At 56.0% G+C, this 55,493-nt stretch carries 58 protein-coding genes and 1 other annotated feature (1 of these 59 running past the window's edge); of the genes, 30 read left to right on the top strand and 28 right to left on the bottom strand.

The window, feature by feature from the left end; translation table 11 throughout:
* Positions 1-4: 4 nt before the first annotated feature.
* Positions 5-1,288, bottom strand: a complete 1,284-nt coding sequence (locus tag ACFPLB_RS17280; RefSeq protein WP_378231988.1) for an alpha-hydroxy acid oxidase — start codon at positions 1,286-1,288, stop codon at positions 5-7.
* Between the two features lie 269 nt (positions 1,289-1,557).
* The gene (locus ACFPLB_RS17275) at positions 1,558-3,042 is read right to left on the bottom strand and encodes a SulP family inorganic anion transporter (protein WP_378231986.1); all 1,485 of its coding nucleotides are present in this window, start codon (positions 3,040-3,042) and stop codon (positions 1,558-1,560) included.
* Between the two features lie 67 nt (positions 3,043-3,109).
* Positions 3,110-3,165 (bottom strand) — a sequence feature (sul1 is cis-regulatory element that is thought to sense ions involved in sulfur or methionine metabolism; They are found in Alphaproteobacteria).
* A gap of 118 nt (positions 3,166-3,283) precedes the next feature.
* Between ACFPLB_RS17275 and ACFPLB_RS17270 the strand changes: the two genes are divergently transcribed.
* Entirely contained in the window at positions 3,284-3,991 is a 708-nt protein-coding gene (locus ACFPLB_RS17270; RefSeq protein ID WP_378231984.1) for an inorganic diphosphatase, read from the top strand.
* A gap of 2 nt (positions 3,992-3,993) precedes the next feature.
* On the opposite strand, the gene ACFPLB_RS17265 is transcribed toward ACFPLB_RS17270, so the two are convergent.
* The 3 genes from ACFPLB_RS17265 to ACFPLB_RS17255 form a co-directional block, all read right to left on the bottom strand.
* Positions 3,994-4,425 (bottom strand): hypothetical protein, encoded by a 432-nt coding sequence (locus tag ACFPLB_RS17265; RefSeq protein ID WP_378231982.1) that lies wholly within the window; start codon positions 4,423-4,425, stop codon positions 3,994-3,996.
* 73 nt (positions 4,426-4,498) lie between these two features.
* Positions 4,499-5,851 carry an oxygen-independent coproporphyrinogen III oxidase gene (gene hemN, locus ACFPLB_RS17260; protein ID WP_378231980.1) on the bottom strand — a complete coding sequence of 451 codons (1,353 nt, stop codon included), beginning with the start codon at positions 5,849-5,851 and terminating at the stop codon, positions 4,499-4,501.
* Positions 5,852-6,071: 220 nt separating this feature from the next.
* Positions 6,072-6,500 carry an RrF2 family transcriptional regulator gene (locus ACFPLB_RS17255; protein WP_378231978.1) on the bottom strand — a complete coding sequence of 143 codons (429 nt, stop codon included), beginning with the start codon at positions 6,498-6,500 and terminating at the stop codon, positions 6,072-6,074.
* 197 nt (positions 6,501-6,697) lie between these two features.
* Between ACFPLB_RS17255 and ACFPLB_RS17250 the strand changes: the two genes are divergently transcribed.
* From ACFPLB_RS17250 to ACFPLB_RS17220, 7 genes are all read left to right on the top strand, one after another.
* A complete protein-coding gene (locus tag ACFPLB_RS17250; RefSeq protein ID WP_378231977.1) occupies positions 6,698-6,976 on the top strand; it encodes a hypothetical protein in 279 nt (92 codons plus the stop codon).
* A complete protein-coding gene (locus tag ACFPLB_RS17245) occupies positions 6,973-7,941 on the top strand; it encodes a c-type cytochrome (protein ID WP_378231975.1) in 969 nt (322 codons plus the stop codon). Before ACFPLB_RS17250 ends, ACFPLB_RS17245 begins: the two co-directional genes overlap by 4 nt.
* Before the next feature lie 2 nt (positions 7,942-7,943).
* A complete protein-coding gene (locus ACFPLB_RS17240; protein ID WP_378231973.1) occupies positions 7,944-9,623 on the top strand; it encodes a cbb3-type cytochrome c oxidase subunit I in 1,680 nt (559 codons plus the stop codon).
* A gap of 311 nt (positions 9,624-9,934) precedes the next feature.
* Complete coding sequence (gene trxA, locus ACFPLB_RS17235) at positions 9,935-10,903, top strand: thioredoxin (RefSeq protein ID WP_378231971.1); 969 nt, start codon at positions 9,935-9,937, stop codon at positions 10,901-10,903.
* A 22-nt stretch (positions 10,904-10,925) separates the two neighbouring features.
* Complete coding sequence (locus ACFPLB_RS17230; RefSeq protein WP_378231969.1) at positions 10,926-11,597, top strand: LON peptidase substrate-binding domain-containing protein; 672 nt, start codon at positions 10,926-10,928, stop codon at positions 11,595-11,597.
* Positions 11,598-11,621: 24 nt separating this feature from the next.
* Complete coding sequence (locus tag ACFPLB_RS17225) at positions 11,622-11,822, top strand: Trm112 family protein (RefSeq protein WP_378231967.1); 201 nt, start codon at positions 11,622-11,624, stop codon at positions 11,820-11,822.
* A gap of 77 nt (positions 11,823-11,899) precedes the next feature.
* On the top strand, positions 11,900-12,322 hold the full coding sequence (locus ACFPLB_RS17220; RefSeq protein WP_378231965.1) for a metallopeptidase family protein: 423 nt from the start codon (positions 11,900-11,902) through the stop codon (positions 12,320-12,322).
* An 11-nt stretch (positions 12,323-12,333) separates the two neighbouring features.
* Here ACFPLB_RS17220 and ACFPLB_RS17215 read toward each other — a convergent pair whose 3' ends face one another.
* Positions 12,334-12,543, bottom strand: a complete 210-nt coding sequence (locus tag ACFPLB_RS17215) for a DUF1737 domain-containing protein (RefSeq protein WP_378231964.1) — start codon at positions 12,541-12,543, stop codon at positions 12,334-12,336.
* A 26-nt stretch (positions 12,544-12,569) separates the two neighbouring features.
* Positions 12,570-13,451 carry an HpcH/HpaI aldolase/citrate lyase family protein gene (locus tag ACFPLB_RS17210; protein ID WP_378231962.1) on the bottom strand — a complete coding sequence of 294 codons (882 nt, stop codon included), beginning with the start codon at positions 13,449-13,451 and terminating at the stop codon, positions 12,570-12,572.
* A gap of 98 nt (positions 13,452-13,549) precedes the next feature.
* Here ACFPLB_RS17210 and ACFPLB_RS17205 point away from each other — a divergent pair, with 98 nt between their 5' ends.
* Positions 13,550-14,719: an NAD(P)/FAD-dependent oxidoreductase gene (locus tag ACFPLB_RS17205; RefSeq protein WP_378231959.1), complete on the top strand. Its 1,170-nt coding sequence runs from the start codon at positions 13,550-13,552 to the stop codon at positions 14,717-14,719.
* On the opposite strand, the gene ACFPLB_RS17200 is transcribed toward ACFPLB_RS17205, so the two are convergent.
* Positions 14,720-15,550, bottom strand: a complete 831-nt coding sequence (locus ACFPLB_RS17200) for an esterase-like activity of phytase family protein (protein WP_378231957.1) — start codon at positions 15,548-15,550, stop codon at positions 14,720-14,722.
* Here ACFPLB_RS17200 and ACFPLB_RS17195 point away from each other — a divergent pair.
* Positions 15,549-15,800 (top strand): hypothetical protein, encoded by a 252-nt coding sequence (locus ACFPLB_RS17195; protein WP_378231955.1) that lies wholly within the window; start codon positions 15,549-15,551, stop codon positions 15,798-15,800. The genes ACFPLB_RS17200 and ACFPLB_RS17195 overlap by 2 nt on opposite strands.
* A gap of 71 nt (positions 15,801-15,871) precedes the next feature.
* Here ACFPLB_RS17195 and cobT read toward each other — a convergent pair whose 3' ends face one another.
* From cobT to ACFPLB_RS17180, 3 genes are all read right to left on the bottom strand, one after another.
* Positions 15,872-17,764 (bottom strand): cobaltochelatase subunit CobT, encoded by a 1,893-nt coding sequence (cobT, locus tag ACFPLB_RS17190; protein WP_378231953.1) that lies wholly within the window; start codon positions 17,762-17,764, stop codon positions 15,872-15,874.
* A gap of 2 nt (positions 17,765-17,766) precedes the next feature.
* A complete protein-coding gene (cobS, locus tag ACFPLB_RS17185; protein WP_378231951.1) occupies positions 17,767-18,753 on the bottom strand; it encodes a cobaltochelatase subunit CobS in 987 nt (328 codons plus the stop codon).
* Between the two features lie 122 nt (positions 18,754-18,875).
* A complete protein-coding gene (locus tag ACFPLB_RS17180; protein ID WP_378231949.1) occupies positions 18,876-19,496 on the bottom strand; it encodes a J domain-containing protein in 621 nt (206 codons plus the stop codon).
* A 184-nt stretch (positions 19,497-19,680) separates the two neighbouring features.
* Between ACFPLB_RS17180 and ACFPLB_RS17175 the strand changes: the two genes are divergently transcribed.
* Positions 19,681-19,962, top strand: a complete 282-nt coding sequence (locus ACFPLB_RS17175) for a BolA family protein (protein ID WP_378231947.1) — start codon at positions 19,681-19,683, stop codon at positions 19,960-19,962.
* 23 nt (positions 19,963-19,985) lie between these two features.
* Here the strand turns inward: ACFPLB_RS17175 and ACFPLB_RS17170 are convergent, their stop codons facing one another.
* Genes ACFPLB_RS17170 through ACFPLB_RS17160 form a run of 3 tightly spaced genes read right to left on the bottom strand, consistent with a single transcriptional unit; the run spans position 19,986 to position 22,621 of the window.
* The gene (locus ACFPLB_RS17170) at positions 19,986-20,915 is read right to left on the bottom strand and encodes a transporter associated domain-containing protein (protein ID WP_378231945.1); all 930 of its coding nucleotides are present in this window, start codon (positions 20,913-20,915) and stop codon (positions 19,986-19,988) included.
* Entirely contained in the window at positions 20,912-22,027 is a 1,116-nt protein-coding gene (gene aroB / locus ACFPLB_RS17165) for a 3-dehydroquinate synthase (protein WP_378231943.1), read from the bottom strand. Before aroB ends, ACFPLB_RS17170 begins: the two co-directional genes overlap by 4 nt.
* Positions 22,028-22,621 (bottom strand): shikimate kinase, encoded by a 594-nt coding sequence (locus ACFPLB_RS17160; protein WP_378231940.1) that lies wholly within the window; start codon positions 22,619-22,621, stop codon positions 22,028-22,030.
* Positions 22,622-22,759: 138 nt separating this feature from the next.
* Here ACFPLB_RS17160 and ACFPLB_RS17155 point away from each other — a divergent pair, with 138 nt between their 5' ends.
* From ACFPLB_RS17155 to ACFPLB_RS17135, 5 genes are all read left to right on the top strand, one after another.
* On the top strand, positions 22,760-22,909 hold the full coding sequence (locus ACFPLB_RS17155; RefSeq protein ID WP_378231938.1) for a histidine kinase: 150 nt from the start codon (positions 22,760-22,762) through the stop codon (positions 22,907-22,909).
* A gap of 13 nt (positions 22,910-22,922) precedes the next feature.
* Positions 22,923-23,840 carry a site-specific tyrosine recombinase XerD gene (locus ACFPLB_RS17150; RefSeq protein WP_378231936.1) on the top strand — a complete coding sequence of 306 codons (918 nt, stop codon included), beginning with the start codon at positions 22,923-22,925 and terminating at the stop codon, positions 23,838-23,840.
* A gap of 106 nt (positions 23,841-23,946) precedes the next feature.
* A complete protein-coding gene (locus ACFPLB_RS17145) occupies positions 23,947-24,897 on the top strand; it encodes an acetyl-CoA carboxylase carboxyltransferase subunit alpha (RefSeq protein WP_378231934.1) in 951 nt (316 codons plus the stop codon).
* A 267-nt stretch (positions 24,898-25,164) separates the two neighbouring features.
* The gene (locus tag ACFPLB_RS17140) at positions 25,165-26,460 is read left to right on the top strand and encodes a L,D-transpeptidase family protein (RefSeq protein ID WP_378231932.1); all 1,296 of its coding nucleotides are present in this window, start codon (positions 25,165-25,167) and stop codon (positions 26,458-26,460) included.
* A 5-nt stretch (positions 26,461-26,465) separates the two neighbouring features.
* Positions 26,466-26,699, top strand: a complete 234-nt coding sequence (locus ACFPLB_RS17135; RefSeq protein ID WP_378231931.1) for a sulfurtransferase TusA family protein — start codon at positions 26,466-26,468, stop codon at positions 26,697-26,699.
* Between the two features lie 2 nt (positions 26,700-26,701).
* Here the strand turns inward: ACFPLB_RS17135 and ACFPLB_RS17130 are convergent, their stop codons facing one another.
* The 3 genes from ACFPLB_RS17130 to ACFPLB_RS17120 form a co-directional block, all read right to left on the bottom strand.
* Positions 26,702-27,703, bottom strand: coding sequence for a 4-hydroxyproline epimerase (locus ACFPLB_RS17130; RefSeq protein WP_378231928.1), 1,002 nt, complete (start codon positions 27,701-27,703; stop codon positions 26,702-26,704).
* A gap of 108 nt (positions 27,704-27,811) precedes the next feature.
* Positions 27,812-28,879: a linear amide C-N hydrolase gene (locus ACFPLB_RS17125; RefSeq protein ID WP_378231926.1), complete on the bottom strand. Its 1,068-nt coding sequence runs from the start codon at positions 28,877-28,879 to the stop codon at positions 27,812-27,814.
* Positions 28,880-29,016: 137 nt separating this feature from the next.
* Entirely contained in the window at positions 29,017-29,208 is a 192-nt protein-coding gene (locus ACFPLB_RS17120) for a heavy-metal-associated domain-containing protein (RefSeq protein ID WP_378231924.1), read from the bottom strand.
* 165 nt (positions 29,209-29,373) lie between these two features.
* On the opposite strand from ACFPLB_RS17120, the gene ACFPLB_RS17115 reads away from it, so the two are divergent.
* Together ACFPLB_RS17115 and cueR are read left to right on the top strand one after the other, a co-directional pair.
* Entirely contained in the window at positions 29,374-31,887 is a 2,514-nt protein-coding gene (locus ACFPLB_RS17115; protein WP_378232004.1) for a heavy metal translocating P-type ATPase, read from the top strand.
* Positions 31,888-31,898: 11 nt separating this feature from the next.
* Positions 31,899-32,339: a Cu(I)-responsive transcriptional regulator gene (cueR, locus tag ACFPLB_RS17110; RefSeq protein ID WP_378231922.1), complete on the top strand. Its 441-nt coding sequence runs from the start codon at positions 31,899-31,901 to the stop codon at positions 32,337-32,339.
* Between the two features lie 7 nt (positions 32,340-32,346).
* Here cueR and ACFPLB_RS17105 read toward each other — a convergent pair whose 3' ends face one another.
* From ACFPLB_RS17105 to tkt, 9 genes are all read right to left on the bottom strand, one after another.
* The gene (locus ACFPLB_RS17105) at positions 32,347-33,123 is read right to left on the bottom strand and encodes an ABC transporter ATP-binding protein (protein WP_378231920.1); all 777 of its coding nucleotides are present in this window, start codon (positions 33,121-33,123) and stop codon (positions 32,347-32,349) included.
* Entirely contained in the window at positions 33,120-33,914 is a 795-nt protein-coding gene (locus tag ACFPLB_RS17100) for an ABC transporter ATP-binding protein (RefSeq protein ID WP_378231918.1), read from the bottom strand. The genes ACFPLB_RS17105 and ACFPLB_RS17100 overlap by 4 nt, the downstream gene beginning before the upstream one ends.
* Entirely contained in the window at positions 33,911-34,741 is an 831-nt protein-coding gene (locus tag ACFPLB_RS17095; RefSeq protein ID WP_378231916.1) for an ABC transporter permease, read from the bottom strand. The genes ACFPLB_RS17100 and ACFPLB_RS17095 overlap by 4 nt, the downstream gene beginning before the upstream one ends.
* Positions 34,738-35,727, bottom strand: a complete 990-nt coding sequence (locus ACFPLB_RS17090) for an ABC transporter permease (RefSeq protein ID WP_378231914.1) — start codon at positions 35,725-35,727, stop codon at positions 34,738-34,740. Before ACFPLB_RS17090 ends, ACFPLB_RS17095 begins: the two co-directional genes overlap by 4 nt.
* 48 nt (positions 35,728-35,775) lie before the next feature.
* Positions 35,776-37,380: an ABC transporter substrate-binding protein gene (locus ACFPLB_RS17085; RefSeq protein ID WP_378231912.1), complete on the bottom strand. Its 1,605-nt coding sequence runs from the start codon at positions 37,378-37,380 to the stop codon at positions 35,776-35,778.
* An 80-nt stretch (positions 37,381-37,460) separates the two neighbouring features.
* Positions 37,461-38,486: a class I fructose-bisphosphate aldolase gene (locus ACFPLB_RS17080; RefSeq protein ID WP_378231910.1), complete on the bottom strand. Its 1,026-nt coding sequence runs from the start codon at positions 38,484-38,486 to the stop codon at positions 37,461-37,463.
* A 139-nt stretch (positions 38,487-38,625) separates the two neighbouring features.
* On the bottom strand, positions 38,626-39,825 hold the full coding sequence (locus ACFPLB_RS17075) for a phosphoglycerate kinase (protein ID WP_378231908.1): 1,200 nt from the start codon (positions 39,823-39,825) through the stop codon (positions 38,626-38,628).
* A gap of 181 nt (positions 39,826-40,006) precedes the next feature.
* Entirely contained in the window at positions 40,007-41,017 is a 1,011-nt protein-coding gene (gene gap, locus ACFPLB_RS17070) for a type I glyceraldehyde-3-phosphate dehydrogenase (protein WP_378231906.1), read from the bottom strand.
* 216 nt (positions 41,018-41,233) lie between these two features.
* The gene (gene tkt / locus ACFPLB_RS17065) at positions 41,234-43,225 is read right to left on the bottom strand and encodes a transketolase (RefSeq protein ID WP_378231904.1); all 1,992 of its coding nucleotides are present in this window, start codon (positions 43,223-43,225) and stop codon (positions 41,234-41,236) included.
* 247 nt (positions 43,226-43,472) lie between these two features.
* On the opposite strand from tkt, the gene ACFPLB_RS17060 reads away from it, so the two are divergent.
* The 3 genes from ACFPLB_RS17060 to ACFPLB_RS17050 all read left to right on the top strand — a co-directional run bounded on the left by ACFPLB_RS17060 (position 43,473) and on the right by ACFPLB_RS17050 (position 44,981).
* Positions 43,473-43,745, top strand: a complete 273-nt coding sequence (locus ACFPLB_RS17060; protein ID WP_378231902.1) for a DUF4164 domain-containing protein — start codon at positions 43,473-43,475, stop codon at positions 43,743-43,745.
* A 15-nt stretch (positions 43,746-43,760) separates the two neighbouring features.
* Positions 43,761-44,126 (top strand): cell division protein ZapA, encoded by a 366-nt coding sequence (locus tag ACFPLB_RS17055; protein ID WP_378231900.1) that lies wholly within the window; start codon positions 43,761-43,763, stop codon positions 44,124-44,126.
* Between the two features lie 195 nt (positions 44,127-44,321).
* On the top strand, positions 44,322-44,981 hold the full coding sequence (locus ACFPLB_RS17050; RefSeq protein ID WP_378231898.1) for a peroxiredoxin: 660 nt from the start codon (positions 44,322-44,324) through the stop codon (positions 44,979-44,981).
* 185 nt (positions 44,982-45,166) lie between these two features.
* Here the strand turns inward: ACFPLB_RS17050 and rpoH are convergent, their stop codons facing one another.
* Entirely contained in the window at positions 45,167-46,036 is an 870-nt protein-coding gene (gene rpoH, locus ACFPLB_RS17045) for an RNA polymerase sigma factor RpoH (RefSeq protein WP_378231896.1), read from the bottom strand.
* A gap of 209 nt (positions 46,037-46,245) precedes the next feature.
* A complete protein-coding gene (locus ACFPLB_RS17040; RefSeq protein WP_378231894.1) occupies positions 46,246-47,256 on the bottom strand; it encodes an RluA family pseudouridine synthase in 1,011 nt (336 codons plus the stop codon).
* 61 nt (positions 47,257-47,317) lie between these two features.
* On the opposite strand from ACFPLB_RS17040, the gene ACFPLB_RS17035 reads away from it, so the two are divergent.
* The 9 genes from ACFPLB_RS17035 to ACFPLB_RS16995 form a co-directional block, all read left to right on the top strand.
* Entirely contained in the window at positions 47,318-47,707 is a 390-nt protein-coding gene (locus ACFPLB_RS17035; protein WP_378231892.1) for a fimbrial protein, read from the top strand.
* Positions 47,708-47,834: 127 nt separating this feature from the next.
* On the top strand, positions 47,835-48,248 hold the full coding sequence (gene rsfS, locus ACFPLB_RS17030; RefSeq protein WP_378232002.1) for a ribosome silencing factor: 414 nt from the start codon (positions 47,835-47,837) through the stop codon (positions 48,246-48,248).
* 115 nt (positions 48,249-48,363) lie between these two features.
* Positions 48,364-48,846, top strand: a complete 483-nt coding sequence (gene rlmH / locus ACFPLB_RS17025) for a 23S rRNA (pseudouridine(1915)-N(3))-methyltransferase RlmH (RefSeq protein ID WP_378231890.1) — start codon at positions 48,364-48,366, stop codon at positions 48,844-48,846.
* A gap of 90 nt (positions 48,847-48,936) precedes the next feature.
* The gene (locus tag ACFPLB_RS17020) at positions 48,937-50,211 is read left to right on the top strand and encodes a murein hydrolase activator EnvC family protein (RefSeq protein WP_378231888.1); all 1,275 of its coding nucleotides are present in this window, start codon (positions 48,937-48,939) and stop codon (positions 50,209-50,211) included.
* Between the two features lies 1 nt (position 50,212).
* Positions 50,213-51,538 (top strand): S41 family peptidase, encoded by a 1,326-nt coding sequence (locus tag ACFPLB_RS17015; protein WP_378231886.1) that lies wholly within the window; start codon positions 50,213-50,215, stop codon positions 51,536-51,538.
* A gap of 54 nt (positions 51,539-51,592) precedes the next feature.
* Positions 51,593-52,762 (top strand): divergent polysaccharide deacetylase family protein, encoded by a 1,170-nt coding sequence (locus ACFPLB_RS17010; protein ID WP_378231881.1) that lies wholly within the window; start codon positions 51,593-51,595, stop codon positions 52,760-52,762.
* A 3-nt stretch (positions 52,763-52,765) separates the two neighbouring features.
* Entirely contained in the window at positions 52,766-53,287 is a 522-nt protein-coding gene (locus ACFPLB_RS17005) for an RNA pyrophosphohydrolase (RefSeq protein WP_378231879.1), read from the top strand.
* Between the two features lie 386 nt (positions 53,288-53,673).
* Positions 53,674-54,807 (top strand): alanine racemase, encoded by a 1,134-nt coding sequence (gene alr, locus ACFPLB_RS17000; RefSeq protein ID WP_378231877.1) that lies wholly within the window; start codon positions 53,674-53,676, stop codon positions 54,805-54,807.
* A 37-nt stretch (positions 54,808-54,844) separates the two neighbouring features.
* Positions 54,845-55,493: the 5' portion of a D-amino acid dehydrogenase gene (locus ACFPLB_RS16995; RefSeq protein ID WP_378231875.1), read on the top strand. 608 nt of this gene lie beyond the right edge of the window; the window shows 649 of its 1,257 coding nt (coding positions 1-649); it begins with the start codon at positions 54,845-54,847; the stop codon falls past the right edge of the window.

The raw sequence follows: 55,493 nt of genomic DNA, 5'->3' as shown, positions 1-55,493 counted from the left end.
GGCTCTAAATACCCGTATTTTTTGCTGATTGGTCTGGGTTGAGGCCGGAAAAATCCTTGTTCCGATCCATGCGATAGCTCAGGGTCGGGCACTCCATGATTTCAGTTGCTCCCGCCTGAGCCATCACGCCCTTGAGTTCTACTTCAAACATCCTGGCCAGATGCGCCGGGCCTTTTGCCCCCAGTGCGGCGGTTGCAGCAAGGAATGGCCGTCCTGCAAATGTAAAATCGGCTCCGCATACCAGTGCTTTGAGAATATCCAGCCCCGAATGGATGGAGCCGTCCAGCATGATCGCCATGCGCCCCGCCACACGGCGCTTCAAGAGCTGCACCAGATCAATCGCTGCCGGTGCGGCATCGAATTGCCGCCCGCCATGGTTGGATATGATAATCCCGTCAATGTTCAGTTTGAGGGCATGTTCAGCATCGTCGGGATGCTGGATACCTTTAAGGACCAGTGGCCCTTTCCATTTTTGGCGAATACGCTCGATCAGATCCCAGGTGAAGGCCCCTGACATATGCTGGTCAACATAACCGGCAACATCACCAGGCCGACGCCTTCCGTTTACATAAGGAATGAAATTGGCAAAACGCGGTTGCCCGTGGCGCAGCGTGGAAAGTGCCCATTCCGGGGCGCGTGCCACATCATAGACTGTTTTTAAGGTCGGCCGAAAAGGTACGGTCAAGCCATTGCTGAGGTCGCGCAGGCGCTTTTGGCGCATAGGCGTATCCAGGGTGAGCACCAGAGCATGAACACCTGCCTTGATAGCCCGGTCGACCATGTCCAGTGTTACGCGGTAATCGTCTTGCGGCACAGCATAGAGTTGCAGCCACACCACGTTTGGGGCGATGCGGGCGATGGCCTCAATGTCGGTGTTGGAGACCATGGACAGCACGAACGGGATTTTGGATTTTTCTGCCGCTGCGGCCATGGCTTCGTCGGCCTTCGGCCAGACGAGGCCCGACAGGCCCATGGGAGAAATGCCAAGCGGCATCGCATAATCGCAGGAAAATAGCGAGGTGGTCAGGTTTGGCGCGCTTGTATCAAGGCCATAGCGAGGAATGATTTCAATATCATCGAACGCTTGACGGTTGCGTTCGATGCAGATTTCATTGCCGACGCCGCCCTCAAGATAGTCGAAAGCAAACCTTGGAATCCGTTGCTTTGCACGTTTCATCAAGGCTTGAAGGCCGGGATAGCGTCTGAGGAGTGCTGCTTCAGTGCTGGTTGAAGCGCCAGCGCCCCATCCTGAGCCACCTTGCGTCTGATCTTGTTTTGAAACCACCATGTCAACCTCCCCGGACAAGATCAGGCCACCAGTCTTTTCTCGCAGTTGTAACCGGAGATTTTTTTGTAGCCGTCAAACGGAAACTCCCCCTTGAGACTGTGACCAAGGGCGTTGAGCTAGATTTGAGCACTGCGCCAGTTATCATTGCGCCCTGCGCTGTGTATACAATAAATTATTATTTGTCGACATTATTTGGTGAGTGTCCGCACAAGTACGGATAAATCAAAATCTTTATCTCGAAACTGGTTCTCAAGTTTCGGGAAACAGGCTTAATGCCCGAGAACCTTCTCCATGGCATTGGGTTGGTCATGCATGGCGAGCTTGTCCATAATGGTGGCGCTGGCGTCATTAAGGCCGAGAACCTCGACAGTCATGCCTGCCTTGCGCAGTTTCAGCACTGCCGTGTCGATGGCGTTGACGCCCGTCAGGTCCCAGATATGAGCCTTGCTCACATCAATCGTTGCACCATCGAGTTGCTCAGCAAAATTGAAGGCGGCAAGAAATTTATCTGCGGATGCAAAAAAGATCTGGCCTTCGATATGATAATGCCGGTGCCTGCCATCTTCTGACAGGGTGGAGGTAACGCGAAAAATCTGCGCCACTTTCCAGGCAAAGAAAATGCCGGACAAAAGCACACCGACGCCGACGCCAAGCGCCAGATTTTGGGTTGTGACCATGGTGGTCATCGTTGCAAGCATGACGAGGCTGGAGCGTCGGGGATGGTGGGCAAGATCGGCAAGCGACGACCAGCGGAAGGTGCTGACAGACACCATGAGCATGATGGCAACGAGAGCAGGCATCGGGATGAGGCCGACCAGATCGCCCAGCAACATCAGCAAAAACAGCAGGAAACTCCCCGCACTGAGAGTTGAAAGCCGTGTGCGCCCGCCTGACCTGACATTGATCACCGATTGCCCGATCATGGCGCAGCCGCCCATGCCGCCAAACAAGCCGCTGGCGATATTGGCAAGGCCCTGACCGATGCTTTCACGGTGCTTGTTGCTGCTGGTGTCGGTCATCTGGTCAACGATGGATGCGGTCAACAGGCTTTCAAGCAGACCGACGGCGGCGACGGCAATCGAAGTGGGAAAGATGATCCGGAGCGTCTCAAAATTAAGCGGGACATCGGGAAAAAGCAGAACCGGCAGAGCATTTGGCAATTCGCCGAGATCGGCAACGGTGCGAATATCAATGCCCAGCGTGATCGTCAGTCCGGCCAGGACAAGGATGCAGATCAAAGGCGACGGGATCTTGGTGGTCAATCGCGGGAAAAGATAGATGATGGCAAGCCCGGCGGCAATCAGTGCATAGGTTTCCCATGTCACCCCGATCAATTCGGGCAGTTGCGCCATGAAGATGAAAATGGCCAGCGAATTGACAAAGCCTGTCATCACCGAACGGGAAACAAAGCGCATGATCTCGGCGATACGCAGCCAGCCTGCAATAATCTGGATAATACCGGCAAGGATGGTGGCAGCCAGAAGATATTGCAGCCCGTGCTCGCGAACAAGCGTGCCAAACAGCACTGCTGTTGCCGCAGTTGCCGCCGAAATCATCGCGGGCCGCCCCCCGGTAAAGGAAATGACGATGGCGATGACTACTGACGCATAAAGGCCGACGCGCGGATCAACACCGGCGATAATGGAAAACCCGATCGCTTCAGGGATCAGCGCAAGCGCGACAACAATGCCTGAAAGAATATCGGCACGGATATTGGAAAACCAGTTGCGGTGAATTGTTTGAGCAGAAAACATTAGCACATAATTACAGCCTTGCCGGATCACGTTGAACGTATCGGGCAATCAGGCTGAGTTTTGTCTGGAGTGTCCGGCGGATCGGCGGCCGGAAGAGCCACCCGGAGTTTCACCGGGTCCAGGGTGAGTGCAACGGCTTTGCCATATTGGCATGTTTCTGACAAGCGGGGGCAAGGCACAAGTGTCAACGCCCTGTCATACTTATCGGTTAGCCAGCCACGGTAAATGATTGGAGACATCTATGAACAAGCTGGTTACCCTGGCCTTTGCTGGCGCGGTCCTTTCACTCTCGCCGGTCGCCCATGCGCAAACAATTGGCGGGCTTTCCTTTGCCGATACCACACGCCACACCAATGCCATGCAGCCCACCGATGACTATACCATTGTCGGAACACAGGAGTTGATGGAGCTTGCCCCCTTGAATGAGGACGGAACGGTTCGCGCCATCGTGGAAATTCCAACAGGAACCTCGGCCAAGTGGGAAGTCAGCAAGGACAATCCAAAGGCTGTCTATTGGGAATACAAAAATGAGAAGCCGCGAATCGTCAATTATCTCGGCTATCCGGGTAATTACGGCGCAATCCCCGGAACCGCACTGCCGAAAGAACTTGGCGGTGATGGCGATCCTCTTGATGTCATTGTTCTGGGGCAGGCTGTGCCGCGCGGGGAGGTTGTCAGTGTTCGCCTGATCGGTGTTTTGAAAATGCTCGACGATGGCGAACAGGACGACAAGCTCATTGCGGTTCTGACAGCAGATTCCCCGTTTGCTCATATTGAGAGCATGGAACAACTGGATCAGGAATTTCCCGCTGTAAGCGAGATCGTCGGCCTGTGGTTTGCCAATTACAAGGGCCCCGACGGGGGAATGGTTTCACAGGGCTTTGAAGACGCTGTAGTTGCACGTCAGGTCTTTGATGCTGCTGCGGCACAGTTCAAACCCTCCAAATAGGGTCAGGCCGTTTCCCGGGTTGTGCGCTGCGCCAATTGCCACATTGAATACGCACCTTCATGCGCAGCCCGGGCAATGTCTTCAAATAAAAGCGCAATATCGGCATAGACGCTGCGGTCCTGCTCTGCGGGCCCCAACTCATCCAGATCATTCAGGAAATACAGCATCGTCTCGATCTGTTCGCGACGGTCGCGGGCGTTGAGAAAATGCGTGTCTGTAGCGCGACGCTGCTCCAGCGCTGCAAAATGCGTCAATGTTTCCTGAAGCTGCGTTTCACACATGCACTCTAATTGTGCCTGCCTGAGCATATCCGCCAATCGGGCAACAATGGCTGCGCTATGCGTAGCCGTTTCTTCTGCGGTGTTGCCAGTATGGTGCAGATCAGTGTGGTGCGGATCGGTATGGCGGTTGACCAGTTCCAGAAATTCCGACATGGGCGCGCCTCATAAGAGCTGTTGTAAAATATGCATTATAAATACCTGTTTTGGGCGGCTTGCAAGATGCAGGTCATGCAGCCTTTCCATGTGCCCGCGGTGAGGTTGCCAGATAGGCATCAAAAGCAGCAGCAGCGACGCGCACCAGAAAACGATGATCAGCGCGCACGCTGACCGTGCCATTTGAAAGTTCAACGACCCCTTCACCAGCCAGTGTGGCAAGCGCGGGGTTGCCTTCCAGAAGCAGCGCCGGATCAAGGCCAAAGGGGGCCAGAACCGCCGGGACATCGACTGAGAAATCGCACATCAGCCGCTCGATAACGGCAGCGCGCGCCTGATCTTCCACCGTCATCCGATAGCCCTTGGCGGTCGCCAGCCGACCGGAGGAAACGGCCTCGGCATAACGGCCAAGCGCCACTTCATTTTGTACATAGCCTTGTGCGGTCTGGCCAATGGCCGAGGCGCCAAAGCCGATCAGTGTTTGGCAATTATCGGTTGTGTAGCCCTGAAAATTACGCCGTAGTTTTCCAGCACTTTGTGCTGCCGCCAGATCGTCTTCAGGCAGCGCGAAATGATCAAGGCCGATCTGACGATAGCCTGCATCAATCAAAGTTTGTGCAATGGCCTGCGCCTGTTGGCTGCGGGCAGAACTATCGGGCAGGGCTGCCTCATCAATCATGCGCTGGTGCTTCTTGAAGGACGGCACATGGGCATAGCCAAACACGGCAAAGCGGTCGGGGCGCATGGCGGCTGCTGCCCTGGCCGTTTCCACACAAGAGGTAATGGTCTGATATGGCAGGCCATAGATCAGGTCGAAATTGATCTTCTCAACCCCGCTTGCGCGCAAATTCCTGACCGCATCAAAGGTCTGTTCCTCACTCTGGATGCGGTTGACAGCCTTTTGCACGACGGGATCAAAGCTTTGCACACCCAGACTGGCGCGGTTGATGCCTGCCTGCCCGAGCGCCTCCGCCATGGCAGAGGTCAAGGTACGCGGATCAATCTCGACCGCCAGTTCACTGTCGGGCCGAAAGTCAAAACGCTGACGCAGCAGATCAACCAGCGCGATAAAATCCTGCGGCTCGACAATGGTTGGTGTGCCGCCCCCGAAATGGACTTTTTCGACAGGCAGCCCTTGCGTTGCCCTAGTGGCAACCGTCTCGATCTCGGCGCGTAAAATCGCCAGATAGTCGATGATGGGCTGGTCTCTTATCGTGATGGTGGTGTGGCAGCCGCAATACCAGCACATGGCCCGGCAAAAGGGGATGTGGAGATAAAGTGAAACCGGCTCATCCGCTGGCAGATTTGCCAGCCAGTCGGCATAGGTTTCCTCATTGACGGCAGGCGAAAAATGCGGGGCGGTGGGGTAGCTTGTATAGCGCGGCAGGCGGGCTTCGCCGTATTTTTGCAGCAGAGACGGTTCCATAAGCACTTTCTCCATGGATCACTGGTCTGTTGCCTTTTGCATGGACGGCTTCCCGTCAGGCATCTTATAATTATGCATTTCTAATGCATATTAAGGTGCCGGATGCAAGATTGGCGAACGCGATAATGTGTCTCTAGCTCCGTTGCCCAGGCGCTTCTATGATATAGAACAAACTGTTTTGATGTCTGGTCGCGGAAATTTGAAAGAAAAGCGACATACTTTAACTTGCAATTTTTTCAGAGTCTGGTCCGGGATAGGCGCAAGCGGCTATCGTCGTCTTGTCCAACTCGCGGATAAAGGCTTCGCGGGCGGCAGCCAGTTGCGGTCTCAGGCGGCAGCGAGGGGTAAGCAGGCAAGCTCCCCCATCGGCCCGAAAGCATTCCACCATGTCATAGCGGCTTTCCAGATGACGCACGACTTCACCCAGCGTCATCTCCTCAGCAGGGCGGGCCAGACGGATGCCACCACCTGCACCGCGCTGGGTGATGACAAAGCCACCGCGTGACAGATCCAGCACGACTTTGGTCAGGTGGTTGTAGGGAATCTGGAATTCTTGCGCGATGCCTGCGGTGGTCAGCGGCTCATCGGGAGTGTCGGCAAGCCGCATCAGAACACGCAAGCCATAATCGGTGAAGGCAGAAAGTCGCATAAGTTCCCCTTAATTGGCATTTACAATGTAAATTAACAAGATTATGAATAGGTATCTTAAATACCTATTTTAAGGATGCCTGTCCATTTTGGGCTGCACTCCTTGGAAATTTGTATCTGGGAAAATCTGTATCTGGCGATGTGGGGGCATCGCCTTTCGATTACCAGGCAACTTCCATAAGGGAAGGGGAGGCAAAATTGTCTGCACAACGCATGTTCCGGTTAGCGGTCGCTATTGTGGCCAGCGGCGCAAGTCTGGCGCTGTCATGGCCCTATTGGCGTGATTTTGAATATTGGCCCGAATCGCAATCCATGTGGCTGGCTTATTTTATCGTGGGCTTCGTGCTTGCCGTTTATGTTTTCTATGCGTTTCTCGACAGTTTGCGCACATTGTTTGAGCATGATGCGCTGGAACGGGAACAGCAACCGGCAGACTGTGGCTGCGCCACCACAGATGGCAAGGAGGGCGTGTCATGAGCTGCAAGCCCGGACAACCATGCCATGAGGGGATCAAGCGTCGCCGCGCCCTGGCGGTCCTTGGTCTGATGGCGCTTATTTTTGTGGCCCTGTCGGCGGTCTCCTTCCTCGATTCACGCGGGCAGGCCGTGCCGTCCAATATCACCTATGCGGGTGTTGATGCTGTTGCGGGCAAGCGTGTGTTTCAGGCTTATAATTGCATGGGCTGCCACACGATTGTTGGCAATGGCGCCTATTTTGGGCCTGACCTGACAAAACTTTATGCCGATGCCGGACCTGCCTGGCTTGAGGCCTTCCTGCCTTCAGCCGGCGCCTGGCCGACACAAGCGGCGGTGCGGCTTAAATTGCAGGACAAGGCAATCGCCGAAGAATCCGGCGTTGAGACGATTGAAGCCTATCTGGAAAAATACCCGGCTGCCGCAGAGCGCATTGCAAGGCGTGGCGGCAAGCCCACCCATATGCCGAACCTGCCCTTCAGCCGCAGCGATGTGCAGGAACTGGTGGCCTTCATGAAATATACGGCCGCCATGAATACGGAAGGCTGGCCGCCTGTACCCAAGGTTGACGGGCTGACGTTTGCTGTTGCAACGCCCATGCCGGTTACCACTCAGCCGATTGCCTTTTCACCGGCAGAAGAAACCAGTCAGGCAATGGCTGCGCCAAAATCGGCCATTGCCCATGGTGCGGAACTGGTTGAAGAAAATGGTTGTACTGCCTGTCATGCTGCAACGAGCGAAAAGCTCGTCGGTCCCGGCTGGGAGGGGCTTTATGGCTCAACCGTCAGCCTTGCCGATGGCTCGACCGTGGTCGCCGATGACGCCTATCTGACCGAGAAAATTCTGGAGCCGGATACAAGGCTGGTCGCAGGCTATGAAGAAGGCATCATGCCCTCCTTTGCCGAAATCCTCGATGCAGACCAGATCGCCGATGTCGTTGCCTATATCCGCAGCCTTGGGAGGAACTGATCATGTCCAGGATCGAATATCAGACACAGCGCCTTGCCTTGCGCTTCTTCATGGTCATGCTGGTGCTGTTTGCTTTTCAGACCTCGCTTGGTCTGCTGCTTTCCGCCCAGCATATTGACCCCTCGCTGCTGGCGGGAACGCTGAATTTCAATGTTGTTCGTACCCAGCATCTCAATCTGGCGATCTTCTGGATCTTGTGTGGCTTCATCGGCACGATCTTGTTTGTCGGGCCGCTCTTGTCAAAACGCGAACTGGCCGCACCCTGGCTAATCAAGCTCTTGTTTTACGCGCTTTTAGCCATTGTGGTGTGGAATCTGGGCACCCAGATGCTGGCGCAGCAAGGCGTTGCCGGCTGGTGGATGGGTCAGCCCATGTTGCAGGAGGGGCTTGAATATCTGGAAGCCGGGCGCATTGCCGATGTGGTCATTCTGGTCGGTTTTGCCATCCTTTGCTATGTGGTGTTGCGCACCTTTCCGCCCCTCTCGCAATGGAATGAAATCCACTGGGCGCTTGGCCTTGGCGTGGTGGCGCTGACACTGGTGTGGATCTTCGGCATGTTCTTTATCGAACGTCTCGACCTGCAGGAGTATTTCCGCTGGTATGTCGTCCATTACTGGGTCGAGGGCGTGTGGGAAGTCATCCACATTGCGCTGGTCGGCTTCCTGCTGGTGCTGTTGTTCAAGGCCAATGTCAAATCGGTCGGTTACGCCGTGTTCTGGGGTGTCTCGCTGGTCTGGCTGTCGGGCCTGATCGGCAATGCGCACCATTATTTCTGGATCGGCACACCTGAATTCTGGCAGTTCTGGGGCTCGTTGTTCAGCGCATTGGAGCCGCTGCCGCTGATCTTCTGCTTCTGGCATATCTATCTCGATGCCCATCAGGACAACAAGCCGATCCCCAATATGCCGGCCTTTGCCTTCCTGCTGGGTTCGGTGGTGCTGGAACAGGTCGGGGCCGGTATCCTTGGCTTTACCATGACTTTTGCGCTGACCAATGTGTGGTCGCATGGCACCTGGGTGACGGCCAGCCACGCCCATCTGGCGCTGTTTGGCACTTTTGGAATGCTCGGTCTGGCGGCAGCCTATTATGCCGTGCCGGTGATGCGCGGGGCAGCCAATTTTGACCAGCGCCCGGGCAGGCTGGCCTTCTGGCTGGTGTTTACCGGAATGCTGGGGCTTGGTTTTGCCTTTGCCATTGGCGGCACGATCCAGGTTTTTGTCTATCGCACGCTCGGGCTGGACTGGTTTGGCGGCGATGTCTCGCCTGCCATGATGTTCACCAAGGCGATGGTGCCGCTATTTGGGCTGGTCTTTGCCGCAGGCGTGGCACTGATTGTCTATGACCTGATCACGCTTGGCCTGCGCGAGCCTTCAACCAGCACTGATTCTGTACAGGCAACAGAGCCTGCCGGATGGGGCAAGCGCCTGAGCGGCTGGGAGGCAGGCATCTGGCTGCTTTTCATGTGGGTTTTCGGAGCCGTCATCACGCTTGGCCTGCTCTCCTTCAATCTGAGCACGGTGCAGGAAGGCAATGCGCTGATCCCTTATATCATGGGCGGTGTCGGCTATCCGGGCCTGCTTCTGGTGACGCTGTTGTTTGTCTGGCGCTTCCTCAGTTCACTGGAAGCGCGCAACAAGGTGAGTTTACTGCCTGCAACAGCACCCACCCCTTCCCCGGCCTGATCGGGTCGAGGCGATAATCAAGGTTGTCCTTTTCATCCCTCGAAAGGGCGACCCTTGGAAGCATCGGAGCCAAGGCTCCGATGCTTTTTTTAAACCTTTATTGGTTTGCGATTTTTATGTCAGCCTGTTCTCAACATCTGTAAAAGGACGCAGACAGGTTGATGCCGGGATAGGCGCGGCATGTTTCTCATAAAACCAATAATCCTGCCATCTTGAAAGTCAGGCTCCGATCGCCACATTGGAACCATGCTGTATAAGCGCGCAAGCAAAGCGGGCTGATGCTTTGACAATACATTTTTTGGGATGGAACAATGACCGGCAATAATCAGTTCGGCGCAGGCAGCCAATATACAACCACGGTTCAGTTTGGAAATGAGGGCCATGGCCAGCCCAGTTCTACCTTGCCGGGCGACCTTATCAAGGACACCACAACGGCAAGCTTTCCCGCCGATGTGATTCAAGAATCACGCAAGCAGCCTGTTCTGGTTGATTTCTGGGCGCCCTGGTGCGGACCTTGCCGTCAGCTTGGCCCGGTTCTGGAAAAGGTGGTTCAGGCAGCCGGTGGTCAGGTCAAGCTGGTCAAGATGAATATTGACGACCATCCGGCAATTGCCGGTCAGCTTGGCATTCAGTCCATTCCCGCTGTCCTTGCCTTTAAGGATGGGCAGCCGGTCGATGGGTTCATGGGCGCCGTGCCGGAAAGCCAGATCAGTGAATTTATTGCTCGTCTGGGGGGCAAGGCTCCGGGCGAAGGGGCTTTGGAAGAAGTGCTGGCGACAGCAGCCGAAGCGCTCGCACAAGGCGATATGCAAAAAGCGGCCGATATTTATGGCGCTGTTTTGCAGCAGGACCCGACCTCGACCGTTGCAGCGGCCGGGCTTGCCAATATTTTGTTTGAGGCTGGCGCATATGAGGATGCGCAGACCATTTTGGATGGGCTGCCGCAAGACAGGCAGGCCGCCCCCGAAATTGCTGCTGTGCGCACCAGATTGTTATTGGCGGCCCAGGCTGCCGAGCTTGGCGATGCGGCCGGGCTGGAGCAACGTCTTGCAGAAAATCCAGCGGATCATCAAGCGCGGTTTGATCTGGCCATGATTCAGAATGCGAAGGGTGAGAAAACACAGGCGGCTGATAATTTGATGGCAATCATCAAGGCCGATCGAGACTGGAATGAGGATGGCGCGCGTACCCAGTTGCTGCAATTTTTTGAAGCGTGGGGCATGAGCGATCCTGCGACATTGGCAGCGCGGCGCAAGCTGTCGTCTGTGCTCTTTTCCTGAACGGAGGCTGGAGAAACAGAATATGCAGGCAGGAAACGCGCATTATCGACGCGAAGCGGATTTGCCGCACTCTATCCCTGTGCTTGTGCTGGAGGGTGCCTTGTTGCTGCCTTCCAGCCGCCTGCCGCTTAATATTTTTGAACCACGCTATTTACAGATGGTCGACCATGTCATGGCCTCGCACCGGCTGATCGGCCTGATCCAGCCCAGCCTCGACGGAGCGCTGCGCGAGGATGGCCAGCCGCAATTGTGTGAAGTCGGCTGCTTTGGCCGCATCACATCGCTGACCGAGACCGGCGATGGCCGTTATCTGATCGCCTTGCAGGGCGTATGCCGCTTCCGGCTGGTGGAGGAGCTTCATGTCAAAACACCCTTCCGGCAGGTAAGTGTCACTCCCTTTCTTGTCGATCTGGAAGAAGAAACAGCCTCTGTCAGCATTGATCGGGACGCCTTGCTGAAAGTGTTTCACGCCTATTTGCAGGCCAATGATCTGCAGGCCGACTGGGAGGGGGTCAACCGTGCCAGCGATGCCATGCTGGTCAACGCGCTGGCGATGATGGCGCCTTATGGTGCGGCTGAAAAACAGGCGCTGTTAGAGGCAGCGGATCTGCATACGCGCGCCGAAACGCTGATTGCCATTACTGAAATGGCGCTGGCGCGTGATGATGATAATTTCAGTTCCAGCTTGCAGTAGCGGCAGGAAAAGAGAGCGTTGAAAATGGCGGACACGCGAAAAAATGAACCGCAAGTGGATGTCAAATTTCTGGAACTGCTGGCCTGTCCGCTCACCAAAGGTCCGCTGAGCTGGGATGGCGAGCGTAGCGAGCTGGTTTCACAACTGGCAAAGCTGGCTTATCCGGTCAGGGGTGGTATTCCCATCATGTTGCCTTCGCAAGCACGCAGGCTGACGGAAGACTGACAGCTATTTTCCTGCCTGTAACAAAATTTGCTCCGCTACTGACAAAAGCCTATATGCGCGGGAACGAAGGACGAAGCATGGCCCGCATCTATAAAACCCGTACCTGGCATGGCGAATTTTCTCCCTCGCTGGGGGAGCTGGAAGTTCTGGCATTGGAAGCCTATGCGCATCTGCCGGACGAATTTCGCAAGCTGACCGGCGAGATCATCATTCAGATCAGCGATTTTCCAACAGACGAGATCATGGATGATCTGGCGCTGGAAACGCCTTTTGATCTGCTGGGCCTGTTTGAAGGACGCGGAATTGCCGAGCGCTGGAACCCGGCCACGGGCGAGGGGCCGAATCGTGTCACTCTTTATCGCCGCGCCATTCTTGATTATTGGGCCGAGAATGAAGAAACGCTCAGCGACATCATCACCCATGTGCTGATCCATGAAATCGGCCATCATTTCGGCCTTTCCGATGATGATATGGAAGAGATCGAGGACAGGGCAGAGTAAAAGAGTGTTTTTTACCAGTCACTGAGCCTGGTTTTGCCAGCCACATATTCTTCGCCCTCGACATCCTTGATCACGGCCTGTCCGCAGCGCATGACTTTTTCTCCCCTGTCATAGGCATAGGTGGGCGAGCCGTGAAGCTGCCAGCCCTTGTTCAAGGCTGCTGTGACCTTGTGGCAGAATGTGGCGTCATCAATGGCGGTCAAAAAACGATAAAGGCGCATGGGTTCATCCTGTAAGAAGGTGGATTTTATTTTCTATTCACAGCGGTGGCTTTCGCCAGACATTTTTTGGCCTGCGCCAGATGCAGACGCTCCACCATGCGCCCATTCAGAGCCACAACGCCTTTCTTTTGATTTTCTGATCGTGCAAAAATATCGACAATGGCGCGCGCTTCAACAAGCGCTTCAGCCGAAGGTGCAAAGGCGATATTGGCGGCCTCGATCTGGGCCGGATGGATCAAGGATTTGCCGTCAAAGCCCATATTGGCCGCTTGCCTGCACTCGCGGGCAAAGCCTTCGACATCGTAAAAATCATTATAGACGCCATCGATGAGATCCAGCCCGCCCGCCCGTGCCGCCAATACCATCTGCATCAGCCATGGCAGAAAATAACGCCGGTCATCGGCCAGCGTAACGCCGGTTTCCTTGGCCAGATCATTTGTGCCAGCCACAAAACAGGTTAACCGTGAGGCCGGATCACAGCCAAGCTCGGCAATTGTGGCGCTGTTCAACAGGCCCTTGGGGGTCTCGATCATCGCCCAAAGGGCAATTTTCATGTCTTTGTCAGCCCTGTCCAGCAGCTTGCCTGCTTCCAGAATATCGTGAGGCGTCTTCACCTTGGGCAGCAAGATGGCATCGGGTTTGCAGGAAATAGCGGCGGCAAGATCATCCGCGCCCCATGTGCCGGACAGCGCATTGATGCGCACCGCCATTTCCACATGTTGCGGGCGGGCAGAAAAAATCGTAGCAAGTTTTTGCCGGGCTGCGGCCTTTTCAGACGGTGCAACGGAATCCTCAAGGTCAATGACGATGACATCGCAGGACAAGCGCCCGATTTTGGACAACGCCCTGTCATTGGCGGCAGGTGTATAGAGCACCGAGCGGCGGGGGCGGATTTGTGATTGGGTCATATCGTCTTTTTGCCTGTCTGAATTGACACTTGCAAGGGCTTGCGGGCAACGCTTCAAAGCGGCATTGATTGAGCGATAAAAAAATTCAGGAAAGCATCATGGCGAAATATGACATCGTCATTATCGGCGGCGCAATCATGGGGGCTTCGCTTGCCTATTTTCTGCGCAAGGAAGGTTTTTCCGGCTCGCTTGCCGTGATCGAGCGTGATCCACAATTCACGCATTCTGCCACAACCTTGTCAGCAGCCTCGATCCGCCAGCAGTTTTCCATTGCGGAAAATATCCGGTTGTCACGTTTCACGCTGGGCCTGTTTCACCAGTTGAAGCAAGAATTTGGTGAGGAGGCCGATATCGGCTTTCATGAAGGTGGCTATCTGATCCTTGCCTCGGAAGAAGGGCTGCCGATCTTGCAGGCCAATCATGCTGTGCAAATGGCCGAGGGCGCCAACATTGTGCTGGAAGATGCAGAAAGGCTGGCAAAGCGGTTTTCCTGGCTGTCGACGGAAGGAATTGCAGGCGGGGCCTATGGTGTCAGCGGTGAAGGCTGGTTTGATGCCCATGCCTATCTGCATCTGTTTCGCAAGGCGCTGCGCAGCATGAAGGTTGATCTTGTTACCGCTTCGGTTGCCGCCATTGAGCGACAGGGCAATCATATTGCATCGGTCACACTGGATAATGGCGAAAGACTGGAAGCGGGACTGGTGGTGAATGCTGCGGGTCCCAATGCGGGAAATGTCGCAGCCCTTGCCGGGATTGAACTGCCGGTTGAGCCGCGCAAGCGCAATGTTTTCGTGTTTGAAGCGCGTGAGCGCTACACCGATATGCCGCTGCTTGTTGATCCAACCGGCATTTATGTGCGCCCTGAAGGCTCGGTCTATATTACCGGCGGAGCGGAAAATGAGGAGGGTGAACAGGCTGCTCAATCAGATGATTTCGAGCCTGACTGGGATCTGTTTGAAAATGAGATCTGGCCGGTGCTGGCCACACGCATTCCAGCCTTTGAGGCCATCAAGATGACGCGGGCCTGGGTTGGGCATTATGACTACAACGCCTTCGATCAGAATGCGATTGTCGGCCCTCATCCGCAGGTGTCGAATTTTATATTTGCCAATGGTTTTTCCGGTCATGGCTTGCAGCAGGCTCCAGCCGTGGGCAAGGCGCTGGCTGAACTGATTGTGCATGGCCATTATCGCACGCTGGATTGTTCGGTATTTTCCTATCAGCGGCTTGCGGACGGACGGCCTTTCCGCGAACTCAATGTGATCTGATCATTCCTCGTGGAGGATGAATTCAAGATAGAGATTGCGTTGCAAAATCAACTGATTGTCGTCTGACATGATGGAAATCATGGTGGCGCCATCCGCACGCCGCCACACATCGAGTGCTTCCATATTGTCGATCTGATAGGTCATGTCAGCCTGAAACAGCACTGGACCGTCAACCAGCGCACCTTTGACCATGTCACTTCCGGTCACGCGCCGCAGCCGCATGCGAAGCCCACGGTTCAGCGTATAGCTGCGTTCCAGCAGCAGCAGGTCACCATTATCCAGAAAGGCGCCATCGGTAACGTCGAACCCGTTAGAACGGCGGACGGTGAAAATACCTTTTTGTGGCCCGTCGAGGATGGCTGCAAAAATATTGCCCAAAGGGTCGAGGCTTTTTTCGGTGACCACCACAAGTGCCCCCTCAAGCGGGCTTGTGGGCGGTGCAAAGGCAAGCGTTTCAAAGCTCCTGTTGGAACGCAATTCATGGGAGGGAATGATAAAATCAATATTTTTACCAAGCTGTTTGGACATGCCTTGCGGGTCGATGCGGAAACGGCTGATGCGGTGTTGAGCCTCAAAGCCAACGACAGCCTCCTTGCCCCTTATGGCAAGGCTTTCAGCATCAAAATCCTTATTTCTTTTTATTTTTTTGCCGGCTGTGCTGGCCATGGGCTGCAAACGCACCTGCTCAAGCCCGGCAGGTTTTCCCGTCGCATCACGGGCAATGGTGGCAAACAGCCAATGGCCGGTGTCGGCAACAGCAAGAAACTCACGGCCCGGTGACAGAAACCGCATGGCGGAAATGCCGCCAAAGTCTCGGGTCGTGCTGGTCATGTCCAGCCCGCCGACAAACTCCAACGGCCCAAAGCGTGTTGTTTTGCGGCCGATATGGAAATTTACAATCGGGCGTGAAGAAACGCTGATGGGCTGGACGGGCGCCGGTTGCGTAAAAGCCGGCGCGCAAAAGAGGATGCCCAGCATCAGCAGAAACAAGCGCAGGCCGCTTTTGAATGGGCAGTTAGAAAGCATTTTTAAAATATGGCGGGCATCAGAGCATTTTGTGAGTACAGATGGAATCATCTGACGTCGCATAAATGCGGTTAAAATAAGAGCTTAGAGCATTTCATCACGTTTTTCGTGAAAACACGAAATGCTCTAGGATGCCCGTCGTGTTCCGGAACCGCGACCGTTTTCTTCTTCAAACAGCGAGGCAAGCTGTTCGGTCATGGCCCCGGCCAGTTCTTCAGCATCAACGATGGTAACGGCGCGGCGATAATAGCGCGTCACATCATGGCCAATGCCGATAGCCAGCAATTCAACTGGCGAGCGTGTCTCGATCAACTCGATGACTCCGCGCAAATGCCGCTCCAGATAATTGCCCGGATTGACCGATAAGGTGGAATCATCAACCGGCGCGCCGTCGGAGATCATCATCAGGATCTTGCGCTGTTCGGGCCGGGCCATTAGCCGCTGATGCGCCCACAACAGGGCTTCGCCGTCGATATTTTCCTTGAGCAGCCCTTCACGCATCATCAGGCCGAGATTGCGGCGGGCCCGCCGCCAGGGGGCATCGGCTGATTTATAGATGATATGGCGCAAATCATTGAGACGGCCCGGAGCGACCGGCTTGTTATCTTTCAGCCATTTTTCCCGTGCCTGCCCACCCTTCCATGCACGGGTGGTGAAGCCCAGAATTTCCACGGAAACGCCACAGCGTTCCAGCGTGCGAGCCAGAATGTCGGCGCAGGTTGCCGCAACCGTGATCGGACGTCCACGCATGGAGCCCGAATTGTCGAGCACCAGGGTCACCACCGTGTCGCGGAATTTTGTGTCGCGCTCCTGCTTGAAAGACAGCGGCTGCATGGGGTCGATAACCACGCGCACAAGGCGGGCGGGGTCAAGATAGCCCTCTTCAAGGTCAAAGTCCCATGAGCGGTTCTGCTGCGCCATCAAGCGGCGCTGCAGGCGGTTGGCCAAACGGCCAACGACACCTTGCAAATTGGCAAGCTGCTTGTCGAGGAAGGCGCGCAGGCGGTCCAGCTCTTCTTCTTCGCACAACTCTTCGGCGCCAACGGTTTCGTCGAACTGGCTCGTATAGACCTTGTAGTCCATTTCCTTTGCCAGATTGGTGAACGGGTTGTCGCCGTGTCGCGCCTCACCGGATGCTTCAGAATCAACATCGGCATCATCGGACATGTCTTCCGACATGGCGTCGTCGGCATCGGCCTGAGCCTGTGACTCGTCATCCTCGGAAGCTGAACTTTCCTCGGCCTGTGCGTCTTCCGAGCCGGAATCCTGTTCTTCGCCGCCCTCTTCGGCATCCTCGCCGCCTTGCGGCTCTTCGTCCTGATCGTCTGCGGTTTCTTGCGTTTCTTCGTTGTCGTCGAGTGCTTCCGCCATATTCATGGAGGCCAGCATATCACGCACGACGCGGCTGAAAGCCTGTTGGTCCTGCAGCTTGTCGTCCAGTCCGTTGAGGTCGGCACCGGCTTTTTCTTCAATCCAGCCGCGCCACAGATCAACCAGTTTCTCGGCATTTTTGGGAATTTTCTGGCCGGTCAGCCGCTCGCGCACCAAAAGAGCCACGGCCTCTTCAAGCGGGGCCTCCTCACGGTCCTGAACATCGGCCAGATTGGCCCTGGCGTATTTATCCTCCAGCATGGCGTTGAGATTGCCGGCAACGCCTGCCATGGCGCGTGCGCCAATTGCCTCGACGCGGGTCTGTTCAACCGCGTCATAGATCGCACGGGCCTGCTTGCCTTCCGGGGCCAGCCTAGTGTGGATGCCCGTGTCATGACAGGCGCGGCGCAGCGCCATGGAATCACCAATGCCGCGTGTTATGGCGATATCGGCAGAAGTCGCCTTCTTGGGCAGGTCGGGCAGGCGTGCCCGGTTGCCAGCCATGGCGGGCTTGTCTCTGGTGAATGTGACTTCCATCTCCTTGTCATTGGAGATGGCGCGGACAGCCACTGTTACGGCGCGCTTGAAACCATCCGTTTCAGCGCCTGCCTTTGGTCTGTTTCGTGTGTTGTCGCCGGGGCCCGCCATTCTTAGCCTAAAACAACGTTGGCCGCGCTTTCGGGCAGATCTTCGCCAAAGACGCGCTGATAAAACTCAGCCACCACCGCCCGTTCCAGCTCATCGCATTTGTTGAGGAAGGTCAGGCGGAAGGCCATGCCCACATCTTCAAAAATTTCGGCATTTTCAGCCCAGGTGATGACGGTGCGCGGGCTCATGACGGTGGACAGGTCGCCATTGATGAAGGCCGAGCGCGTCATGTCGGCGACGCGCACCATCTTATTGATGATCTCACGGCCTTTCTCGTCGCGGTAATGTTTGGCCTTGGCGGCGACAATGTTGACTTCATTGTCATGCGGCAGATAGTTCAAGGTGGTCACGATCGACCAGCGGTCCATCTGTGCCTGGTTGATCTGTTGCGTACCATGATAAAGGCCGGTCGTATCACCCAGGCCAACCGTATTGGCGGTGGCAAACAGGCGAAAAGCCGGATGCGGGCGGATGACGCGGCTCTGGTCCAGAAGGGTCAGGCGGCCTGAAGATTCCAGCACGCGCTGAATGACAAACATCACGTCAGGGCGTCCGGCATCATATTCATCAAAGCACAGCGCCACATTGCGCTGATAGGCCCAGGGCAGAATACCGTCGCGGAATTCCGTGACCTGCTTGCCTTCCTGCAACACGATGGCGTCCTTGCCGACCAGATCGATACGGCTGACATGGCTGTCGAGATTGACGCGCACACAAGGCCAGTTGAGGCGGGCAGCGACCTGCTCGATATGAGTTGACTTGCCGGTGCCGTGATAGCCTGAAACCATCACCCGGCGATTATAGGCAAAACCTGCCAGAATCGCCAATGTGGTGTTCCGGTCGAAAAGATAGTCGGGATCGATTTCCGGGACATGTTCGCTTGTCTGGGAATAGGCTGGCACGATCATTTTCGATTCAAAACCGAAAGTGTCTTTCACCGGAACAGTTGTGTCGGGAAGGTTAGCGATGTCTCGATCCATCTTGTTCATGATGCTTCAAACGTCTCCGCGGGAAAAACTGTCTTTTGCCGGTTGTGCTGTTCTGTCTGGGCGGTCTTAAAGCCTTTTGCACCCATATGAAAGTTGGAAAAACATTCTGGCCTTATCACTTGTCAGCACAGGCCCGCCTGCCTGAGCATCCGATAGGCCTGCAAGACATCGCGAAAGCGGTCTTCCGAGGCCCTGTCGCCGCCATTGGCATCAGGATGATGGCGCTTGATCAGAAGCGTATAGCGCGCCTTGATTTCTTCCGCACTTGCTTCTGCGCTCAGCCCCAGTGTTTCCAGCGCCTTGATCTCCAGCGGGCGCGCCTTGCGGTGGCGCTGCGGTTTTGCATTGGGATCATCGGCATTGAGGACGTTGAACGGGTCGCGTATGCGGTTGTAATAACCGGCACGGCCTGAGCGCATCTGGGCATAATCAGGTGCTGAATGGGCTGATTTGTTGACACCCATTTTCCAGGTTGGCCGGTGGCCGGTCAGCGCTTCCTTCTGGAAGCGTGCAACATCGGAATCGGGCACGCCGGAAAAATAATTGAAGCCCTTATTATATTCGCGCACATGGTTGAAACAGAAACGGAAATATTCACCCTCGCGCATGCGCCCGACCGGCGCACGATGGGTGCCCGGCTCCTGGCAGCCATCCCACTGGCACGACGGTGCTTCAGATTTTTTGTCCGCAGCCTTGTCGCGGCGAATACGGATCTTGTCGAAATATTTAGGATACGGTTTCATCTGACCGTTCTATGGCCCCTTCGCCGCCAGGATACAAGAATTGACATTTGCACTTTGCCGTGTCCTCAAGGCAGAAACTGGGTTTTGCAGATTCGCGCCCTGTTTCTAACCCGCCATCAGTGGGATCAGACATAATCTTGCGCATTGTGTGACGGCAAGGCCCATATGGTAAGGAGCCGGTTCAATGTCCAGAGTTGAAAGAATCGAAAAGCAACTGACCGGGATTTTTGCGCCCGAAAGGCTGGCTGTAATCGATGAAAGCCATCTTCATGCCGGTCACCAGCCCGGTTTTGATGGCTCTGGTGCAACGCATATCAGGGTGCGCATCGTGTCGTCCGCCTTTACGGGCAAGAGCCGGGTTGAGCGCCACCGGGCTGTCAATGCGGCATTGGCGGCAGAGGTCGAAGACGGCCTGCATGCGCTGGCTCTGGAAACCGCCGCCCCCGGCGAGACGGTGCGCTGGTAGGTTATGAAATTTTTCAAAACACTTTATGTGCTGGCCTTTTGCCGTAGGGGCGTCTGAAGCAGGGTGGCATCTTCGGCGGGTCTGATTCTTAAGCGTGCAATACGATTCTTGTCGCGTTTCATGACGACAAAACGCTTGCCGTGGAAGGTAAAAGCCTGTTTTTCTTCCGGGATCGATTGCGCTTCATGAATGACGAGGCCGGCAATCGTTGTTGCCTCCTCATCGGGCAGATCCCAGTCCAGTGCACGGTTGAGGTCGCGGATTGGCACGGTTCCATCAACCACCACTGAACCATTCGCCTCCTTCTTGACCCCGGCAAGGTCGATGTCACTTTCATCGGCAATCTCACCAACAATTTCCTCGATGATGTCGCCCAGCGTGACCAGACCTTCGACCTCGCCATATTCATCCACCACAATGGCAAAATGCGCCTTGCGCTTAAGAAAAGCGTTGAGTTGTTCCTGCAAAGTGGTGGTGTCAGGCACAAACCATGGCTTTTCAGCATATTTCATCGGCTCGACACGCAAAAGATCATTGCCAGCATCATCCAGCGCACGCAGCACATCCTTGGCGTGAAGAACGCCGACAATATTGTCGAGCGAGCCGCGCCAGAGCGGCATGCGGGTGTTCTGGCTTTGCAGAATTTCACGCACGATGATTTCGGGTGGGCTGTCGGCATTGATCGAGCGCATATTGGTGCGATGCACCATCACATCAGAGACTTCCAGTTCGTCCAGTTCAAAACGCTCGCCAAGCCATTTCCTATCCGATCGGGGCCGATCAGAACGGGGGCGGTCGGCATGGGAGCCGTTGCTGCGCAGCATTTCTTTTTCATCATCCTGTCTGATGCGCACATAGCCCATGGCCCGCGCCAGCCTGTCGCGCAGCAGGAAGGTGACAGCCATTGCGGCTGCCAGCGTCAGGACAATAATGATCCAGCCGCTCTGGCTCATCCGGGATGGTTCTCCTTCAGGAAGGCCAGCACTTGCGATGGGGGCACATCACGGGCAACAAAAGACTGGCCCACACCTTGAGTCAGGATGAAGGTCAAGGCTCCGCGGCTGACCTTCTTGTCCTGTGTGATAAAGGCCAGCAGCGCATCCGCATCGGGTAATTTTCCCGGTATATCGGCCATGCGCCACGGCAGGCCAACTGCCTTCAAATGCGCTTCAACGCGCTCGGCATCATCGGGGCTGGCAAGGTTCATGCGTACTGAAAAGCGGTGTGCCAGCGCCATGCCGATTGCCACGCCCTCACCATGGACAAGGCGGGCGCCATCATAGGCAACGGCTGCTTCCAGCGCATGGCCGAATGTATGGCCAAGATTAAGCAGCGCCCTGTCGCTGGTCTCGAATTCGTCACGCGCCACCACGTCGGCCTTGGCGCGGCAGGATTGGGCAATCGCCTCAATGCGGGCAGCACCGCCCGAAAACACCTCCTGCCAGTTCTTTTCCAGCCAGGCAAAAAAATCCGGTTGGTCGATCAGCCCATATTTGGCGATTTCCGCATATCCGGCGCGAAACTCACGTGCGGGCAATGTATCCAGCACAGCCGTATCGGCCAGAACCAGCTTTGGCTGATGAAAGACGCCGATCAGGTTTTTACCGCGTGCACTGTTGATGCCGGTCTTGCCGCCGACGGAAGAATCGACCTGTGCCAGCAGTGATGTTGGCATCTGGATAAGGCTCATGCCACGGCGCACAATACCGGCGGCAAAGCCTGCCAGATCGCCAATCACCCCGCCACCAAGCGCGATAACGGCGTCCCCCCGCTCCAGCCTGGCGGCTAAAATGGCATCGACAACTTCTTGCAGGGCGGCAAAGCTCTTGGTCTTTTCACCGGCCGGTAAAATAACGACTGAAGAGGCGATACCGGCAGCTTCGAACCCTGCTTTCAAGGCCTCCAGATGAAAGGGCGCCACATTTTCATCGGTAATGATGGCGGTGCGGATACCGGGCAGGCGGCTGCTGATTTCAGCGCCAGCGCGCGCAATCAGGCCCGGACCGATCAGGATGTCATAGGCGCGTTCTCCAAGTCCGACCGCAACCGTTACGTCTTTGCCCATTTAATCCACCTTGCCTGAAGATTTCAGATGATGTGTGATGGCCTCGATCACCTCGGAAGAAATCACCTCCTTGGTTTCATCACGTGTCGCCACTGTGATGTCGGCCTGTGCATAGACCGGATAGCGCTCGTCGATCAGCCGGCTCAGAACACCGCGCGGATCAGGATCGCGCAGCAAAGGCCGGTTCTGTTTTTTCGACACCCGCTCCATCAAAAGATCAAGATCGGCCTTGAGCCATACCGACACGCCATGCGCGGCAATGGCTGCGCGTGTTTCTTCATTCATATAGGCTCCGCCGCCGGTTGAAAGAATTTTCGGGCCGGTTTCAAGAATACGGGCAATGACACGCTGTTCCAGCGCCCGGAACTCCGGCTCGCCATAGGCGGCGAAAAGTTCGGGTATGCTCATGCGCGACACGCCTTCGATTTCATGGTCGCTGTCGATAAAGGGCAGGCCAAGGGCGCTGGCGACCTTGCGGCCAATGGCTGTCTTGCCGGCCCCCATCAGGCCGACAAAGACGATCGAGCGCTGACCCAGTTTCTGGAGGAGGTCGGCGTGGTTGGTCCGGTTTGCGGATGCCTGCTGTGCGTTCATCGTGGCGTTCCACATGAAAAGTCAGGTTGCGTCAAGCGCAGGCTTGCTCTTCACTGGTCAGAACCTGCTCTTGAAATGGATACAGGCCCGTTTCATAAAGATAAAATTGCGGCCTGATGGAAAGAACCAGAAAAATTCATGCCAACATTGTTTCGCTTCATCATTACGCTGGCCGTGCTGGCTGGCATCGCCTACGGCGCTATGGTGGCGTTGGTTATGTTCGTGGAGCCAAAACAGGCGGAATTAAGTGTGCGCATCCCGGCTGAAAGGCTGGACCGTCAGGAATAGGGACCAGACAGACATGAAGGATGCTGCCCGCATTGAAGCCTTTCTGGAAATGATGAGTGCAGAGCGCGGGGCGGCACAAAACACACTGGCCTCCTACCGGCGCGATCTTGATGATGCGGCTGGGGCGATTGAAGGCGGGGTAACGCAAGCCGATACCGCAGCACTGCGCGCCTATCTGAAAAAAATGGCCGCATGTGGTTTTGCAGCCTCTTCACAGGCCCGAAAACTTTCGGCACTGCGCCAGTTTTTTGCTTTCCTTTATGCCGAAGGGCTGCGCGCGGATGATCCGACCGGCACGCTGGACAGCCCAAGGAAGAAAACTGCACTACCAAACGTCATGAGTGAAGCAGAAACGAGCCGTTTGCTGGATCGTGCGGCTGCCGAAGCTGCAAATCCTGAACTTTCTGACGCAGATGCTGTTGCCGCGCTTCGGCTGCATGCGCTGGTTGAAGTGCTTTATGCAACAGGTTTGCGCGTCTCGGAACTGGTGGCCCTGCCTGTAACGGTTGCACAGCGCAGTGACCGTTTTTTCATGGTGAAGGGAAAAGGCGGCAAGGAGCGCATGGTGCCGCTTTCGGCCAAGGCGCGTGCCGCCATGCAGGACTGGCTGGAAGTCCGCAACAAACAGGCCGGTTTTGAAGCCAGCCCGTTCCTGTTTCCAGCCGCTTCCAAAACCGGCCATCTGGCCCGGCAGGTTTTTGCCCGCGATTTGAAAAGCCTGGCTGCACGGGCTGGAATTTCAGCGACAAAACTTTCCCCGCATGTGTTGCGCCATGCATTTGCCAGCCATCTTTTGCAAAACGGCGCAGACCTGCGCGCTGTCCAGCAATTGCTGGGTCATGCTGATATTTCGACGACCCAGATTTACACACATGTTCTGGAAGAACGACTGGCGCGATTGGTCAATGAACACCATCCGCTTGCTGATTAGGCTTCATATCGCTATGTGAGAGCAACATTTCGCGTCTGGTAACTCTATATTCAGGGTTGTACAGGCATCTGTTAACGCCATTTCTGGCGCCCTGGTCCGATCACAAATGTATAATTATCTCGACTTTGAAAAACCGGTTGCCGATCTGGAAGGCAAGATTCTCGAGCTGAAAAAGCTCGCGGAAAGCGGCGAGTCCGTGGACGTTGCCGACGAGATCGCCCGGCTTGAAAAGCGCTCGCGTGATGCGCTGCGCGATCTCTACAAGGCGCTGACGCCATGGCAGAAGGTGCAGGTGGCCCGCCATCCCGACCGTCCGCATTGTCTGGATTATGTGCGCAGCCTGTTTACGGAATTTACGCCGCTGGCCGGTGACCGCAATTTTGGCGAGGATCAGGCACTGATTGGCGGCTTTGCTCGCTTTCGGGGTGAGCCGGTGGCCATTCTTGGTCAGGAAAAAGGCTCCGATACAGCCAGCCGCCTGAAGCATAATTTTGGCTCGGTGCGGCCCGAAGGCTATCGCAAGGCGGTTCGCATCATGGAACTGGCCGACCGTTTCGGCATTCCGCTGATCTCGCTGGTGGATACGGCTGGCGCCTATCCGGGCGTCGGCGCAGAAGAGCGCGGACAGGCCGAGGCCATTGCCCGCTCGACCTCTATGGGGCTTGCTCTCAAAGTGCCGTCGATCTCCGTTATTATTGGCGAGGGCGGCTCAGGCGGTGCGATTGCCATCGCGACTGCAAATCGGGTCTATATGCTTGAACACGCCATTTATTCGGTGATTTCGCCTGAAGGTGCGGCTTCGATCCTGTGGCGTGACACGACGCGCTCGAAAGATGCGGCCACCAATATGAAAATTACCGCGCAGGATCTTCTCAATCTCAAGATCATTGATGCGGTGATCCCTGAGCCACTGGGTGGGGCGCACCGTGCACCGTCTGCAATTCTGGATGCGACCGGCGATCTGATCGCCCGTACATTGAAGGAGTTTGGTGAAGGAAATATCGATTTTCGCGATCAGCGCCGCGAAAAATATCTGGCGATGGGGCGCAATTTGTGACTGCCGTAAGTCCACGGCACATTTTTGCCACAAAGAAGCCATCGCTTCCCGGTAACAAGGCTATCATGGCGGCTTGAGCAGATGGCCTGCGTGGATGGCTTGTGCAAATGTTTGGGCTGCTGTGGTAAGGATTTCGCAAGGTTAACGAGTTATATCGTTTCTCGAGAAAAGCCTTGCAATCATCAGGTGGTTGCCGGGCAGTATTTTTCGGTAATGATGTCATGTCCGGTTCTCTATCGGGCATGTATAAAGACAAAGAGCGTGTCTATGCCGACCAGATTTACGCTGACCAGATTTGCCAGAATGGGACTTTTTGTCAGTGCTGTCGCGCTTGCTGGTTGCACGGATGCTTCAATCGGCGATTTTACGCCCCAGCATGCGAATCGGCAGCTTCCGCCTAAAATCCAGCAGGCGATGAAGGCCAAGGACATGAAGAAGACGTCGCCGATTGTGGCGCGCGTGTTCAAGGAAGAGGCCAAGCTGGAAATCTGGAAACAGAAGGCCAATGGTCGTTACGACATCATTGCCAGCTATGACATCTGCAAATGGTCGGGCAAGCTTGGACCTAAATTCACCGAAGGCGACCGGCAGGCCCCGGAGGGTTTTTATACGGTCCGCTCATCGCAGATGAAGCCGAATTCACAATATCATCTGGCCTTCAATATAGGCTTTCCCAACGCTTATGATCGCGCCAATGGACGCACCGGCTCCAATCTGATGGTGCATGGTGCCTGTTCTTCGGCCGGCTGTTATTCGATGACCGATGCGCAGATTGAAGAAATCTACGCTTTTGGCCGCGATGCCTTTCAAGGTGGCCAGACCGAATTTCAGGTGCAGGCTTTTCCCTTCCGCATGACGGCTGCCAATATGGCGCGCTATCGCAATGATCCCAATTATGAATTCTGGAAGATGCTGAAAGTCGGCTATGATCATTTTGAGCTGACCAAGGTGCCGCCCAAGGTGGATGTGTGTGAGCGGCGCTATGTGTTCAACCAGATTTCGGCTGACGGCAAGCCTTTCAATCCTGTTGGTGCCTGTCCAGCCAGCACACAGCCTGATTCCCTCAAAATGGCCTATAGCAGCTATCAAAGCAGCTATGAGGCTGCTTTTGCCAGTGCGTTGAAATCGTCTGCGCCTGCCCCCAAGCCGACCATTGCTGGTTTGAAGGAAGCCAATATTGTTTCGGAATGGACCCGCAAGCGGGCACGTGGCGAGCGCGTGCCGCTTGAGCCGCCGACGCTGAATGCCGATGGCAGCATCACCCAGAGCGAACGCATGGGCCGTATTGCCTCGGCTGAAGGTCGTCGCATGGCCGCACTGGAGGCTGAACAGGCGGCAAAGAAAAAGGCTTCCGCGGAAAAGGAAGCAGCCATTGCTGCGGCAAAGGCTGCGAAACAAGCACAACAGGTTGAAACGGCTGCTGCGGCCAAGGCTGCTGAAATTGCCGCACAAACGCCTGTGCAGGCGCTGGATGCTCAAACCGCACAGACCAATATGGCGGCTGAAGGCAATGGCGCGGGCGCGAAGCTGAAAAAGCGGCTGCTTGGCATGTTTGGCGGCTGACAGGTTTGGACGATTCGATTGAAATTTATGATTTGAGGGGTCTCAACTGCCCCTTGCCGGTGTTGAAGGCGCGCAAGCGTCTTGCCGGGTTGACGCAAGGGGCGCGGCTGTGGCTGGAAACCACCGATCCGCTGGCGGTGCTTGATATTCCGGCTTTTTGCACTGAGGCCGGTCATCTTCTTGTTGAAACCGTGGCGCTGGATGGTGCGCACCGTTTTCTCATTGAACGGGGCAGATAGCTCTACTTTACCACAAAACCATGTGCGAACGGGTCACGGTCGTCGATGAAAATGGTGTTGTAGCCGGTCATCCGTGCCCAGCCCGCCACCGAGGGGATGATTGCGTCGTGCTCCCCTATTTTAACCGCAGCTTCAACGCGGCCCTTGAACAGGGAGCCGATGATTGATTCATGGACAAAATCATCACCCACCTTCAACCTGCCCTTGGCTGCCAATTGCGCCATGCGTGCTGATGTGCCGGTGCCGCAGGGTGAGCGGTCAATGGCTTTTTCGCCATAGAATACGGCATTGCGGGCATGCGCCTCCTCAACCGTTGGCTTGCCGGTCCATTGAATATGCGACAGGCCGCGGATTTGTGGATGTTCGGGGTGAATGAACTCGTATTTTTCGTTCAGGGCTGCGCGTAATTTCGGTGACCAGCCCACCAGTTCGCCTGCGGTATGGTTGACCATATCATCAAAATTTTTCTGCGGCTCGACAATGGCATAAAAATTACCGCCATAAGCAACATCGACAATGATTTCGCCAAGTCCCTCGACCTCTGCCGTCAGCCCTTCGGCATAGAGGAAGGAAGGCACATTGGTCAGCCGGACTTCTTCGACAAAGCGGCCTTCCTGCCGATAGGTGATGTCCACCTTGCCAGCGGGGGCATCGATGGAAAGGCGGCCTGGTTCACGCGGGCTGATCAGCCCGTTTTCAATGCCCATGGTGATGGTGCCGATGGCGCCATGGCCGCACATGGGCAGGCAGCCGGATGTTTCGATAAACAAGACAGCCACATCACAGTCAGGCCGTGTCGGCGGATAGAGAATGGAGCCGGACATGATGTCATGGCCGCGTGGCTCAAACATCAGCCCGGTGCGGATCCAGTCAAATTCTTGCTGAAAATGCTCACGCTTTTCCAGCATGTTGGCCCCTTCCAGGCGCGGGCCACCGCCAGCGACAAGGCGCACAGGATTGCCGCAAGTGTGGCCGTCAATGCAGGAAAATGTATGCGTGGCCATGGTTTTGAAAACCTTTGCGGCAAGAAGAGAGCACTGAAAGTAAAAGCTGACTTGTGAAACTGTATCATCAGTCTCACAAGTCAGAAATTCAAGCTCGTTTACGGCCTGTCAAAGGCCCAGAAACCGGAATGGCTCCGCTTCCTTGAACTCACCATTGACCTCACCTGAAAAGATATTGGCCTGATCCGGCCCAAGGTCGAGTTTCAGCACTTTCCCGGTTTCCGCCGACAGATCCAGCCTGGTCAGATCGGTCCAGAAAATATTGGGAGTCATTACCGATTCAAAGAAATAGAGCTTGTGCTCCTGATCGGAAACGGTGCGCCAGCGCGTGGAAGAAATATTGGGCTGGTCAGGTGTTGAAATGCCGTAGGGCACAGAGACATTGCGGATGACGCTGAATGCGCTGGCAATGGCTTCTCGCGGATTATTGGTCTGCGGGATTGCATTGACATAGAAGGCGGCCCGCGCAAAGCGGTCAGAGGCGCGGTTGGTGCCGGGCAGCATCACGGTTCCGCCAATCTGCTGCCAATAGCTGTTCAGCGCCAGTTGCTGGTCGAAAGTCGGTGAATTGGTCATCACCTGATAGGCGCGGCTGTGATGAATGACCCGCTTGCCGTCGATATATTCGATGATGGCGCTATCGCCGGTGGCGTCCGATATCGACAGATGCAGGGTGGCCAGCCGATTTTCGCCGGGAACATCGGCGGTGACAATCGTGAAAGGGTCTTTTTCAAGCGCAGTCACAGCCTGTTCGACAGTGGCGAAATTGTCGAGGACATATTGCGCCCATGCGGCCAGAGACAGGCCCGGTGTCTTGCCGTCATATTCAGGATATTGTGATTCCACCAGCCACAATATGTTGGCGACAAGGCCCTCTTCATTCATGCCGTCCGTGGTGGAAATATCATAACCGGAAGTGATGACGCTGCCATATTTCGATGTCCATTCAATCGAGTTCGGGCCGGCTTCACCTGAACGCTTCATGCCGCGTGGAAACACCCAGATATTGGAGCCGATATCGGTTTTCCAGTCCATTGAGCGGGCGGTGATAATCTGCTTGCCTGCTCCTTCATAGACAAAGCGCGTACAGGCTTGTGCTGTGGCCGTGAACAGGAAGCTGGTTGAAAGCAGCAGGGCCAGACCAAGTTTGGGCTTTGCAGAAAAATTCAGGGCCATGAGAAGTTGTCCTTAATGATGAGGTGCAACTTACGGTTATAAAGCATTTTGCAGTCAGATGGTACTATCTGACGTCGCATAAATGCGGCTAAACAAGAGGTATTTTGCAGCCGGATGGTACCATCTGGCGTCGTTTTTCATGTTGCCGGATAGCCAGCTTCGCTGAGGGCATCACGAAGTGTCTGCTCGTCTGCTTTTGTAGAGATTTCCACTTGGCGCGATGGCGGGTCGGCGACCACTTGTGCTTGTGGATCAACACTTAAGACCGCATTGGTCACACGCTGTACGCAATGGTTACAGGTCATGTCGGGAAGGGTGAGTTGCAACATGTAATTTTTCCTCAAACAGCTTGTCTGTTGCTGATATGAGGGTTGCCACAATGGCAAGGTCAAGCAGGATGAGCGCAAAAAATGATTTCGACCACAGGTCTTGACCTTCCCACTGTTGGAAGCCCTATCTGAGATGCAATGGATTTGAAAAGGAAGATGATGATGATGACGCATGTCGCTCCATTGCCAGAAGCAGCAAAATCCGGATCGGCATTGAGTATTCCCGTTGAAGGAATGACCTGCGCGTCATGTGTTTCTCATGTGGAAAAGGCGATTGCCAAACTGCCTGATGTGCAAAACGTCAATGTCAATCTGGCGACCGGCCGCGCCAATATCTCCTTTGCAGGCAAGGCTGATGGCATGGCTGCGGTGCGCGCAATCGAGGGCGCAGGCTATGATGTGCCGGAACTTGCTGTAGAACTGGGCATAGCCGGCATGACTTGCGGCTCATGTGTGGCCCATGTTGAAAAAGCGCTCAAAGCCGTTCCCGGTGTCAGCTTTGCCACAGTCAATCTGGCAACGGAGCGGGCCAGTGTGCGTTATCTGGCCGGGCTTGCCTCGGTTGAGGCCATTGAGGCTGCGATCCGCCATGCAGGCTATGAGCCGCATCGGCTGGGCAGTGATGATGCGGCAAGTGAGCGTGAACGCCAGACCCGCGAACAAGAACTTGCCAGCCTGTTCCGGGCAATGCTGACGGCTGGCCTGCTGACCTTGCCGGTTTTCATCATCGAGATGGGGTCGCATTTCATTCCCGCAGTTCACAATCTGGTGATGAACACGATTGGCACCCGGACAAGCTGGCTGATCCAGTTTGTGCTGACCACGCTTGTTTTGTTTGGCCCCGGCCGCCGCTTCTTCCAGAAAGGTGTGCCTGCCATGCTGCGCGCCGCACCGGACATGAACTCGCTGGTCGTGTTAGGCACATCTGCTGCCTGGGCCTATTCGGTGGTGGCGACCTTTGTGCCGCAATTGCTGCCTGCCGGCACAGCCAATGTCTATTATGAAGCGGCAGCGGTCATCGTCACGCTGATCCTGCTTGGCCGCTATCTGGAAGCCAGAGCCAAAGGCCGCACCTCCGAGGCGATCAAGCGGCTGGTCGGGTTGCAGCCGAAAACCGCTCGCATCGAGCGGGATGGACAAGTGATCGAAGTGCCGCTGGCACAGGTTCTTGCCGGTGATCATGTGCAGATTCGCCCCGGTGACAAGGTTCCCGTTGATGGCGAGGTAATTGAAGGGTCTTCTTATGTCGATGAATCGATGATTACCGGTGAGCCGGTTCCTGTCCTCAAGGAGGCAGGCGCTCAGGTGGTGGGTGGCACCATCAACAAGACCGGTGCCTTTTCCTTTAAGGCCACCAAGGTTGGCGCAGATACGGTGCTGGCGCAGATCATCCGCATGGTCGAAGAGGCACAAGGCTCAAAACTGCCGATTCAGGCGCTGGTTGACAAGGTCACGGCATGGTTTGTTCCGGCTGTCATGGCGGCAGCCGCCCTCACCTTTCTCATCTGGCTGGTCTTTGGCCCGCAGCCTGCATTGAGCTTTGCGTTGGTCAATGCGGTGGCCGTTCTCATCATTGCCTGCCCCTGCGCCATGGGGCTGGCCACGCCAACCTCGATCATGGTCGGTACTGGCCGGGCCGCAGAAATGGGCGTTTTGTTTCGCAAGGGCGAAGCCTTGCAGGCCTTGCGCGATGTTGCAATCGTTGCGGTTGACAAGACCGGAACTCTAACCCGGGGCCAGCCCGAACTGACGGATCTGACACCGTCAACCGGGTTTGAATATAACGAGGTGCTGGCGCTGGTGGCAGCCGTTGAGGCACGCTCCGAACATCCGATTGCAACCGCTATCGTCACGGCAGCCCAGGAGCGCGGCCTGGCAATCGCGCCGCTGGAAAATTTTGAGGCAGTCCCCGGCTATGGTGTTGCGGCATCTGTGGGGGGGCGTCACGTGGCGGTCGGCGCCGACCGCTATATGGAAAAGCTCGGCCATGATGTGGCAGGTTTTAAAAATGAGGCGGCGCGTCTTGGCGGTGAAGGCAAAACCCCGCTTTATGCGGCAATCGACAACCGGCTGGCAGCCATTATTGCGGTGGCTGACCCGATCCGGGAAACCACGCCGGAAGCCATCCGCGCCTTGCATGATCTTGGGTTGAAGGTCGCCATGATTACCGGCGACAACCGCGCGACCGCTGAAGCTGTAGCGCGCCAACTTGGCATTGATGAAGTGGTGCCGGAAGTGCTGCCGCAAGGCAAGGTCACCGCAATCCATGAACTTCGTGCCAGTGGCCGCAAGCTTGCCTTTGTCGGTGACGGTATCAATGATGCGCCTGCATTGGCAGAAGCCAATGTCGGGCTGGCTGTTGGAACAGGCACCGATATTGCCATTGAATCTGCCGATGTGGTGCTGATGTCGGGCGATTTGCGCGGCGTGGTCAATGCCATTGCGCTTTCAACCGCCACAATCCGCAATATCAAGCAGAATCTGTTTTGGGCCTTTGCCTATAATGCGGCACTGATTCCGGTTGCGGCGGGCGTGCTCTATCCCGGTTTCGGCATCTTGCTGTCGCCGGTTCTGGCGGCAGGCGCTATGGCGCTGTCAAGCATCTTTGTTGTATCCAATGCACTGCGCCTGAGGGGTTTTAAACCTATATTGGCGGCAGATGCTCAAAAGGCGAAATAAGGAAATCTGCAATGAATATTGGTCAGGCAGCCCGCGCCTCCGGGGTCAGTTCCAAGATGATCCGCTATTATGAGCAAACCGGCCTGATCCCGCAAGCGGCCCGGAAGGACAGCGGCTATCGCGATTATGATGATAGCGATATTCATCGCCTGCGCTTTATTCGCAGCGCCCGCGACCTTGGTTTTGCCGTTGGCCAGATCAGGGAATTGCTGGCGCTATGGAGTGATCGCGCTCGGGCCAGCGCTGATGTAAAGGGGCTGGCGCTGGCCCATATTGAGACGCTCAAACAGAAACAGGTCGAAATTTCCGCCATGATCGCAACCCTGGAAAATCTGGCAGGGCGCTGCCATGGCGATGACCGGCCAGACTGCCCGATCATTGAGGGCCTGGCTGAAAATATTGGCGGTATGGCGCCTCAGGCCCGGCCTCACCGTTTTGGCAAAACAGGATAAGGCTTTTTTATTTTATTTGCAGCCTTGGGACAGAAGCAACCAGAGCCCGCCCGGTTTGTGATTGCGGGTTGATGACCACGCTGCTGGCTGCGCCTTCTTCGACGATGCAGCCATGATCCATGATGGCAATATGATGCGAGAGTGCGCGCACCACCGCCAGATCATGCGAGACAAACAGATAGGCAAGATTATGCGTCTGTTGCAGGCTCACCAGCAGATCAAGGATCTGGCCCCGCATGGTCACATCAAGGGCTGATACCGCCTCATCCAGCACAATCAGTTCCGGCTTGGTGGCCAGTGCACGCGCAATGGCCACACGCTGGCGCTGGCCACCGGAAATGGCATGGATGGGCCGTGTTACAAGATTTTGCGCAAGGCCAACACTTTCCAGCAGTTCTGCAATCTGGTGCGGGCGTTCCTTGCGTGAGGCCAGCCGATGAATGCGCAGCGGATCTGCCAGCACATCGCCGACGCTGGCGCGCGGATTGAAGGCAGCAGACGGGTCTTGAAACACCATCTGGATACGCTTGCGCAACCCGCGCAGCGCCTTGCCTTTCAGTGCGGTCAGGTCATGCCCGGCAAAGATCACCTTGCCTGCATCCGGCTCAGCCAGCCGCATGACAAGGCGTGCCAGCGTTGATTTTCCGCTGCCCGATGGCCCGACAAGGCCCAGCGTTTCACCGGCAGACAGCGACAAGGACACGTCATCTGCGCCCTTTACCTCACGCCCGCCGGAACGGTAGGTTTTGCTCAGGTTCTGACACAAAAGCAAAGGTGCATTCATGGCGGGTGCTTTGCAATGAGGGGCGGCGTGTCCAGCCCGATATGACTGGCCAGCAGCCTTGCCGTATAGGCTTGTCCGGGCGCGTTCAGCAGATCAGCCGCAGGCCCGGCCTCTACCAGTCGTGCCTCATGCAATACGGCGATACGGTCGGCAAAGCCGGAGGCAAGTGCAATATCATGGGTGATGAACACCAATGTCATGCGTTCAGCCGCGACCAGCTCATCCAGCAGCGACACAATCTGCGCCTGTACGATGGTATCGAGAGCGCTGGTCACTTCATCGGCAATCAGCAGCGAAGGTTTTGCGGCAATGGCTGCGGCAATGGCCACACGCTGGCGCTGCCCACCGGAAAGCTGATGCGCAAAGGCGTTCATGGCCGTATCGGGATCAGGAATATGCACCCGCGCCAGCAAGGCTCGCGCATGTTCATGCGCCTTGCTGCGTGACAGCTTCAGGTGCAGGCGCGCCACTTCGGCAATCTGCCGCCCGACTGGAATGACAGGATTAAGGCTTGTTCCGGCATCCTGAAACACAAAACCCATATCACGGCCCGCTTGCGGCGACCCATGAAAACCCGGCCAGACAATGCTGCCTGACATATGTGCTTCGGGAGCTAAAAGCCCGCCCAGCGCCCGTGCCAGCGTTGATTTTCCTGAACCGCTTTCGCCGATGATGGCCAGTCGCTCACCCTTGAAAATATCAAGGTCGAGATTTTGAAGCGCCCTATATGCGCCTTGCCCTGCCCCATAGGCGACGGTCAGTTTTTTGAGGCTGGCCAGTATTGTGCTCATGGCCGTGCCTTTCGCGTTGCCAGCGCGTCTGTCAGCCCTTCAGCCAGCAGATAAATGCCCAGTACGGTGATGATCAGACCAAGGCCGGGAACAATGGACAAGAAAGGTGCCGAGCGCAGCACATTGCGGCCTTCAGCAATCATCGACCCCCATGTGACGATGTTGGGATCGCCAAGGCCGAGAAAAGACAGTGCGGATTCAATCAGCACTGCATTGCCCACAATCACTGCCGCCAGCGCCAGAACCGGCGGCAATGCATTGGGCAGCACTTCACGTAATGCAATCTCTGCCGGGTGCATGCCGATAACGCGCGCCGCCGCCACATAATCGCGCTCGCGGATCGACAGCACTTCAGCCCGGGCCAGCCGGGCCGGTCCGGTCCATGCACCAAGGGCGATGGCAAGGATAACCACAGGCAAGGATGCCCCTGAAACACTGACAAAGGCCAGCGCCAGCAGAAAGCCGGGCACAGTCTGGAAGGCTTCCACCACACGCATCAGGGCTTCGTCAGTCAGCCCGCCTGAAAAACCGGCAATGGTACCAATCAATGCCCCGGCGACGATGGAAACAGCCGCCACTGCAAGCCCGACGGCAAGCGAAGCCCGTGCCCCATAAAACAGGCCAGCCAGCACGTTACGGCCAAGCCGGTCCGTGCCCAGCGGCAAGGCGGGGTCGGTAAAGGGCAGGATCAGCGGCGGGCCGGCAATCGCCAAAGGGTCACCGGGAAAAAGCAGAGGCGCGCAAAGTGCCGCCAGAATGAGCAGGCCAAGCAAGATCAGCCCGACCATACCGGCAGGGGAGTAAAGCAGACGCTTCAGCACAGTCATGCCCGCGCCTCATTGGCACCAACCCGTGGATCAAGCGCAGCATAGGCCATATCAACGAGCAGATTGACGAAAATGACCAATATGGCGCTGACCAGAATAATGCCGGTGAGCAAGGGGGCATCGCGCCCGGCAACGGCTTCATGCGCCAGCCGCCCGAAGCCGGGAATGGCAAATACGCTTTCAATGACGACACTGCCGCCGAGCATGGAGGCGGCTTGCAGGCCAAGCATGGTGACAAGCGGCAAAAGCGCATTGCGGGCAATGTGGAAGATGGCGATGCGGACAGGCCCAAGCCCGCGGGCGCGTGCGGCCAGTGCATAATCCTGACGCCATGCTTCAGCCATGCCAGCGCGCATCAGGCGCAGGAACAGGGCCAGATAAAGCAGGCCAAGGGAAGCTACCGGCAGCGCCAGATGCCAGGCAATATCGCGTGCCCGCGCCAGACCCTGTTTGCCCGAAGCAATCGTCTCAAGACCGGAGGTCGGAAACCAGCGCAATTGCACGGAGAAAATGACGATCAGTACCAGACCCAGCCAGAAACCGGGCACTGCATAAAGCGCCAGTGAGCCGGTAGATAACAGCCGGTCCCACCAGCTTGCAGGGCGCGCACCTGCAACAATGCCAAGCATGGACCCCAATGTGAAGGCAAGGGTCACAGCACTGCCCATCAACCATAATGTCGTGGGCAGGCGTTCAAGAACAAGATCGCCAACCGGCCGGTTGAATATCACTGACCAGCCCAGATCAAACCGTGCCAATGAGGACAGATAAAGCCACAGCCGCGAGATGGCCGAGCCTTCCAGCCCGTAGCTTTGGCGCAAGGCTTGCACCAGTGCGGGATCACCGCCGCCAATGGATAAAAGATAAGCGTCGGCAGCATCACCGGGCGCAAGTTCCAGCAGCAGGAAAGAACCGGCAATGACAATCAGCAACACCGGAATGGCGCTCAACAGCCTGCGCCGGAACAGGTGAGAGATGCGCTTCATGTCGGCTATCCTATCGGCACTGTTTCAATCTTGCCATAGCCGGGCCTGTCATGTTTCCAGTTCAGTGTCGGCCCAGTTGGAAACAGCCCAGCGCGGATTGCTGGAAACATTTTTCACCTGCGAACTGGCAACCGTGATAAAACCCCAATCCGCAACATTGATAAGCGGCAGGTCTTGCGCGACCAGCACTTGAAGCTCTTTGTAAAGCCCGGTGCGTGCAGCTGCATCCACAGTGATGGCCGCCTTGTCGATCAGCGCATCAATCTGGCTGTTTTCATAGCCGCCCTGATTGGAGAAGGGCACGCCTGCCGGTGTGCCTGAGCGCACCAGAATGGTGGTCGAAATTGCCGGATCGCCCCGAAATACGGTTGGCGCAATGGCAAGGTCGAAATCATGGTCGGTATAAACCGCCTTTTGGTGGGCAGCGGCATCATTGTTCACCACGGTGGCGTCAATACCGACCTGCGCCAGTGCCTGACGCAGATAATCACCAAACTGGCGTGTTTCGGTAAAATAGGGGGCAGGCAAAAGCCGTAATTCAAAGCGGACGCCATTGTCCTTGCGTGGATAGCCAGCCTCATCCAGCAGCGCATTGGCCTTTGCCACGTCAAAATCATAGGTGGGGACATCGCCATTATAAAATTCCGGCGCGTTTTTCGGCACGATGCCGGTCGCTGTCTCGGCATAGCCAAGAAAAATGGTGCGCACCACAAAGTCACGGTCAATGGCATGGGCAATCGCCTGACGCACCTTCACGTCTGACAGTTCTGCGCGGCGATGATTGATTTCCACCGCAAGCTGATAGGTCAGCGCTTCATAGCCCTCGGAATAGATATCAATGCCCGGCACTTTTGAAATGCGGGCCAGATCGGTCAGCGGCACCTGACTGAAAGCGGCAAGCTGGATTTCACCGGCCTCCAGCGCCCCGGCTGCCGCTGCCCGGTCGGGCAGCACCCGAAAGATGATCTCATCCAGCTTCGGCTCGTCTTTGCCCCAGTAATCGGTGTTTTTTTCCAGCCGGTAATATTCGCCGGGGCGATAGTCGGCAAAACGGAACGGGCCGGTGCCGATCAGTCTGTTATTGGCCTGGCTTGTGGCAATATCGGCCTCATTTTCAAAAACATGTTTTGGTACAACGCTTGATACCACCGGCAAGGCATTGCGGATCAACTGGAACGGGGTTGGCTTGGCAAAGCGGAATATGGTGGTGTGCGCATCGGGCGTCTCCACATCTTCAAGATTGGCAAAAACCAGCCGTCCCAGATTTTGCAGGGGCTTCCACAGTTTTAGGGCCGAGAAGGCGACATCTGCCGAGGTGAAGGGCTGGCCATCATGCCATGTCACCCCCTCGCGCAGCCGGAAAGTGGCGGAAAGCCCGTCATCGGAACCTTCCCATGCAATTGCAAGCCGGGGTACAAGGCCATCCTCGCCATCAAAAGAGGCTTCTGCCAGCGGTTCAACCACCTTGGACGAGATGAAGAACACGCCATTGGAGGCAATGATGGCCGGGTTGAGATTGCGCGGTTCGGAATCAGCGGCAACAACAAGGCGGGTGCTGTCTTGCGCAAAAGCAAGGGAAGGCAAAGCGGTGGAGGCCAGCAGAAACGCCGAATTTTTAAGAAGGCTGCGCCGGGAAAAGGAAATGTGGACCATGTTTTTCTTCCTCAGGCAGCTTTGTTTGATTTGAATCCGGGCTCAAAGGCCCGGATTTTTCAGGTCAGATCAAACAAGATTTAACCGGCTTTTTCCAGTTTTTCTTCCCATTTGCCTAAAGCGGCCAGCCAGTTCATATGAGCGCGATGGGTGAAGGCTGCCTGTGCAGCGGCCACATTTTCGGCCTTGCCGGCCCATGCCTTTTGCGGCGCGGCCTGAAGGGCGCGGCCATAGGAAAAAGTCAGCTTCCATGGATGTGAGCCAATGGCGTTGATGGCGTTAAGATTGGCGGTCGCCTCCTCATCCGACTGGCCACCCGACAGGAAGGCAATGCCTGGAACCGCAGCCGGCACCACTTCGCGAAACAGCTTTATGGTTTTTTCAGCCACTTCCTCAGGTGAATTCCTGATGCCCGATTTCTTGCCGCCAATGACCATATTCGGCTTTAATATCGTGCCTTCCAGCATCACATCGGCTGCATTCAGCTCAGCATAGAGCTGGAGCAGCGCAAACCTGGTGACTTCATAGCAAGTGTCGATGTCATGCGCGCCATCCATGAGCACTTCCGGCTCGACAATCGGCACAATGCCAGCTTCCTGACACAGGGCGGCATAGCGGGCAAGTGCGTGGCAATTGGCGTCAATTGCATAGCTGGAGGGAACGCCTTCCTCCTCATTGATGTCGATGACGGCGCGCCATTTGGCAAAGCGTGCCCCGAGCTTATGATATTCGGCCAGGCGATCACGCAAGCCATCAAGCCCTTCGGTAATTGTATCGCCCGGATAGTTGGCCAGCGGTTTGGCGCCAGCGTCAACCTTGATGCCGGGAATGGCCCCTGCCGCCTTGATGATGTCCACCAAAGGTGTGCCGTCGGCAGCCTTCTGGCGAATGGTTTCGTCAAACAGGATGACGCCGGAAATATATTGGCTCATGGCTTCTTGCGTGCGAAACATAAATTCGCGATAGTCGCGGCGATTGGTTTCGGTGGAAGCCACATTGATGGCGTCGAAACGCTTTTTGATGGTTCCGGAACTTTCATCTGCCGCAAGAATGCCCTTGCCATCGGCCACCATGGCGGCGGCGATATCCTCAAGACGTTCGCTCATAGAAACACTCCTAAAAAAGCACCGGCAGAAACGAGATATCCGCCGCATAGCAGACCCGGTCAGGCAAAGAAATGCCGCCACCGGACCCTAATCGATTGAAAGGCCAAAGGCTTCATCTTTTGGTGAAGATCTGTGGGAATCAGCGCTTTAAAACCTCGATGCCGGGCAGGGCCTTGCCTTCCATCCATTCCAGAAAAGCGCCGCCAGCAGTTGAGACATAGGTAAAATCCTGCGCCACGCCAGCATGGTTGAGCGCTGCAACCGTATCACCGCCGCCCGCCACTGAAATTAAGGCGCCTTCACGGGTGCGCTGTGCGGCATGGCGCGCAGCAGCAAGTGTTGCCCGGTCGAAAGGCTCGATCTCGAACGCACCGAGCGGACCGTTCCACACCAATGTTGCGGCCCGGTCGATCCATTGGTTGATGATCTCGACACTTTTTTCACCGGCATCAAGGATCATGGTATCAGCCGGTACGGCCTCGATGGCAACGGTTTTGCTTGTTGCATTGGCCTTGAATTCATGCGCCACAACGCCGTCCACGGGAAGGATGACGGCGCAGCCCGCCTCTGCCGCCTCGATCATGATCTGATTGGCAGTCGTGCTTAAATCATGTTCAGCCAGCGATGTGCCAATTTGTGTGCCGCGGGCGGCAAGGAAAGTGTTGGCCATGCCGCCGCCGATCACCAGCGCATCGACCTTTTTCACCAGATTCATCAAAAGATCGATTTTTGTCGAGACCTTGGCGCCGCCGACAATGGCGACCACCGGCCTTGCCGGATTGCCCAGCCCCTTTTCCAGTGCCTCCAGTTCGGCCTGCAGGGTGCGTCCTGCATAGGCAGGCAACAGGTGCGCCAGCCCTTCCGTTGAGGCGTGAGCCCGGTGTGCAGCGGAAAAAGCGTCATTGACGTAAAGCTCGCCAAGAGCCGCTAGCGCTTGTGAAAATTCAGGGTCGTTTTCTTCCTCACCCTTGTGGAAGCGGGTGTTTTCCAAAAGCAGCACGTCACCATCTTTCATGGCGGCAATCGCTGCCGCGGATATATCATCGGCACAACCAGCAACAAACCCGACTTCACGTCCAAGCACTTCAGCAGCAGCTTTGGCCACAGGTTCCAGCGAAAATTGCGGAACTACCGCGCCCTTGGGGCGGCCAAAATGGGCAAGCAGGATGGTTTTTGCGCCCTTGCCGGCAAGCTCGGCAATTGTGGGGCCGATACGCTCGATACGGGTTGTATCCGTGACCTTGCCTTGCGCCATCGGCACATTGAGGTCGACACGCACCAGAACACGCTTGCCTGCAACCGATCCCATATCATCAAGCGTCTTGAAGCCAGCGGCCATGGTGAAAAATCCTGTTTTTAAAAAGGGGACAGAAAAACGCCCGGCTGAACCGGGCGTTTTTTATAGAGCATTTTTTGTTTTTTTGAAAACTGAAGAAACGCTCTAATGTCTTGTTTCAGCCGCATTTGTGCTTGTGTTAGATGACGCCATCCATGCTCACAAAATGCTCTGGCCAATCGGTTTAAGAAATCGTCTTTGCCAGTGCTGCAGCGGTATCTGCCATGCGGTTGGAAAAACCCCATTCATTGTCATACCACGACATGACACGCACCAGATCGCCCTGGATAACCTTGGTCTGGTCGAGCGCAAAGGTTGAGGAGGCCGGATTGTGGTTGAGGTCAATCGAGACCAGAGGCTCATTGGTGTAGGCCAAAATGCCTTTAAGCGGGCCGTCGGCTGCCGCAACCAGTGCTGCATTGACCTCTTCAACCGTAACCTTGCGGCTGGGTACAAATTTGAAATCAATGACCGAGACATTTGGTGTCGGCACCCGGATCGACACACCATCAAGCTTGCCTTTCAGTTCCGGCAGCACGAGGGCAACCGCCTTGGCGGCACCCGTTGAGGTCGGGATCATCGACATGGCTGCGGCGCGGGCGCGGTAAAGATCCTTGTGCATGGTGTCGAGCGTTGGCTGATCACCGGTATAGGCATGCACCGTGGTCATGAAACCCTTTTCAATGCCGAAGGCGTCATTGAGGACCATGGCTACCGGCGCCAGGCAATTGGTAGTGCATGACGCATTGGAGATGACAATATGATCCTTTGTCAACTTGTTATGATTGACGCCATAGACAACCGTCAGATCAGCCCCTTCAGCCGGAGCGGAGACAACGACCCGTTTGGCCCCGGCAGCAAGATGGGCGGAAGCTTTTTCTTTGGTGTTGAAGATGCCTGTGCATTCCAGCACGATGTCAACATCCAACTCACCCCAAGGCAGCTTTGTCGGGTCCCGTTCGGCAAACACCTTGAAGGAATCGCTGCCGATTGAAATCACATTGCCGTCGACCTTGACCTCATTTGGAAAACGGCCATGGACGGAATCATAGCGCAGCAAATGCGCATTGGTTTCGACCGGGCCAAGATCATTGATGGCAACAACGTCAATATCCTTGCGCCCGCTTTCATAGATTGCGCGCACGATATTGCGGCCGATACGGCCAAATCCGTTAATGGCAATTTTTACAGTCATGTCTGTCTCCTGAAATGCGAAATTTTCTGCCACTCCCGATCTGATGAGCGCATCTTGCAGGCAGGTGCAATCGCCTGACATCACAACAATGCAGCTAAAATGCGTAACAGGACAGGATGACTTTTTCTTGAAATGTCATCCTGCTCCGAATTTTTGCTTTCGAGCATAATCTGCCTGAAAAGTCTGCAACTTTTCGAGATTCTGCTTTAAAAAAGCTCAGCCGTGCAGGCGGCCTTCCACAGCATCGGCCACGGCTTCAGCCGTAATGCTGAAATGCGGATAAAGCTGTTCAATGCTGCCGCTGGCGCCAAAGCCGGTCATGCCGACAAAAATCCCGTCAGCGCCGATGATGGCGTCCCAGCCCATGCGGATGCCCGCCTCGACAGCCACCTTGACCGGGGCATTGCCGATGGTTACCTGACGATAGGCTGCATCCTGTTTTTCAAACAGGTCAAGACAGGGCACGGAAACAACACGGGTGGGGTGGCCATGGCCTTGCAACAGGTCGCGGGCCTTGAGCGCAATCTCAACCTCGGAGCCGCTGGCAAAGAGGGTGACGGCAGCCGCGCCGCCTTCCGCAGCGGCTAACTCATAGGCGCCCTTGCCAGACAGGTTTTCCTCTACATAGCTGGTGCGAACCGCGGGCAGGTTCTGGCGGGTCAATGCCAGTGTTGAAGGTGTCTTTTCCGTCTCCAGCGCAATCTGCCAGCATTCGGCAGCTTCGGTTGCATCTGCGGGGCGGAACACATTGTGGTTGGGAATGGCGCGCAAGGCTGCCAGATGCTCAACCGGCTGATGGGTCGGGCCATCCTCGCCAAGACCGATCGAATCATGGGTCATGACAAAGATCGAACGGATGCCCATCAATGACGCCAGACGCATGGCTGGACGCGCATAGTCGGAAAAGCACATGAATGTGCCGCCATAGGCAATGAGGCCGCCATGCAGGGTCAGGCCGTTCATGGCCGCTGCCATGCCGTGCTCGCGAATGCCATAATGGATATAGCGCTGGCCGTAATCATCAGGGGTGATAGCGTTGGTCTGGCTGGTCTTGGTGTTGTTGGAGCCGGTCAGATCGGCTGAGCCGCCAATGGTTTCCGGCAACACGCCATTGATAACTTCCAGCGCCATTTCCGATGATTTGCGGGTTGCGACCTTGGGCTTGTCGGCAGCCAGTTTCTTTTTGTAGTCGGCGATTGCGGCCTCAAACCCTTCTGGCAACCGACCTGCCATGCGGCGCTCGAATTCAGAGCGCTTGTCTGCATCGGTCTTGCCAAGACGGCTTTCCCATGCAGCCCGCTCTTGCGCACCGCGCGCACCAGCGGCGCGCCATGCGTCCAGAATATCGGCAGGCACGTCAAACGGCTCATAAGACCAGCCAAGCGCCTGGCGTGCACCGGCAATTTCGTCTGCACCGAGCGGCGAACCATGCACCTTGTTGGTGCCAGCCTTGGTCGGCGCGCCAAAGCCGATCACGGTTTTGGCGGCAATCAGTGTTGGCCGGTCGGATTTTTGCGCCGCTTCCAAAGCGGCAGTAATGGCATCCGGGTCAAGGCCGTCGATCCTCATCGTGTTCCAGCCGGAAGCTTTGAAGCGGGCAAGCTGGTCGGTATTGTCGGACAACGTGACCGGGCCATCGATGGAAATATTGTTGTCGTCCCAGATGACGATCAGCTTGTTCAGCTTCAGATGCCCCGCCAGGGCCAGCGCCTCCTGACTGATACCTTCCATCAGGCAGCCATCGCCTGCCAGCACATAGGTGTAATGATCGACCAGTTCATTGCCAAAAGCCGCATTCATGATGCGCTCGCCAAGGGCAAAGCCGACCGAATTGGCAATGCCTTGCCCCAGCGGGCCGGTGGTTGTCTCAATACCCGTGGCGTGGCCATATTCTGGGTGTCCGGCGGTGCGGGCGCCAAGCTGGCGGAAATTCTTGATCTCGTCGAGGGTCATATCCTCGTAGCCGGTCAGATAGAGCAGCGAATAAAGCAGCATCGAGCCATGACCGGCAGACAGGATGAAGCGGTCGCGGTCGGCCCAATGCGGGTCTTTGGCGTCAAACTTCAAAAAGCGGGTAAACAGCACTGTGGCGATATCGGCACAGCCCATTGGCAGGCCGGGATGGCCCGAATTGGCCTTCTCGATTGCATCCATGGAAAGAAAGCGGATCGCATTTGCCATCCGGTCATGTTGTTTACGCGAGGCCATGGGTTCCTCCAGGCTATATCTGGACAGGGAAAAAAGAGGTGGCTGACACATAACAGGCGGTGCCTTGAAGTCAACAAATCGGTGCGGTTTCATAGCAATTTGGCTGATTCGACGCAGGTTTTTATGGAGTTGACAGGGGACAGGCCCAGAGCTTTGTTGACGCAAGGTTCACCCACAGCCTAATATTTTTCTGATAACACGTTCTGAATGCGCAAGATTCGGTGATGCGCATGGACAGGATAAAAGCATGGCCGGGGACACTACACTTAAAGAAACCATCGCCCGGCTGGGCAAGGCCATGGAAAGCCTTGAAAGTGCTGCCATTGCCCGGCTCGATCATGAGCAGGACTATGCCGAGGCTGAAGCCGAGGTGCAGCGCATGAATGCCGACCGGTCACGTCTGGCGCAGGAACTTGACAATTCGGAAGCCCGCGCCGAGCGGCTGGAAGAAGCCAATAAGGAAGTGTCGCGTCGTCTGGTCACCGCCATGGAGACGATCCGCGCGGTGCTGGACAGATAGTTCGGGGGTGTTGCAATGGCCCAGGTAACGGTTTCAATCGACGGCAAGCAATATCGCATGGCCTGTGATGAAGGCCAGGAAGAGCATCTTGTCGGTCTGGCCGAGCGCTTTGATCGCTATGTGCTCCACTTGAAGGAATCATTTGGCGAGATTGGCGATCAGCGGCTGACGGTGATGGCCGGTATCATGGTCATGGATGAATTGTCCGAATTGCAAAGGCGCATTGCCGGGCTGGAAAGCGAAGCGGAAAACCTGCGCAAGAAGCACGATGAGGTTTTAAGCAGGGCCGGTCAGGATGATGCTGCATTATGCGGCGCACTTGGCACATTGGCTGAACGGATGGAAGTGCTGGCCGGAACCCTGAACCCGCGTAAAGAATAGGGTCAAAATCCGGGCAGGTCCGTTGCACCTGTGCCGTAAACTTCGATATTAAAATTTCCTGCTGCAAAATTTGGATATAGTGGAATATTATTCCGGAAAGACTTGGGTGCAGGTAATGCTTTTCCTGCATCTGTGCGAGTGTACCGGCTAGACTGCAACTCAGCTATTTTCAGACATAAAGGCAGGTATTTGATCATGAGCCTTCGTATTAACGACACAGCCCCCGATTTCACAGCTGAAACCACACAGGGAACTATCCATTTCCATGACTGGATCGGGGATGGTTATGGTGTTTTGTTTTCACACCCAAAGGATTTTACGCCGGTCTGCACGACCGAGCTTGGCACCATGGCCGGGCTTGAGGGCGAGTTTGCCAAACGCGGCGCTAAAATCATCGGCATTTCTGTTGACCCGGTGGAAAGCCATGTGCGCTGGAAAGAAGATATTCGTATCGCCACCGGCCATGCGGTCGATTATCCGCTGATCGGCGACAATGATCTGAAGGTTGCTAAACTGTATGACATGCTGCCAGCCAGCGCCGGTGACAGTTCAGAAGGGCGTACCCCTGCCGACAATCAGACGGTGCGTTCGGTTTTTGTCATCGGGCCGGACAAGAAGATCAAGCTTATCCTGACCTATCCGATGTCAACGGGCCGCAATTTTCAGGAAATCCTGCGAGCAATCGATTCCATTCAGTTGACGGCCAAGCATCAGGTGGCAACGCCGGCTGACTGGAAACAGGGCGATGATGTCATCATTGCCGGCAGTGTTTCCAATGAGGACGCCATCAAGCGCTTTGGCTCTTATGAGACAATTTTGCCCTATATCCGCAAGACCAGGCAACCGGCCAACTGAACCAGTTGCCGCTGCAATTTACGCATAAAAAACGGCGCTCTAAATCAGAGCGCCGTTTTTGATTTGGGTTCATGAAGGCGGCTAAAACGTGTCGTAATCTTTCAGATTCACACGACCCGCTTTAAGCCTTTGTTTTTACGCATGTCTTTATCTCGAAACTGGTTCTTAAGTTCGAGAGACAGGCTTTAAAGACTGGCTTCCGCCTTGACTGCTTCCTGCACCTTTTCAAAGGCGCGCACCTCGATCTGGCGCACACGCTCGCGGCTGACACCGAATTCGCCGGACAGTTCCTCCAGCGTCAACGGATCTTCCGAAAGACGGCGTGCCTCGAAAATACGACGCTCACGATCATTCAGAACAGACATGGCATTGGCCAGCATCTTGCGGCGATTGTCCATCTCGTCCTGTTCGATCAGCATGTCTTCCTGAGACTCGCTGTCGTCAACAAGCCAGTCCTGCCATTCGCCGCCTTCGCCTTCCGTGGCCCGGATGGGCGCATTGAGTGAAGCATCGCCTGACAGACGGCGGTTCATGGACACCACTTCGGCTTCGGAGACATTGAGGCGCGTGGCAATTTCGGTCACCTGATCGGGTCTGAGATCACCATCGTCGAGCGCCTGAATCTTGCTCTTGACCTTGCGCAGGTTGAAGAACAGCCGTTTCTGATTGGCGGTGGTGCCCATTTTGACCAGGCTCCACGAGCGCAAGATATATTCCTGAATAGAAGCCCTGATCCACCACATGGCATAGGTGGCCAGACGGAAGCCGCGCTCGGCTTCAAACTTCTTGACCGCCTGCATGAGGCCGACATTGCCTTCTGAAATCACCTCGCCGATCGGCAGGCCATAGCCGCGATAGCCCATGGCAATCTTGGCTACGAGCCGTAAATGGCTGGTTACGAGCTTATGAGCCGCTTCGGTGTCGCCATGCTCATGATAGCGCTTGGCGAGCATATACTCTTCCTGCGGCTGGAGCATGGGAAAGCGGCGAATTTCTTCAAGATAGCGGGTCAGACCGCTTTCGCCGGAGACGATACTGGGTAGTGACTGGGCCATAAAGCACCCTCCTCTTTTCTGTCATGCCCCCGAAAGACGGCAGGCATATGGCGTGGACACCGAAAACGCATATCCACAAAAATCAACTATACAGGAACAAAACCAGAAACACACGGATTTATTCCTCATCCTGTCTGCATTCCTGCTTCAGGAAACAGATATGCATGGTCAAAGTAAACAATATAAGTCAGGTTTTTTGATGGCAGGGGTCAGATTTGATGAAAATGGCTCACCAAAGCAGCCATATCCGCAGGCAGCGGCGCTTCAAACCTCATGAGCATATGGGTTGTGGGATGGCGAAATGCAAGCAATCGCGCATGCAGCGCCTGCCGCGGAAAGGCTGAAACCAGCTCTTTCAATTCAGGCGGCAGCCGGTTTGCCTTGGTGGCGAAAGCCTGACCATAATCACGGTCGCCAATCACCGGGTGGCCGATATGGGCCAGATGCACCCGGATCTGATGGGTGCGGCCGGTTTCCAGTCGACACTCGACAAGGCTGGCTGGAGCATGGCGGGCATTGTCTTCGCCAAAGCGTTCCTCAACCTGAAAATGGGTGATGGCGTGGCGGGCATCCTCACGGGTTGGCGGAACCACAGCGCGCCGTACCCGGTCTGGTGCGCGGCCAAGCGGGGCGTCAATTGTGCCCGACATATGTTCAGGTATCCCCCAGACAAGGGCTGTATAGGCGCGTTCCAGATCGCTTTTGCGGCCATGATCGGCAAAGGCTTGCGCCAAGGCTTCATGGGCATGATCGGTCTTGGCGGCGACCAGCACACCGGATGTGTCCTTGTCGAGCCGGTGGACGATGCCGCGCCGCCTCTCACCACCCATGGTGGACAGGTGGTCGCCGCAATGCCAGATCAAGGCATTGACCAGCGTGCCGGTTTCATTGCCCGCGCCCGGATGCACCACCAGCCCGGCCGGTTTGTTGATGACGATCAGATCCTCATCTTCATATAAAATATCAAGGGGGATCGGTTCACCTTGTGGTGCGGTGGATTGCGGCCCGGGCAGGGTAACGGCGATTTGCTCGCCTTCTGCAAGCCTGTGTTTGGGCTCATGAACAATATGGCCGCCAATCCGCACCGCCCCTTGCCTGATCAGCGCCTGTATACGGCTGCGGGACAGGTCGGGGGCCAGTTGTGCCGCCAGCCATTGATCCAGCCGCAGGCTTGCGGCCTGTGCATCGGCAACCAGTTCGCGCCTTTGGCCCTCTATCAATCATGCCTCCGCTTCGTTATGACCGCTCAACCTGTCAAAGAAAAAAGATGCGGACCCTGCCATGCCCCGGCTCGAAGATGAAGACGAAAACGAAAATGAAAAGCCGCTCGACCCCTCCGTCGAAAATGTGCGTCGCAAGATGGTCCGCTTCATGGGCATCAATCTGGGCATCCTGTTTTTTGCCCTTATGGTGGTGATTGCAGCCCTTGTCTATAAATCCTGGTCGACGCAGTCGCCCGTTGCGGCGCCTGCCGGTGATATTCAGACCCCCACAGGCCAGCCGGTTGAGGCCGATATTGTGCTGCCGGTTGGCGCGCGCCTCATTTCACAATCAATTTCAGGTGATCGGATTTCGCTTGAGGCTGAACTGACAGATGGTGCGCGTGTCATCTTTATCTATGATCTGGCAGGACAAAAGCTGATCGGACGGTTTTCCATCCGCAATAAATAGCTGGTTTTTACTTGCGAGGCGGATGAAATGCCTGTCTTGAAAATGCCATGGAATTGGGCCTATTCTCAATACCAGCCGCTTCTTATAAGCGAGCGGTGTGGTTGTTCTTGTTTTGAAAGGAAAGACACTGAGAACAGCATTTCAGAAGAAGGCTGACAAAGCGCCTTCAACCGCCGGAGCACGTGCAAGCCAGTCTCATGCTCTCGACATCGTTCTTGCCAGTCTTGAAGACTCCAAGGCCGAAGATATTGTTCCCATTGATCTTCAAGGTAAATCCAGTCTGGGCGACCATATGGTCATCGCCTCAGGCCGGTCGCACCGTCATGTTGCAGCCATTGCCGATCATCTGCTCAAGGCGCTCAAGGATGCAGGTCTTGGCGCACCGCGCATTGAAGGGCTGGCAGGGGCTGATTGGGTTCTGATCGATTCGGGCGACATCATCATCCATATTTTCCGTCCAGAAGTTCGTGAGTTCTACAATCTGGAAAAGATGTGGCTGACACCGGACCTGCCCGACCAGGATGACGAAACGCGCCATTAGAGCATTTCTTGTTTTCATGGAAACGGATGAAATGCTCTAAAACCTGTCTCCGAACCGGGGAACCGTTTCGGGATAAAGACATGTGTAAAAATAAAAATCATGCGTGGGAACGGGCATGAAACTGACCATACACGCCGTGGGCCGCATGAAATCCGGTCCCGAAAAAGAACTTGGCGACCGTTATTATGAGCGGTTTGCCAAAACAGGACCGGCTGTCGGTCTTGAATTTGGTGGCATCATTGAAACTCCTGAAGGACGTGGCCAGACGGCTGACGAGCGCCAGCGCGAGGAGGGCCGCAAGCTGCTGGGCACTCTTCAGGCTGGCACGGCTCTTCTGTTGCTCGATGAGCGAGGCAAAAATCTTTCGTCCAAAGAGCTTGCCCGGCAGATCGGCAGCATGCGTGACAATGGCCGCAAGGCGCTTGTGATCGCCATTGGTGGCCCTGATGGTCATCCGGTGGAATTGCGTGACAAGGCTGATCTGGTCTTGTCCTTTGGCGCGCTCACCTGGCCGCATCAGCTTGTGCGGGTTCTGCTGGGTGAACAGCTTTACCGCACTGCCACAATTCTGGCTGGGCATCCTTACCATCGGGCCTGAAAATCAGAGCCGAACAGTTTTCCGGTTGTTGCGAAATTGCACATATGGTTGATCATTCCTTAACGATCCCTTGCCTATCGTCACGCCCCCATGAATGAGTGCGTCAAATTGCAATCCGGTCTGAAGAAGGCGCGTTCGCTGCTGGCGGCGCTGGCGCTTGTGTGCACGGCCAGCCTTGGCCCTGCACAGGCGCAAGAGGCGGATGAAATTGATGCCAAACGTGCTGAATATGAGCAGGTAACGCAGGAAATCAGCCTGTCATCGGAACGGCTGGCCAGACTTGCCGCTGATATTGCCGGGATACGCAAGGATTATGCCAGCATCACTGCCGCCCTCATCCAGTCGGCCAAGACCGAGCAGAAACTTGGTCAGGATATTGATGAGATTGGCACAAGACTGGAAGGGCTGAAGGCGCAAGACAGCCATATTCGCGATTCGCTGGCTGAGCGCAGCGATGTGCTGGCCGAAGTGCTGGGCGCATTGCAACGCATGGGGGTCAATCTGCCGCCGGCCATTCTGGTGCGTCCCGAAGATGCGCTGGCCTCGGTGCGCAGCGCTATTTTGCTGGGGACGGTTGTGCCTGAACTGCGCCATGAAACCGAAAAGCTGATGGCGGATCTGAAAGAGCATTCGCGTGTCGTCGCCTCGATCGAGGCTGAGCGGGCGCGGCTGACGGCGTCTGTGACCGAGCAATTGGCTGAAAAGCAGCGGCTGACGCTTTTGCTGGAGGCGCGCAAGAAATTTCAGGAAGAAACGCAGGCAATCATCAAGACCGAACAGGACAATGCGCAGGCGCTTGCTGCGCGCGCGCGCAGCCTGAAAGACCTGATTGCCGCCCTTGACGATCAGGCTAGGCAGAAGGCCCAAGAGCAGGCGCGCCTTGAGGCCTTGCCGGTTCCCGAGGCCAACCGGCTGCTGGAGCGCATTCCTTTTAGCTCATTGAAAGGTCAGATTGTCTTGCCTGCTATTGGCGCGATAAAACGCCGGTTTGGCGCCAATGACGGTAACGGATCAGTGATGCAAGGTGACATGGTTGCGACACAATCAGGCGCCATCGTCACTGCACTTGCGGATGGTGAAATACTTTATGCCGGACCATTTCGTTCCTATGGTCAACTCTTGATCCTTGATGCGGGTGGCGGTTATCATGTCGTTCTGGCGGGGATAGACAGGCTGACTGTCGCGTCCGGTCAATCTGTTCTGGCAGGTGAGCCGGTTGGTGTGATGGGTGAGGCAAGAGTGGCAAGCACTTCAGCCGCACAGGATGCAAATACCACATTGGGGCTCTATATCGAGTTCCGCAAGGATGGTAAACCGGTTGATCCGGCCCCGTGGTGGGCCGACCGTGTTTCTGGAAGGACGTGAAATGATGCGGAAACTCTCGCTCTTGCTTGCCGGTGCGCTTATGGGCGCGACCGCCATGAGCCTTGTCTATGGCACTCCGGGCACGGCAGCGAATGCGGCGGGAGCCGAGACCTACAAGCAGCTTGCCATTTTCGGCGATATTTTTGAGCGTGTGCGCGCCCAATATGTGACGCCGCCCGATGACAAATCGCTGGTTGAAAATGCCATCAACGGCATGCTGACCTCGCTTGATCCGCATTCCTCCTTCATGAATGCGGAAGCTGCACAGGATATGCGCGTGCAGACCAAGGGCGAATTTGGCGGCCTTGGCATTGAAGTCACCATGGAAAACGAGTTGGTCAAGGTTATTGCGCCGATTGACGACACGCCCGCTGCCCGGGCAGGTGTTCTGGCAGGTGATTACATTGCAAAGATCGATGGCGAGGAAGTGCGTGGCCTGACCCTTAATGACGCCGTGCAGAAGATGCGCGGGCCGGTTTCGACACCGATCACGCTGACCATTTTGCGCGAGGGCGCAGACAAGCCGTTCGACATCAAGGTCGTGCGCGACATCATCAAGGTGAAGGCGGTTAAATTCCGCACCGAAGATGATGTTGGCTATATCAAGATCGCCTCTTTCACCGAAAAGACCTTCGATGATCTTGAAGCGGCCATCACGGCGATCAAGAAGGACATCCCCGACGACAAGCTCAAGGGCTATGTGCTCGACCTGCGCCTCAATCCGGGCGGGTTGCTTGATCAGGCGGTTAGCGTTTCAGACGCTTTTCTCGACCGTGGCGAGATTGTTTCGACCCGTGGCCGTGATCCCAAGGATGTGACCCGCTTTGATGCCCGCCCCGGTGATGCCGTCGATGGCAAGCCGCTGGTGATTCTCATCAATGGCGGATCGGCCAGCGCTTCTGAAATCGTTGCCGGTGCGTTGCAGGATCTGCGCCGCGCCACGGTGGTCGGCACCCAGTCTTTTGGCAAGGGTTCGGTTCAGACCATCATTCCGCTGGGCGAAAATGGTGCGCTGCGCCTCACGACAGCGCTGTATTACACGCCATCCGGCAAATCGATCCAGGGCAAGGGCATTGCACCCGACATCAAGGTTGATCAGCCATTGCCACCTGAATTGCAGGGGCGTGACCTGACGCGCGGTGAATCTGACCTCAAGGGACACATCAAGGGCGCTGAGGAAGAAGATAGCGGCTCCGGTTCGGTTGCCTATGTTCCGCCCGAGGCCAAGGATGATCTTCAACTGAACTATGCGCTGGAACTGTTGCGTGGCCAGAAGACCGATCCGGCCTTCCCGCCCAACCCGGACAAGGCTGTTTTGAACCAGTAATGATGCCGGGTCAGGCGGCGCAGACTTGTTCAGGGGGCGGAGAGGACATATTGCTTGTCTGACAAGAAGGAGATCGACCGGCCCCTTGGACAGGGATTGGGGCAGGGACAAAAACCGCTGCACAGGGCGGAGCCGCGTGTTCCTGTTGCCATGGGAGCAATCATTGGCGGTCTTGTCGTTGTCGCCCTGCTGGGCGCTTCCACCATGATTGCGCTGCGTGAACGGCCATGGCGCCAGCCGGAAGTCATTGCCACACCCCAATCCTTGCCTGAAGCAACCACAAATGCGGCCTCTTCGCCGCAAATCTCTGCCCAGCCCGCCCAGCCCGGTGGGCCGCAGATCATTCGTGTTCAGCAAGAAGAGCACGGAGAAGATGGCCCGATCATTATCCGCGATCCATCCGCCCTGCATCAGGATTTGCGCATTGCCCATCTGCCGGATCGAGCATTGATTGAAGAAACAGACGCAGGCCCCTTGCCCAAGCGTGCAGCAGATGGCAGGCGGCCTTTTGATGTCTATGCCCGGCCCTGGTCAGGCACGCGCGGTGCGCGTGTCGCCATTGTCATTGGCGGTCTGGCTGTATCGCAAACCGGCACGCAGGCTGCGATTGCGCAATTGCCGCCGGAGGTGACGCTGGCTTTTGCTTCAGGCGGCAATTCGATCGGTCGCTGGATGCAGGAAGGCCGCCGCAAGGGTCATGAAATCATCATGCAGATGCCGATGGAGCCTTTCGATTATCCAGCCATTGATCCCGGCCGCAACACGCTGACCGTGGAGGCCTCTCAAACTGAAAATCTGCAAGCCCTGCATCGGGTGTTGTCGCGCACCACCAATTATGTTGGCGTCATGAATTATATGGGGGCACGCTTCAGCGCCGACAGTCAGGCGCTTGGTCCCATCATGCATGAATTGGCGGTGCGTGGCCTTGGCTATCTGGATGACGGCTCTTCTGCGCGCAGCCGCGCCCCGGAACTGGCCGCACAGGAACACATGCCGCTTGCTGTTGCCGATACGCAAATTGATGCGGTGCAGGATCGTGACGCAATCTTGAAAAAACTCGATGAGCTGGAAGCCACGGCGCGGGCAAAGGGCAGCGCTATCGGCATTGGCTCCGCCTTCGGCATGACGGTTGACGCGGTCGCCACATGGGTTGAAGAAGCAAAGATGCGCGGCATTGAGATTGTGCCGATTTCCGCCCTTGCCAATGATCCGGAGAAACGCTGAGCCATGTCAATCAAGAGATCTGTAGACGCCAAAAGCCTGCCCTATCGTGCCTGTGTGGGGGTGATGGTGCTCAATCATGAGGGGCTGGTCTGGACCGGGCACCGCCTTCCCGAACCTCAGGACGAAACGACAGGCTCCGACCTGTTGTGGCAAATGCCGCAAGGCGGCATCGATAAGGGCGAAGAGCCGCTTGCTGCTGCCCGGCGTGAGCTTTTTGAGGAAACCGGCATGGAAAATGTATCTCTGCTGGGAGAGGTGGCGGACTGGCTCTATTATGATTTGCCGCCTGAACTGACAGGGCTGGCCCTCAAAGGGCGCTATCGTGGACAGATGCAGAAATGGTTTGCCTTTCGTTTTGAGGGTGATGAAAGCGAAATCCGGATCAACCCGCCGCCTGCGGGCAATCCGGCTGAATTTGACCGCTGGGACTGGCTGCCCATGGCGGATTTGCCGAGGCTGATCGTGCCCTTCAAGCGCCAGGTTTATGAGGATGTGGTCAAAGCCTTCCGGCATCTTGCCGGATAAGATTTGCACATGGGAATACGGTGCATTCTGTCGAAAGCACACAGGATACTCTACCTATATCTATCTGTAGCTAAAGCCTGTCTCCCGAACTGGGAACCAGTTTCGGGATAAAGACATGCGTAAAAACAAAGATTTAAAGCGGGTCGCGTGAATCTGAAAGATTGCGACACGCTTTAAAAAGGCCGGAAACAGGACAGTTTCCCGCCTTTTTCATGTTTTGGAATTCCATGCGGAATCTGGGGCTGGCGCATATCTAAAATCGAATTATATTCGATGTTAACTTATATATTTGCAAGGAAGCTGCGTTCATTTGATGATAAAAGCATTGATGTTCTTAATTAGTGCATCTTTGCGAAAGAATGCCGGGTGAGAATCGGGTGGAGAAAATGAATCAGGCTTTGCGCATGGGGACGCTGGGTGCTGCTGACAGCGCAGCAACGGCCGGTGCGTTTCTTACCATCGACCTTGGCGCTGTTCGTGAAAACTACCGCCGCCTGAAGGCGCAGCTTGGTGCTGCGCGCTGTGCCGGTGTGGTCAAGGCGGATGGCTATGGTCTTGGCGCCAGCCATGTGGCGCGCGCCCTGATGGGTGAAGGCTGCACCACCTTCTTTGTTGCCCATGTGGGTGAAGGCATTGCATTGCGCGCTGCCATCGGGCCTGACCCGGTCATATATGTTTTGAACGGCCTGCCGCCTCGTGCCGAGCCTGATGCGCTGGCTGCCGGTCTTGTCCCCGTTCTCAACAGTATCGGGCAATTGTCGGCATGGCGCAAAATGGCTGCAACTGCCGGTCATGCGCTCCCGGCTGCCTTGCAGGTGGACAGTGGCATGTCGCGGCTTGGCATGTCGGCTGCGGAAGTTGAAGCTGTGGCTGCTGACCCTGCGACCCTTGAAGGCATTGAGCTTTTACTGGTGATGAGCCATCTGGCCTGTGCGGATGAAGCGGATCATGTCGCCAATGATGCGCAGCGTCTTGAATTTGACCGGTTGCGCGCCCTGCTGCCTGCCGTTCCGGCCTCGCTTGCCAATTCCTCCGGCATCTTTTTGAATTCCGCCTATCATCACCAGCTTGCCCGGCCAGGGGCTGCTCTTTACGGTATCAACCCCACGCCGGGGCAGGAAAACCCGATGCTGCCGGTCATCCGGCTGCAAGCCAAAGTGATCCAGACACGCACAGTCGAAAAGGGGGTCGGCATCGGCTATGGCCACCGAAGCATTGCGCAAGACCCAACGCGGCTGGCCACCATTTCATTGGGCTATGCCGATGGCTGGCATCGACAGGCCGGTGCCAGCGCCCGTTTCAAGGGGATGATCTTGCCCTTTATCGGGCGCGTCTCCATGGATTCCATCATCCTTGATATTTCAACCCTGCCAGAAGGTGCGCTGAAAGAGGGGGATCTGGTTGATCTGATCAATGCTGAACAGACCATTGATGATGTGGCCCCTTCCTATGGCAGCATTGCCTATGAGGTGCTGACCAGTCTTGGCCATCGTTTCCACCGCATCCATATTGGCGCGTGATCTTGCTGGAGCGCTCCTTCGTTTTTCGGAGTAAGACATGAAAATACTGGTTCTGGGTAGCGGCGTAATCGGTGTGACCACCGCCTTTTTCCTGAGTGAGGCTGGCCATGAGGTCACGGTCATTGACCGCCAGGATGGTCCGGCGCTGGAAACCTCTTTTGCCAATGCGGGCGAGGTGTCGCCCGGTTATTCCTCGCCATGGGCAGGGCCTGACATTCCCTTCAAGGCGCTGAAATGGCTGATGATGAAGCATGGCCCGCTGGTTTTAAAGCCCACGCTCGACCCGCATATGTATGTATGGCTTTTGAAGATGCTGCGCAATTGCACCAGTGCGCGCTATGCACTCAACAAATCACGCATGGTGCCGATTGCCGAATATAGCCGTGATGTGATGAAAGACCTGCGTTCACGCACCAATATTTCCTATGACCAGCGTATGCAGGGCACATTGCAGCTGTTTCGCACTCAAAAGCAGCTTGATGGCATCGGTGGCGATGTCAGTGTGCTGAAAAAAACCGGTGTCGCCTATGAAGTTCTTGATCCGGAAGGCTGCATTGCCGTTGAACCCGGCCTTGCAAATTCACGTGGCAAGTTTTCCGGCGGATTGCGTCTGCCCGGTGATGAAACCGGCGACTGCTATATGTTTACCCAGCAGCTTGAGGAAATCGCCAAGGCTGCGGGCGTGA

It is taken from the genome of Aquamicrobium segne, from assembly GCF_042656785.1.
Lineage (GTDB): Bacteria > Pseudomonadota > Alphaproteobacteria > Rhizobiales > Rhizobiaceae > Mesorhizobium > Mesorhizobium segne.
This window is presented reverse-complemented; position numbering and strand designations above follow the sequence as displayed.

Excerpts from the sequence above, each read along its gene's own strand:
- ACFPLB_RS17280 (WP_378231988.1), bottom strand. The coding sequence starts at position 1,288 with ATGGTGGTTTCAAAACAAGATCAGACGCAAGGTGGCTCAGGATGGGGC.
- ACFPLB_RS17275 (WP_378231986.1), bottom strand. The coding sequence starts at position 3,042 with ATGTTTTCTGCTCAAACAATTCACCGCAACTGGTTTTCCAATATCCGT.
- ACFPLB_RS17270 (WP_378231984.1), top strand. The coding sequence starts at position 3,284 with ATGAACAAGCTGGTTACCCTGGCCTTTGCTGGCGCGGTCCTTTCACTC.
- ACFPLB_RS17265 (WP_378231982.1), bottom strand. The coding sequence starts at position 4,425 with ATGTCGGAATTTCTGGAACTGGTCAACCGCCATACCGATCCGCACCAC.
- hemN (WP_378231980.1), bottom strand. The coding sequence starts at position 5,851 with ATGGAACCGTCTCTGCTGCAAAAATACGGCGAAGCCCGCCTGCCGCGC.
- ACFPLB_RS17255 (WP_378231978.1), bottom strand. The coding sequence starts at position 6,500 with ATGCGACTTTCTGCCTTCACCGATTATGGCTTGCGTGTTCTGATGCGG.
- ACFPLB_RS17245 (WP_378231975.1), top strand. The coding sequence starts at position 6,973 with ATGAGCTGCAAGCCCGGACAACCATGCCATGAGGGGATCAAGCGTCGC.
- ACFPLB_RS17240 (WP_378231973.1), top strand. The coding sequence starts at position 7,944 with ATGTCCAGGATCGAATATCAGACACAGCGCCTTGCCTTGCGCTTCTTC.
- trxA (WP_378231971.1), top strand. The coding sequence starts at position 9,935 with ATGACCGGCAATAATCAGTTCGGCGCAGGCAGCCAATATACAACCACG.
- ACFPLB_RS17230 (WP_378231969.1), top strand. The coding sequence starts at position 10,926 with ATGCAGGCAGGAAACGCGCATTATCGACGCGAAGCGGATTTGCCGCAC.
- ACFPLB_RS17225 (WP_378231967.1), top strand. The coding sequence starts at position 11,622 with ATGGCGGACACGCGAAAAAATGAACCGCAAGTGGATGTCAAATTTCTG.
- ACFPLB_RS17220 (WP_378231965.1), top strand. The coding sequence starts at position 11,900 with ATGGCCCGCATCTATAAAACCCGTACCTGGCATGGCGAATTTTCTCCC.
- ACFPLB_RS17215 (WP_378231964.1), bottom strand. The coding sequence starts at position 12,543 with ATGCGCCTTTATCGTTTTTTGACCGCCATTGATGACGCCACATTCTGC.
- ACFPLB_RS17210 (WP_378231962.1), bottom strand. The coding sequence starts at position 13,451 with ATGACCCAATCACAAATCCGCCCCCGCCGCTCGGTGCTCTATACACCT.
- ACFPLB_RS17205 (WP_378231959.1), top strand. The coding sequence starts at position 13,550 with ATGGCGAAATATGACATCGTCATTATCGGCGGCGCAATCATGGGGGCT.
- ACFPLB_RS17195 (WP_378231955.1), top strand. The coding sequence starts at position 15,549 with ATGTCCAGCCCGCCGACAAACTCCAACGGCCCAAAGCGTGTTGTTTTG.
- ACFPLB_RS17200 (WP_378231957.1), bottom strand. The coding sequence starts at position 15,550 with ATGACCAGCACGACCCGAGACTTTGGCGGCATTTCCGCCATGCGGTTT.
- cobT (WP_378231953.1), bottom strand. The coding sequence starts at position 17,764 with ATGGCGGGCCCCGGCGACAACACACGAAACAGACCAAAGGCAGGCGCT.
- cobS (WP_378231951.1), bottom strand. The coding sequence starts at position 18,753 with ATGAACAAGATGGATCGAGACATCGCTAACCTTCCCGACACAACTGTT.
- ACFPLB_RS17180 (WP_378231949.1), bottom strand. The coding sequence starts at position 19,496 with ATGAAACCGTATCCTAAATATTTCGACAAGATCCGTATTCGCCGCGAC.
- ACFPLB_RS17175 (WP_378231947.1), top strand. The coding sequence starts at position 19,681 with ATGTCCAGAGTTGAAAGAATCGAAAAGCAACTGACCGGGATTTTTGCG.
- ACFPLB_RS17170 (WP_378231945.1), bottom strand. The coding sequence starts at position 20,915 with ATGAGCCAGAGCGGCTGGATCATTATTGTCCTGACGCTGGCAGCCGCA.
- aroB (WP_378231943.1), bottom strand. The coding sequence starts at position 22,027 with ATGGGCAAAGACGTAACGGTTGCGGTCGGACTTGGAGAACGCGCCTAT.
- ACFPLB_RS17160 (WP_378231940.1), bottom strand. The coding sequence starts at position 22,621 with ATGAACGCACAGCAGGCATCCGCAAACCGGACCAACCACGCCGACCTC.
- ACFPLB_RS17155 (WP_378231938.1), top strand. The coding sequence starts at position 22,760 with ATGCCAACATTGTTTCGCTTCATCATTACGCTGGCCGTGCTGGCTGGC.
- ACFPLB_RS17150 (WP_378231936.1), top strand. The coding sequence starts at position 22,923 with ATGAAGGATGCTGCCCGCATTGAAGCCTTTCTGGAAATGATGAGTGCA.
- ACFPLB_RS17145 (WP_378231934.1), top strand. The coding sequence starts at position 23,947 with ATGTATAATTATCTCGACTTTGAAAAACCGGTTGCCGATCTGGAAGGC.
- ACFPLB_RS17140 (WP_378231932.1), top strand. The coding sequence starts at position 25,165 with ATGCCGACCAGATTTACGCTGACCAGATTTGCCAGAATGGGACTTTTT.
- ACFPLB_RS17130 (WP_378231928.1), bottom strand. The coding sequence starts at position 27,703 with ATGGCCACGCATACATTTTCCTGCATTGACGGCCACACTTGCGGCAAT.
- ACFPLB_RS17125 (WP_378231926.1), bottom strand. The coding sequence starts at position 28,879 with ATGGCCCTGAATTTTTCTGCAAAGCCCAAACTTGGTCTGGCCCTGCTG.
- ACFPLB_RS17120 (WP_378231924.1), bottom strand. The coding sequence starts at position 29,208 with ATGTTGCAACTCACCCTTCCCGACATGACCTGTAACCATTGCGTACAG.
- ACFPLB_RS17115 (WP_378232004.1), top strand. The coding sequence starts at position 29,374 with ATGACGCATGTCGCTCCATTGCCAGAAGCAGCAAAATCCGGATCGGCA.
- cueR (WP_378231922.1), top strand. The coding sequence starts at position 31,899 with ATGAATATTGGTCAGGCAGCCCGCGCCTCCGGGGTCAGTTCCAAGATG.
- ACFPLB_RS17105 (WP_378231920.1), bottom strand. The coding sequence starts at position 33,123 with ATGAATGCACCTTTGCTTTTGTGTCAGAACCTGAGCAAAACCTACCGT.
- ACFPLB_RS17100 (WP_378231918.1), bottom strand. The coding sequence starts at position 33,914 with ATGAGCACAATACTGGCCAGCCTCAAAAAACTGACCGTCGCCTATGGG.
- ACFPLB_RS17095 (WP_378231916.1), bottom strand. The coding sequence starts at position 34,741 with ATGACTGTGCTGAAGCGTCTGCTTTACTCCCCTGCCGGTATGGTCGGG.
- ACFPLB_RS17090 (WP_378231914.1), bottom strand. The coding sequence starts at position 35,727 with ATGAAGCGCATCTCTCACCTGTTCCGGCGCAGGCTGTTGAGCGCCATT.
- ACFPLB_RS17085 (WP_378231912.1), bottom strand. The coding sequence starts at position 37,380 with ATGGTCCACATTTCCTTTTCCCGGCGCAGCCTTCTTAAAAATTCGGCG.
- ACFPLB_RS17080 (WP_378231910.1), bottom strand. The coding sequence starts at position 38,486 with ATGAGCGAACGTCTTGAGGATATCGCCGCCGCCATGGTGGCCGATGGC.
- ACFPLB_RS17075 (WP_378231908.1), bottom strand. The coding sequence starts at position 39,825 with ATGGCCGCTGGCTTCAAGACGCTTGATGATATGGGATCGGTTGCAGGC.
- gap (WP_378231906.1), bottom strand. The coding sequence starts at position 41,017 with ATGACTGTAAAAATTGCCATTAACGGATTTGGCCGTATCGGCCGCAAT.
- tkt (WP_378231904.1), bottom strand. The coding sequence starts at position 43,225 with ATGGCCTCGCGTAAACAACATGACCGGATGGCAAATGCGATCCGCTTT.
- ACFPLB_RS17060 (WP_378231902.1), top strand. The coding sequence starts at position 43,473 with ATGGCCGGGGACACTACACTTAAAGAAACCATCGCCCGGCTGGGCAAG.
- ACFPLB_RS17055 (WP_378231900.1), top strand. The coding sequence starts at position 43,761 with ATGGCCCAGGTAACGGTTTCAATCGACGGCAAGCAATATCGCATGGCC.
- ACFPLB_RS17050 (WP_378231898.1), top strand. The coding sequence starts at position 44,322 with ATGAGCCTTCGTATTAACGACACAGCCCCCGATTTCACAGCTGAAACC.
- rpoH (WP_378231896.1), bottom strand. The coding sequence starts at position 46,036 with ATGGCCCAGTCACTACCCAGTATCGTCTCCGGCGAAAGCGGTCTGACC.
- ACFPLB_RS17035 (WP_378231892.1), top strand. The coding sequence starts at position 47,318 with ATGCCCCGGCTCGAAGATGAAGACGAAAACGAAAATGAAAAGCCGCTC.
- rlmH (WP_378231890.1), top strand. The coding sequence starts at position 48,364 with ATGAAACTGACCATACACGCCGTGGGCCGCATGAAATCCGGTCCCGAA.
- ACFPLB_RS17020 (WP_378231888.1), top strand. The coding sequence starts at position 48,937 with ATGAATGAGTGCGTCAAATTGCAATCCGGTCTGAAGAAGGCGCGTTCG.
- ACFPLB_RS17015 (WP_378231886.1), top strand. The coding sequence starts at position 50,213 with ATGATGCGGAAACTCTCGCTCTTGCTTGCCGGTGCGCTTATGGGCGCG.
- ACFPLB_RS17005 (WP_378231879.1), top strand. The coding sequence starts at position 52,766 with ATGTCAATCAAGAGATCTGTAGACGCCAAAAGCCTGCCCTATCGTGCC.
- alr (WP_378231877.1), top strand. The coding sequence starts at position 53,674 with ATGAATCAGGCTTTGCGCATGGGGACGCTGGGTGCTGCTGACAGCGCA.